The organism is Pseudarthrobacter sp. R1 (assembly GCF_024494415.1).
GTDB lineage: Bacteria > Actinomycetota > Actinomycetes > Actinomycetales > Micrococcaceae > Arthrobacter.
Genome location: NZ_JAMKFI010000009.1, coordinates 498,493 through 552,321 on the forward strand (window position 1 = coordinate 498,493; position 53,829 = coordinate 552,321).

The 53,829-nt window shown below is 65.2% G+C and carries 58 protein-coding genes, 1 tRNA gene, 1 other RNA gene, 1 pseudogene and 1 riboswitch; of the genes and pseudogenes, 31 read left to right on the forward strand and 30 right to left on the reverse strand.

What is annotated here, in order from left to right; translation table 11 throughout:
- Positions 1-117: 117 nt before the first annotated feature.
- The gene (locus M8J71_RS19620; protein WP_256249469.1) at positions 118-1,089 is read right to left on the reverse strand and encodes an NAD(P)/FAD-dependent oxidoreductase; all 972 of its coding nucleotides are present in this window, start codon (positions 1,087-1,089) and stop codon (positions 118-120) included.
- A gap of 67 nt (positions 1,090-1,156) precedes the next feature.
- Between M8J71_RS19620 and M8J71_RS19625 the strand changes: the two genes are divergently transcribed.
- Both M8J71_RS19625 and M8J71_RS19630 read left to right on the forward strand, forming a co-directional pair.
- On the forward strand, positions 1,157-1,732 hold the full coding sequence (locus M8J71_RS19625) for a helix-turn-helix domain-containing protein (RefSeq protein ID WP_256249470.1): 576 nt from the start codon (positions 1,157-1,159) through the stop codon (positions 1,730-1,732).
- A gap of 75 nt (positions 1,733-1,807) precedes the next feature.
- Positions 1,808-2,461, forward strand: a complete 654-nt coding sequence (locus M8J71_RS19630; RefSeq protein ID WP_256249471.1) for a DedA family protein — start codon at positions 1,808-1,810, stop codon at positions 2,459-2,461.
- A 44-nt stretch (positions 2,462-2,505) separates the two neighbouring features.
- On the opposite strand, the gene M8J71_RS19635 is transcribed toward M8J71_RS19630, so the two are convergent.
- On the reverse strand, positions 2,506-3,015 hold the full coding sequence (locus M8J71_RS19635) for a MarR family winged helix-turn-helix transcriptional regulator (RefSeq protein WP_256249472.1): 510 nt from the start codon (positions 3,013-3,015) through the stop codon (positions 2,506-2,508).
- Positions 3,016-3,123: 108 nt separating this feature from the next.
- Here M8J71_RS19635 and M8J71_RS19640 point away from each other — a divergent pair, with 108 nt between their 5' ends.
- Positions 3,124-4,311, forward strand: a complete 1,188-nt coding sequence (locus tag M8J71_RS19640) for an acyl-CoA dehydrogenase family protein (protein WP_256249473.1) — start codon at positions 3,124-3,126, stop codon at positions 4,309-4,311.
- 137 nt (positions 4,312-4,448) lie between these two features.
- Positions 4,449-5,426, forward strand: coding sequence for an SDR family oxidoreductase (locus M8J71_RS19645; RefSeq protein ID WP_256249474.1), 978 nt, complete (start codon positions 4,449-4,451; stop codon positions 5,424-5,426).
- Positions 5,427-5,506: 80 nt separating this feature from the next.
- Here M8J71_RS19645 and M8J71_RS19650 read toward each other — a convergent pair whose 3' ends face one another.
- From M8J71_RS19650 to M8J71_RS19670, 5 genes are all read right to left on the reverse strand, one after another.
- The gene (locus M8J71_RS19650; protein WP_256249476.1) at positions 5,507-6,292 is read right to left on the reverse strand and encodes a MerR family transcriptional regulator; all 786 of its coding nucleotides are present in this window, start codon (positions 6,290-6,292) and stop codon (positions 5,507-5,509) included.
- Between the two features lie 33 nt (positions 6,293-6,325).
- A complete protein-coding gene (locus M8J71_RS19655; protein ID WP_256249477.1) occupies positions 6,326-6,709 on the reverse strand; it encodes a hypothetical protein in 384 nt (127 codons plus the stop codon).
- A 222-nt stretch (positions 6,710-6,931) separates the two neighbouring features.
- Positions 6,932-7,135, reverse strand: a complete 204-nt coding sequence (locus M8J71_RS19660; protein ID WP_013599688.1) for a cold-shock protein — start codon at positions 7,133-7,135, stop codon at positions 6,932-6,934.
- Positions 7,136-7,267: 132 nt separating this feature from the next.
- Positions 7,268-7,894: a response regulator gene (locus tag M8J71_RS19665; protein ID WP_163164734.1), complete on the reverse strand. Its 627-nt coding sequence runs from the start codon at positions 7,892-7,894 to the stop codon at positions 7,268-7,270.
- Positions 7,891-9,147, reverse strand: coding sequence for a sensor histidine kinase (locus M8J71_RS19670; RefSeq protein WP_256249478.1), 1,257 nt, complete (start codon positions 9,145-9,147; stop codon positions 7,891-7,893). The genes M8J71_RS19665 and M8J71_RS19670 overlap by 4 nt, the downstream gene beginning before the upstream one ends.
- A gap of 207 nt (positions 9,148-9,354) precedes the next feature.
- Between M8J71_RS19670 and M8J71_RS19675 the strand changes: the two genes are divergently transcribed.
- Together M8J71_RS19675 and M8J71_RS19680 are read left to right on the forward strand one after the other, a co-directional pair.
- The gene (locus M8J71_RS19675) at positions 9,355-9,924 is read left to right on the forward strand and encodes a GlcG/HbpS family heme-binding protein (RefSeq protein ID WP_256249479.1); all 570 of its coding nucleotides are present in this window, start codon (positions 9,355-9,357) and stop codon (positions 9,922-9,924) included.
- A gap of 9 nt (positions 9,925-9,933) precedes the next feature.
- Positions 9,934-10,632, forward strand: coding sequence for an ankyrin repeat domain-containing protein (locus M8J71_RS19680; protein ID WP_256249480.1), 699 nt, complete (start codon positions 9,934-9,936; stop codon positions 10,630-10,632).
- 119 nt (positions 10,633-10,751) lie between these two features.
- Here M8J71_RS19680 and M8J71_RS19685 read toward each other — a convergent pair whose 3' ends face one another.
- From M8J71_RS19685 to M8J71_RS19695, 3 genes are read right to left on the reverse strand one after another with little or no spacing between them, the layout of a single operon-like run.
- Complete coding sequence (locus tag M8J71_RS19685; RefSeq protein WP_256249481.1) at positions 10,752-11,942, reverse strand: acetyl-CoA acetyltransferase; 1,191 nt, start codon at positions 11,940-11,942, stop codon at positions 10,752-10,754.
- The gene (locus M8J71_RS19690) at positions 11,939-12,634 is read right to left on the reverse strand and encodes a CoA transferase subunit B (protein ID WP_256249482.1); all 696 of its coding nucleotides are present in this window, start codon (positions 12,632-12,634) and stop codon (positions 11,939-11,941) included. The genes M8J71_RS19685 and M8J71_RS19690 overlap by 4 nt, the downstream gene beginning before the upstream one ends.
- Before the next feature lie 28 nt (positions 12,635-12,662).
- Positions 12,663-13,391 carry a CoA transferase subunit A gene (locus M8J71_RS19695; RefSeq protein ID WP_256249483.1) on the reverse strand — a complete coding sequence of 243 codons (729 nt, stop codon included), beginning with the start codon at positions 13,389-13,391 and terminating at the stop codon, positions 12,663-12,665.
- 181 nt (positions 13,392-13,572) lie between these two features.
- On the opposite strand from M8J71_RS19695, the gene M8J71_RS19700 reads away from it, so the two are divergent.
- Complete coding sequence (locus M8J71_RS19700) at positions 13,573-14,367, forward strand: IclR family transcriptional regulator (RefSeq protein ID WP_256249487.1); 795 nt, start codon at positions 13,573-13,575, stop codon at positions 14,365-14,367.
- A 20-nt stretch (positions 14,368-14,387) separates the two neighbouring features.
- On the opposite strand, the gene nadE is transcribed toward M8J71_RS19700, so the two are convergent.
- A complete protein-coding gene (nadE, locus tag M8J71_RS19705) occupies positions 14,388-15,242 on the reverse strand; it encodes an ammonia-dependent NAD(+) synthetase (RefSeq protein WP_256249489.1) in 855 nt (284 codons plus the stop codon).
- Between the two features lie 74 nt (positions 15,243-15,316).
- Here nadE and pyrE point away from each other — a divergent pair, with 74 nt between their 5' ends.
- The 4 genes from pyrE (at position 15,317) to M8J71_RS19725 (ending at position 18,632) form a co-directional block, all read left to right on the forward strand.
- On the forward strand, positions 15,317-15,901 hold the full coding sequence (gene pyrE / locus M8J71_RS19710) for an orotate phosphoribosyltransferase (protein WP_256249492.1): 585 nt from the start codon (positions 15,317-15,319) through the stop codon (positions 15,899-15,901).
- Between the two features lie 117 nt (positions 15,902-16,018).
- Complete coding sequence (locus tag M8J71_RS19715; protein ID WP_256249493.1) at positions 16,019-16,786, forward strand: GAF and ANTAR domain-containing protein; 768 nt, start codon at positions 16,019-16,021, stop codon at positions 16,784-16,786.
- A gap of 85 nt (positions 16,787-16,871) precedes the next feature.
- Positions 16,872-17,522, forward strand: a complete 651-nt coding sequence (locus tag M8J71_RS19720) for a hypothetical protein (RefSeq protein ID WP_256249494.1) — start codon at positions 16,872-16,874, stop codon at positions 17,520-17,522.
- A gap of 69 nt (positions 17,523-17,591) precedes the next feature.
- Positions 17,592-18,632, forward strand: coding sequence for an alpha/beta fold hydrolase (locus M8J71_RS19725; protein ID WP_256249495.1), 1,041 nt, complete (start codon positions 17,592-17,594; stop codon positions 18,630-18,632).
- Positions 18,633-18,640: 8 nt separating this feature from the next.
- On the opposite strand, the gene M8J71_RS19730 is transcribed toward M8J71_RS19725, so the two are convergent.
- Positions 18,641-19,471 carry an HAD-IIA family hydrolase gene (locus tag M8J71_RS19730; RefSeq protein ID WP_256249496.1) on the reverse strand — a complete coding sequence of 277 codons (831 nt, stop codon included), beginning with the start codon at positions 19,469-19,471 and terminating at the stop codon, positions 18,641-18,643.
- A gap of 70 nt (positions 19,472-19,541) precedes the next feature.
- On the opposite strand from M8J71_RS19730, the gene M8J71_RS19735 reads away from it, so the two are divergent.
- The 3 genes from M8J71_RS19735 (at position 19,542) to M8J71_RS19745 (ending at position 21,778) form a co-directional block, all read left to right on the forward strand.
- Positions 19,542-20,210 (forward strand): TrmH family RNA methyltransferase, encoded by a 669-nt coding sequence (locus M8J71_RS19735; RefSeq protein WP_256249497.1) that lies wholly within the window; start codon positions 19,542-19,544, stop codon positions 20,208-20,210.
- 125 nt (positions 20,211-20,335) lie between these two features.
- Positions 20,336-21,355, forward strand: coding sequence for a class II fructose-bisphosphate aldolase (gene fbaA / locus M8J71_RS19740; protein ID WP_163164703.1), 1,020 nt, complete (start codon positions 20,336-20,338; stop codon positions 21,353-21,355).
- Positions 21,356-21,778, forward strand: a complete 423-nt coding sequence (locus M8J71_RS19745) for a DUF3151 domain-containing protein (protein ID WP_256249498.1) — start codon at positions 21,356-21,358, stop codon at positions 21,776-21,778.
- Positions 21,779-21,911: 133 nt separating this feature from the next.
- Here the strand turns inward: M8J71_RS19745 and M8J71_RS19750 are convergent, their stop codons facing one another.
- A complete protein-coding gene (locus M8J71_RS19750; RefSeq protein ID WP_256249499.1) occupies positions 21,912-22,541 on the reverse strand; it encodes a uracil-DNA glycosylase in 630 nt (209 codons plus the stop codon).
- Positions 22,542-22,752: 211 nt separating this feature from the next.
- Complete coding sequence (locus M8J71_RS19755) at positions 22,753-23,958, reverse strand: cobalamin-independent methionine synthase II family protein (protein WP_256249500.1); 1,206 nt, start codon at positions 23,956-23,958, stop codon at positions 22,753-22,755.
- Between the two features lie 11 nt (positions 23,959-23,969).
- Positions 23,970-24,076: riboswitch (SAM riboswitch) on the reverse strand.
- 87 nt (positions 24,077-24,163) lie between these two features.
- Between M8J71_RS19755 and M8J71_RS19760 the strand changes: the two are divergent.
- From M8J71_RS19760 to M8J71_RS19785, 6 genes and pseudogenes are all read left to right on the forward strand, one after another.
- Positions 24,164-24,347 (forward strand): annotated as a pseudogene (locus tag M8J71_RS19760) (carboxypeptidase); the annotation flags it as partial.
- 261 nt (positions 24,348-24,608) lie between these two features.
- Positions 24,609-25,898, forward strand: a complete 1,290-nt coding sequence (locus M8J71_RS19765; RefSeq protein ID WP_163166586.1) for an adenylosuccinate synthase — start codon at positions 24,609-24,611, stop codon at positions 25,896-25,898.
- A gap of 263 nt (positions 25,899-26,161) precedes the next feature.
- Positions 26,162-26,512: a YegP family protein gene (locus M8J71_RS19770; RefSeq protein ID WP_256249501.1), complete on the forward strand. Its 351-nt coding sequence runs from the start codon at positions 26,162-26,164 to the stop codon at positions 26,510-26,512.
- Between the two features lie 292 nt (positions 26,513-26,804).
- Positions 26,805-27,356 (forward strand): RNA polymerase sigma factor, encoded by a 552-nt coding sequence (locus tag M8J71_RS19775; protein ID WP_256249502.1) that lies wholly within the window; start codon positions 26,805-26,807, stop codon positions 27,354-27,356.
- Complete coding sequence (locus M8J71_RS19780) at positions 27,353-28,264, forward strand: hypothetical protein (RefSeq protein WP_256249506.1); 912 nt, start codon at positions 27,353-27,355, stop codon at positions 28,262-28,264. Before M8J71_RS19775 ends, M8J71_RS19780 begins: the two co-directional genes overlap by 4 nt.
- Before the next feature lie 55 nt (positions 28,265-28,319).
- The gene (locus tag M8J71_RS19785) at positions 28,320-28,745 is read left to right on the forward strand and encodes a CoA-binding protein (RefSeq protein WP_256249507.1); all 426 of its coding nucleotides are present in this window, start codon (positions 28,320-28,322) and stop codon (positions 28,743-28,745) included.
- An 11-nt stretch (positions 28,746-28,756) separates the two neighbouring features.
- Here the strand turns inward: M8J71_RS19785 and M8J71_RS19790 are convergent, their stop codons facing one another.
- The gene (locus M8J71_RS19790) at positions 28,757-29,782 is read right to left on the reverse strand and encodes an isopenicillin N synthase family dioxygenase (protein ID WP_256249508.1); all 1,026 of its coding nucleotides are present in this window, start codon (positions 29,780-29,782) and stop codon (positions 28,757-28,759) included.
- 46 nt (positions 29,783-29,828) lie between these two features.
- Here M8J71_RS19790 and M8J71_RS19795 point away from each other — a divergent pair, with 46 nt between their 5' ends.
- Genes M8J71_RS19795 through M8J71_RS19810 form a run of 4 tightly spaced genes read left to right on the forward strand, consistent with a single transcriptional unit; the run spans position 29,829 to position 31,435 of the window.
- The gene (locus tag M8J71_RS19795; protein WP_256249509.1) at positions 29,829-30,245 is read left to right on the forward strand and encodes an MmcQ/YjbR family DNA-binding protein; all 417 of its coding nucleotides are present in this window, start codon (positions 29,829-29,831) and stop codon (positions 30,243-30,245) included.
- The gene (locus M8J71_RS19800; protein ID WP_256249510.1) at positions 30,242-30,796 is read left to right on the forward strand and encodes a DUF1990 family protein; all 555 of its coding nucleotides are present in this window, start codon (positions 30,242-30,244) and stop codon (positions 30,794-30,796) included. The genes M8J71_RS19795 and M8J71_RS19800 overlap by 4 nt, the downstream gene beginning before the upstream one ends.
- Entirely contained in the window at positions 30,793-31,110 is a 318-nt protein-coding gene (locus tag M8J71_RS19805) for a putative quinol monooxygenase (protein ID WP_256249511.1), read from the forward strand. Before M8J71_RS19800 ends, M8J71_RS19805 begins: the two co-directional genes overlap by 4 nt.
- A gap of 31 nt (positions 31,111-31,141) precedes the next feature.
- A complete protein-coding gene (locus M8J71_RS19810; RefSeq protein WP_163166570.1) occupies positions 31,142-31,435 on the forward strand; it encodes a DUF503 domain-containing protein in 294 nt (97 codons plus the stop codon).
- A gap of 3 nt (positions 31,436-31,438) precedes the next feature.
- On the opposite strand, the gene M8J71_RS19815 is transcribed toward M8J71_RS19810, so the two are convergent.
- The 4 genes from M8J71_RS19815 to purS all read right to left on the reverse strand — a co-directional run bounded on the left by M8J71_RS19815 (position 31,439) and on the right by purS (position 35,694).
- Positions 31,439-32,263 (reverse strand): GDSL-type esterase/lipase family protein, encoded by an 825-nt coding sequence (locus M8J71_RS19815; protein ID WP_256249512.1) that lies wholly within the window; start codon positions 32,261-32,263, stop codon positions 31,439-31,441.
- A gap of 74 nt (positions 32,264-32,337) precedes the next feature.
- Positions 32,338-34,647, reverse strand: a complete 2,310-nt coding sequence (purL, locus tag M8J71_RS19820) for a phosphoribosylformylglycinamidine synthase subunit PurL (RefSeq protein ID WP_256249513.1) — start codon at positions 34,645-34,647, stop codon at positions 32,338-32,340.
- Positions 34,644-35,441: a phosphoribosylformylglycinamidine synthase subunit PurQ gene (gene purQ, locus M8J71_RS19825; protein ID WP_256249514.1), complete on the reverse strand. Its 798-nt coding sequence runs from the start codon at positions 35,439-35,441 to the stop codon at positions 34,644-34,646. The genes purL and purQ overlap by 4 nt, the downstream gene beginning before the upstream one ends.
- 1 nt (position 35,442) lies before the next feature.
- Entirely contained in the window at positions 35,443-35,694 is a 252-nt protein-coding gene (gene purS, locus M8J71_RS19830; RefSeq protein WP_015935902.1) for a phosphoribosylformylglycinamidine synthase subunit PurS, read from the reverse strand.
- A 269-nt stretch (positions 35,695-35,963) separates the two neighbouring features.
- Between purS and M8J71_RS19835 the strand changes: the two genes are divergently transcribed.
- Positions 35,964-36,146 (forward strand): hypothetical protein, encoded by a 183-nt coding sequence (locus tag M8J71_RS19835; RefSeq protein WP_163166564.1) that lies wholly within the window; start codon positions 35,964-35,966, stop codon positions 36,144-36,146.
- A 277-nt stretch (positions 36,147-36,423) separates the two neighbouring features.
- Positions 36,424-39,528 carry a S8 family serine peptidase gene (locus M8J71_RS19840; protein ID WP_441338916.1) on the forward strand — a complete coding sequence of 1,035 codons (3,105 nt, stop codon included), beginning with the start codon at positions 36,424-36,426 and terminating at the stop codon, positions 39,526-39,528.
- Between the two features lie 91 nt (positions 39,529-39,619).
- Here M8J71_RS19840 and M8J71_RS19845 read toward each other — a convergent pair whose 3' ends face one another.
- From M8J71_RS19845 to M8J71_RS19860, 4 genes are all read right to left on the reverse strand, one after another.
- Complete coding sequence (locus M8J71_RS19845; RefSeq protein WP_256249516.1) at positions 39,620-39,967, reverse strand: serine protease inhibitor; 348 nt, start codon at positions 39,965-39,967, stop codon at positions 39,620-39,622.
- Entirely contained in the window at positions 39,964-40,917 is a 954-nt protein-coding gene (locus tag M8J71_RS19850; protein WP_305479900.1) for a 3-methyladenine DNA glycosylase, read from the reverse strand. Before M8J71_RS19850 ends, M8J71_RS19845 begins: the two co-directional genes overlap by 4 nt.
- Complete coding sequence (locus M8J71_RS19855) at positions 40,874-41,449, reverse strand: SSI family serine proteinase inhibitor (protein ID WP_256249519.1); 576 nt, start codon at positions 41,447-41,449, stop codon at positions 40,874-40,876. Before M8J71_RS19855 ends, M8J71_RS19850 begins: the two co-directional genes overlap by 44 nt.
- Positions 41,450-41,586: 137 nt before the next feature.
- Positions 41,587-42,090, reverse strand: a complete 504-nt coding sequence (locus M8J71_RS19860) for a MarR family winged helix-turn-helix transcriptional regulator (RefSeq protein ID WP_256249520.1) — start codon at positions 42,088-42,090, stop codon at positions 41,587-41,589.
- Positions 42,091-42,168: 78 nt separating this feature from the next.
- Between M8J71_RS19860 and M8J71_RS19865 the strand changes: the two genes are divergently transcribed.
- Both M8J71_RS19865 and M8J71_RS19870 read left to right on the forward strand, forming a co-directional pair.
- A complete protein-coding gene (locus M8J71_RS19865; protein ID WP_256249522.1) occupies positions 42,169-42,411 on the forward strand; it encodes a hypothetical protein in 243 nt (80 codons plus the stop codon).
- A 148-nt stretch (positions 42,412-42,559) separates the two neighbouring features.
- Complete coding sequence (locus tag M8J71_RS19870; protein WP_305479902.1) at positions 42,560-42,751, forward strand: hypothetical protein; 192 nt, start codon at positions 42,560-42,562, stop codon at positions 42,749-42,751.
- Positions 42,752-42,860: 109 nt separating this feature from the next.
- On the opposite strand, the gene M8J71_RS19875 is transcribed toward M8J71_RS19870, so the two are convergent.
- Positions 42,861-44,219 carry an aspartate kinase gene (locus M8J71_RS19875; protein WP_163166552.1) on the reverse strand — a complete coding sequence of 453 codons (1,359 nt, stop codon included), beginning with the start codon at positions 44,217-44,219 and terminating at the stop codon, positions 42,861-42,863.
- A gap of 243 nt (positions 44,220-44,462) precedes the next feature.
- Here M8J71_RS19875 and M8J71_RS19880 point away from each other — a divergent pair, with 243 nt between their 5' ends.
- On the forward strand, positions 44,463-45,428 hold the full coding sequence (locus tag M8J71_RS19880; RefSeq protein WP_256249523.1) for an ABC transporter ATP-binding protein: 966 nt from the start codon (positions 44,463-44,465) through the stop codon (positions 45,426-45,428).
- A complete protein-coding gene (locus M8J71_RS19885) occupies positions 45,425-46,558 on the forward strand; it encodes an ABC transporter permease (protein WP_256249524.1) in 1,134 nt (377 codons plus the stop codon). Before M8J71_RS19880 ends, M8J71_RS19885 begins: the two co-directional genes overlap by 4 nt.
- A 168-nt stretch (positions 46,559-46,726) precedes the next feature.
- Here the strand turns inward: M8J71_RS19885 and M8J71_RS19890 are convergent, their stop codons facing one another.
- The 5 genes from M8J71_RS19890 to M8J71_RS19910 form a co-directional block, all read right to left on the reverse strand.
- Positions 46,727-47,326, reverse strand: coding sequence for a GNAT family N-acetyltransferase (locus M8J71_RS19890; RefSeq protein WP_256249525.1), 600 nt, complete (start codon positions 47,324-47,326; stop codon positions 46,727-46,729).
- Between the two features lie 13 nt (positions 47,327-47,339).
- A complete protein-coding gene (gene recR, locus M8J71_RS19895) occupies positions 47,340-47,939 on the reverse strand; it encodes a recombination mediator RecR (RefSeq protein ID WP_256249526.1) in 600 nt (199 codons plus the stop codon).
- A gap of 36 nt (positions 47,940-47,975) precedes the next feature.
- Positions 47,976-51,413, reverse strand: a complete 3,438-nt coding sequence (locus tag M8J71_RS19900; protein ID WP_256249527.1) for a DNA polymerase III subunit gamma and tau — start codon at positions 51,411-51,413, stop codon at positions 47,976-47,978.
- A 51-nt stretch (positions 51,414-51,464) separates the two neighbouring features.
- Positions 51,465-51,561, reverse strand: an RNA gene (ffs, locus tag M8J71_RS19905) — signal recognition particle sRNA small type.
- 18 nt (positions 51,562-51,579) lie between these two features.
- Complete coding sequence (locus M8J71_RS19910) at positions 51,580-51,930, reverse strand: hypothetical protein (RefSeq protein WP_256249528.1); 351 nt, start codon at positions 51,928-51,930, stop codon at positions 51,580-51,582.
- 327 nt (positions 51,931-52,257) lie between these two features.
- On the opposite strand from M8J71_RS19910, the gene M8J71_RS19915 reads away from it, so the two are divergent.
- Positions 52,258-52,342: transfer RNA gene (locus M8J71_RS19915), tRNA-Ser, on the forward strand.
- Between the two features lie 63 nt (positions 52,343-52,405).
- On the opposite strand, the gene M8J71_RS19920 is transcribed toward M8J71_RS19915, so the two are convergent.
- Positions 52,406-53,326 carry an oxygenase MpaB family protein gene (locus M8J71_RS19920; protein WP_256249529.1) on the reverse strand — a complete coding sequence of 307 codons (921 nt, stop codon included), beginning with the start codon at positions 53,324-53,326 and terminating at the stop codon, positions 52,406-52,408.
- Between the last annotated feature and the right edge of the window lie 503 nt (positions 53,327-53,829).

A 53,829-nucleotide genomic window follows, 5' to 3' on the forward strand; every position in this document is an offset into this window, starting at 1 on the left:
CCAAATAGACGTAAAGTGTGGTCAGGAGAGTGTTTAGTTGCGAGTTCACAACCCCGGCTTAACACTCTCCGCCCTACTTTAAAAGCTCCCGCGCCCCGCCACGGCAATAGGACTTACTCATCTAGGCGAAAGCGACTCCCGGTAGGCGGCCAGGTCCGCGGCCATCTCCTCGGCCATCAGATGGTTATTGATCACGACGGCGGTCCAGGCGGCAGCTGCCGCGGAGGCAAGCACCTGCGCCTTCAGGTCCGTCACGTTTCCTGCCGCCCATACGCCCGGTACGGACGTGGCGCCGTCCGCATCGGTCTCGAGGTAGGTTCCCATTCCGGAGACGTGCTCGGACGGGGCCAGCCCGAGACCGGCGAAGGCTTCCAGCCGTGCCTTGACCCGTGCACCCACCACCAGGGCTTCCACCGCAACGTCCGGTCCTCCGGCCAGGGCAACACCCCGGAGGCGGTCTTCCTCCACCCGGAGCGATTCCACCGTGCCGGCTGCCACCTTGATCCCGCGGGCTGCCAGTTGTTCCGCTTCGGCGTCGGACGGGACAACCCTGTTGTTGAGGAACAGCGTGATGTCGCTGCTCCACTGCCGGAAGAGCAGGGCCTGGTGCACGGACCAGGGTCCGTTCCCCAGGATGCCAATAACCTGGTCCCGCACCTCCCAGCCGTGGCAGAACGGGCAGTGCAGCACGTCCTTGCCCCAGCGTTCCCGGAGCCCGGGAACGGCCGGCAGTTCGTCGGCCAGGCCCGTGGTGACCAGGAGCCGGCGGCCGCGAAGCTGTGTCCCGTCGTCGAGCGTTACTTCGAAGCCCTGGTCCACGTCCCCGCGGGCGGCAAGCACCCTGCCCCGGACGAAGGCCGCACCGTAGCTCTTGGCCTCGCCCCGGCCGATGGCGAGGAGGTCGGCGGGCTTGATGCCGTCGCGGGACAGGAAGCCATGGACTCCCTCGGCGGGGGCGTTGCGTGGTTCACCGCTGTCCACCACCACTACGGAGCGGCGGCTGCGGCCCAGCATCTGCGCGGCGCTCAGCCCGGCTGCGCCGCCGCCGATAATCAGGACGTCAGGCATTGATTCTTTGGACTTTGTCATAGGTCCAATGATCTGGTGCCTCTCCTTTGGCTGGCAAAAGCTTTTGCTGAAGTGGCAAGATTGGACCATGGATGAACAACTGGATGACGTCCTGGCGGCTGTCGGCCCGAGGCTGCGGGCGCTCCGTCTCTCAAGGGACATCACCTTGTCAGCACTGGCGGAGGCCACCGGGATCTCGGTCAGCACGCTGTCCCGGCTGGAGTCCGGCCAGCGCCGGCCCAACCTCGAGCTTCTCCTGCCGCTGGCCAAAGCCCACCAGGTGCCGCTCGATGAACTGGTCGGTGCTCCTGCCACCGGGGATCCGCGCGTCCACCTGCGTCCCATCAAGGCAAGGGGGATGACGATCATTCCGCTGACCAGGAAGCCGGGCGGTATCCAGGCCTATAAGCACATCCTGCCCGCCGGGCCGCTCGAGGAGCCCAGCCCGAAGGTGCATGAGGGCTACGAGTGGCTGTACGTCCTCAACGGAAAACTTCGAATGATCCTCGGCAGCCAGGACCTCGTACTCCGCGCCGGGGAAGCGGCGGAGTTCGATACCCGCGTCCCGCACTGGTTCGGCCGCGCGGACGGCCATCCCGTGGAATTCCTCAGCCTTTTCGGCACGCAGGGGGAGCGGATGCATGTCAGGGCAAAGCCCGCCTGACAAGGGTCCCAGCCTCTGTGCAGGTGCGTAAGGTAGACAGGGCAGACCAAACGTGGACGCGGACGGGGGAGTTGTATGTGGGGAACGGCGGCGGACGAAGGCGGCTCGACCGAGAACCTTACCGGACTGGTGGGGATTGCCGCCCGCGGCATCGAGCAGTTGGGCGAGTGGGGGGTGGGGCTCTTCACCCTTGCTGAAACCGTGGTGCCGCCCATCCCCAGCGAAGTGATTTTGCCACTGGCCGGCTACCTGGCAAGGCAAGGGGCCCTGAACCTGGTCCTCGTTTTTGTCACCAGCACGCTGGGAGCCTACCTGGGTGCACTTTTGCTGTATTGGCTGGGCGCCAAGCTCGGGCTTGAGCGTTCCATCCGCGGCTTATCCCGGCTGCCCCTGGTGGACCGGGAGGACTTTGAGCACGCAGCGGGCTGGTTCCGCCGTCATGGACGGTCGTCCATCTTTTTTGGCAGGTTGCTTCCGGGCGTGCGGAGCCTGATCTCCCTTCCTGCCGGGGCTTCCGCCATGCACCTTGGAACGTTCAGCCTTTACACCCTGGCAGGCAGCGGGCTGTGGAACGGGGCACTCCTGGGACTGGGCTACCTGGTGGGCACGCAGTACAGAATTATCGAGGAGTACTCCCGGTTCCTGAACTATGCCGTCTATGCCGCCGTGGCCGTGACCGTGGTGCTGCTCGTGGTCAGGCGTATCAAGCGTAAGAAGGCCGCACGCTGATCCGGCAGTGGGGAAGTGCGTCCAGGAGCGGCTCGGTGCCCTGTTCAGGAATCAGTAAAGTCGCCGGCATTCCGGCGGAAGTCCCGTAGGATCCGGATCAGCTGATCCACATCATCCGGCCCGAACCCGGGGTCGCTGAAAACAGCTGCGTTCAGTGCCGCCGTCGAACGCTTCGCCAGGGTGCGGCCCCCGGCGGTGAGCTCAACCAGCGTGGTGCGCCCGTCCGTAGGGTGCGGGGAGCGGCGCACCAGCCCTGCGTCCTGGAGCCGGTCCACCGCGTTGGTGATGGAGGTCGGGTGGACCTGGAGGAGGGTGCTCGCCTTCTTCATCGGAAGGGACCCGTTCCTTGCGAAGCTCAGCAGCGCAAGCAGCTCATAGCGGGCGAACGTCAGCCCGAAGGGCTTGAGGGTGAGTTCGATCCTGGCCAGCAGGATCTGCTGGGTCCGCATGATCGCCGTGATGGCAGCCATCGGCGCAGCGACGTCCGCCCAGCCGCGCTCCTCCCAGTTGCGGCGGGCATCTGCAATGGGATCACGGGATAACGGACTGCCCACAGCCAGCCTTTCGCCAAGTGATGTACCTCACGTGAGGGGTGGACCTGTGCAATATACTAGGACATCCAATGGTTTCGTACAGCAGTTTGGGAGCAAGGGGGATCACCGATGCATCCCCCGGCGCATGACGCAGGAGCACCGCCGTTTCCGGATGCCGACCTGATGTACATCGTGGACCTCCTGCCGGCGGCTGAGCGGGACAGGTACGTCACCGTCCGCCGCTTCCTGCAGGAATCCGTCCGGCAGCCCTCCATTGAGTACTGGAACCGCGAGGAGTTTCCCTTTGGCCTGCTGGCGGACATGGGAACGTACGGCCTCGGAGCCCTGCAGCTGGACGGCAGCTCCACCCTCTTCAAGGGCCTGATGTACGTAGAGCTGGCCCGGGCGGATGTGTCCCTCTCTGCGCTGGCCGGGATCCACAACGAGCTGATTCTCGGGATGATCAGCCAACTCGGGTCCGAGGAGCAAAAGGCCCGTTGGCTGCCGGGCTTAAGAACATTCCGCCACCTCGGAGCCTTCGCGCTGACGGAGCCGGAGCACGGCTCGGACATAGCCGGCGGGCTGGAAACCTCAGCCAGGCTCGACGGCGGTACCTGGGTCCTCAACGGCGCCAAGCGCTGGATCGGGGCCGGGACCCTCGCCGATTTCGCCCTGGTATGGGCACGGGACGAGGCGGACGGGGAAATCAAGGGTTTCATCGTGGAGACAGACCGTGCCGGCTATGCAGCCACCAAGATCGCCAACAAGATTGGTCTGCGAATCATGCAGAACGCGGACATTGTGCTCGAGGACGTGAGGATTCCTGCCGCCAACCTTCTGCCCGGGGCCACCAGCTTCTCCCGCACCAACGAGCTGCTCCGGGACTCCCGCGCCTGGGTTGGCTGGCAAGGTGCCGGCATCCAGCTCGCGGCCTTCGACGTCGCCCGCGCCTACACCTTGGACAGGCGGCAGTTCGGCAAGGAGCTGGCCCGCTTCCAGCTGGTCCAGCAGCAGCTGGCGGACATCTTGGGCAACGCGTCCGCATCCTTGGCGCTGATGGTGCAGTTGGCCCGCATCCAGGAAGACGGGAAGCTTGAGATGGCGCAGGCGGCCATGGCCAAAGCCACCATCACCCGGCTGGCACGCGCCTCGGTGGCCATGGGCCGTTCACTCCTGGGCGGCAATGGCATCAGCAGCGATTATGAAATGGGCAAGCTGTTCGGTGACGCCGAAATCCTTTACACCTACGAGGGCACCTACGAGATCAACTCGCTGATCGTGGGCAGGGCGGTCACCGGAAAATCCGCTTTCACCTGAGTTCCCCCTTCTTCACCCAAGCCGGGGCCGGACCGTTCTCGTGCCGGACCGTTGTCCCGCCGGCCCGGCATGGGTAGCATCGAACACTAAGTCTGCTTAGTGTTTATCCCGGATGTCCGTTCGAAAGGGGAGGCGGAATGCGCGTCAGGAATTCAGTGGTGGTGATCACGGGCGCATCCAGCGGGATCGGGAGGGCCACTGCCCTGCGCTTCGCCGCCAAGGGTGCCCGGCTGGTCCTGGCTGCCCGGGGATCGGAATCACTGGACGCCGTGGCTGCACAATGCAGGAAACGCGGCGCGAAGGCCATCGCCGTCCCCACCGACGTCACCGATCCGGGCAAGGTGGAGGCACTGGCATCCCGTGCCGTCGAGGAATTCGGGCGGCTGGATGTGTGGGTCAACAACGCAGCGGTCGGCGCATTCGGCCTGCTCACCGAGGTCCCTCCAACGGAGTTCCAGCGGGTACTGGACGTCAACATCACCGGCTACGTCAATGGCGCCCGGGCGGCGCTGACCCGCCAAACAGCCCAAGGCTCGGGCACCCTGATTAATGTTTCGTCCATCGTGGCAGAAGTCCCGCTGCCCTACTCCGCCGCATATTCCATGTCCAAAGCCGCGGTGCGGGCACTCAGCATCAGCCTGCGCTCAGAATTGGCCCGCGAAGGCGTTACCGGCGTTAACGTGTGCACGGTCCTCCCGGCCACCATTGACACGCCGTTCTACCAGAACGCAGCCAACTTCACCGGCCGCCGCCCCATGGCACTGCCTCCCGTCTACACGCCGCAGCGGGTGGCGAAAGCCGTGGTGAAACTCGCTGCCCACCCGCGCCGGGAAACCTTGGCAGGAGGAGTGGCGGGCCGGCTCCTGGTCCTGCAGCACAAGTTCACGCCGGGCGCAGTGGAAGCGGCCACGGCCCGCCAGGTGGACCGCCGCCAGCTCTCGCGGCGGCGGTCAGCCACTGTGACTACAGGGAACCTTCACCAGGCGTCGCAATCCATCGGGAAGGCGTCCACCACGGGCGGATGGCACGGCCGACGGCGGACGGCGCAGCGGATGGTAGCGGGCGCGGCAGCACTGGCGGGAGCCGCAGTGGCCTTGCGGAAGCGGCTGGACTGATTGCCGGGAGCTGTCCCCGGCTGCACATCCCGGGCCACGCCGTACATCCCGGGCCACGCCGTCGTTCCGGCAGGTATTTGCTAGAGGTTCCTTTCGGCGTACGCCCGCAGCGCGTCCCGAACGAAACCGGCGCCCGCTTCGCCACCGTAGTTGGCCGCGAACCTGGCATCGGCGATGTACATCTCCGCCAGCCCCATGACATACCCCTTGACGTCCCCGCCGCTTTCCGAGGCGGGAGTGCCGGGGATGGACGTCAACCACTCAACGTGGCGCCGCGCCAGGTCCTGCGCTTCGGGGCTGTCGGCGGCGAGTCCTGATCCCGACGCTGCAATCCAGTCGCTGCCCAGCTTTTCGGCGCGGGACTTCCACTCCTGTTTCTGCTCCGTTCCCATGCCCCGCCACCAGGCGTCGCTTTTGGCGTAGGCCTCCTTGCCCCAGCGCTCCTCCACCTCGTCCTTGTACTGGGTGTGGTCGAAGCCGTCAAACATCTTTTCGGCCATGAGTTCGCCTCCTCCTTTCACTGTTTCGATTGTTTGCTGTACGGACAGAACCTGGCGGGCCAGCCGCGCCTGCTCCTGCCGCAGCCAGTCCAGGTGGCGGCTCAGCGCCTTGAGCGCGTCTGTCTCGTGCTGGAAGACCTCGGCGATGGCCGGCAGCCCCAGCCCGAGTCCCCGGAGCAGGAGGATCCGCTGCAGCTGCAGGAGCGCTGCCCCGTTGTAATAGCGGTAGCCGTTACGCCCAACGCGGCTGGGCTTCAGCAGCCCTATGTCGTCGTAGTGCCGGAGGGTCCGGCTTGTTGTGCCTGCCATCCTGGCCACATCCTGGATGGACCAGTCGGTGGCCGCCTCCGCTTCGGTTGCTTCCATGCTCCGAGCGTAGGGGTTGACGCAGCGTCAAGGTCAAGCAGGTTTTCCGGGGTATCGGTTACGAAGTGGGCGGGTGCGGGGCGAGCGGGCGCGGGCCTGGGCGACGAGGCGCGTGAAGGCGAAGATGAAGACTGCCTCGATAAGGATCATTAGCGCCACAAGCAGCCATTGTTCCTCGGCAATAAAAACGACGCAGCCTGCCAGCGCGAGCACTGTCCCGAGCACCAGGGTGTAGACGGCAAATCCGACCGCAACGCGTGCGCTGCGGACGCCGGTCCGGAAACCGAAACCCTGCGGCTCCCCGCCGGGCTGCCCGGGAACGCGGTCCGGCGCGGCAGGCGGAAGCCCGTCGAACTCTTCCCACGGATCCTTCGCTGGGTCGTTGCCCGGAACATTGTCCGGGTGCTGTCCGGTCATAGTCCAATTATCCCAGTACCCGCCCAGGGATGGGGATGGGGATAGGGAGAGGGGATTGGAAGCCGGGACGGGAGTCCGGTCAGGAAGCCCCGCGCGACGTTCACCAATGTCATTGGCGAAGCAGGAGCAGGGGACACAAAACAGCGGCCCCTCCAACTGACGTTGGGGAGGCCGCTGCTGTGGCGACATTCCTCCTGCAGGTGCGGGAGGGAAGCCGAAGCCTTAGAGCGGGCGGATGTTCTCTGCCTGCGGGCCCTTGGGACCCTGGGTCACATCGAATTCAACCTTCTGGTTCTCATCGAGTGAGCGGTATCCGCTGCTGGCGATTGCTGAGTAGTGGGCGAAAACGTCAGCGGACCCGTCATCGGGGGCAATGAAGCCAAAACCCTTTTCGGCGTTGAACCATTTAACTGTGCCTGTTGCCATGGCTGCATTCCTTCGTGTGACTCTGATTCTCTCCCCGGGCCACCGGCCCGAGGTGCGCGGAGAACGTCCCCCGCAGTCCCCAACGTACGGGGCCAACGCCAAGCATGCAAGGGTAACGACATTAAAGTGTCGTCAGCGCATCCCCTCGCGGCGGATTGCGGTGGCTATGGCAGCGGCCCTGGTTTCCACTCCCAGCTTGGCGTAGATGTGGGCGAGGTGGGTCTTGACCGTGGCCTCCGAGATGAAGAGGCGCTGTCCGAGTTCCCGGTTGCTGAGGCCTTGCGTGAGGAGGCTGAGCAGTTCGGCCTCGCGCGGAGTGAGGATTTCGTCGGGGTTGCGCAGCTGCTGGAAAAGCCGCGATGCCACCGGGGCGCTCATGACGCTCTTGCCCTGGACTGCCCCGCGGATGGCAGCGAAAATCTCATCAGGTGCGGCATCCTTCAGCAGGTAGCCCATCGCGCCGGCGTCCACTGCCCGGACGATGTCCGCATCGGAGTCGTAGGTGGTGAACACCAGGATGGCCTGTCCTTTGTTGCGCTCGCGGATCCGCTGGATGGCCTCGATTCCGTCCATTCCTGCGCCCATGGCCAGGTCCATCACCACCACCGCCACGGCGTCCTGTTCCAGCCGTTCCAGCGCTTCCTCCCCGGAGGCTGCCTCGGCGACGACGGCGATATCAGGTTGGGTGCCCAGCAGGGCCCGCAGCCCGCTTCTCACCACCAGATGGTCGTCCACCAGCAGCACCGTGATGGCGCTCATGCAGGGTTCTCCATGCTGCCAGGCTCCGCCGGCGCGGGCAGTTGGGCCGCGACGATGGTCCCTTCGCCGGGTGCGCTTTCCACTGAGAAAATGCCGCCCAGCTGCTCCACACGCTGCCGCATGGCCCGCAGCCCGTACCCTCCGGCGTCCGACGGCGGTGCTGCCGCCGCGGGATTGAAGCCGGCACCGTCGTCGTGGACGTCCAGGGTGACGGCGTCCGGAAGGTAGCCGAGAGTCACCGTGGCGGTGGCGGTGCCCGCATGGAGCTTTATGTTTGAGGCAGCGCTTTGGACTACCCGGAGGAGGGCGTGGCGGACATCCGGCGGCACCGGCCGCGGTTCACCCGTGACCAGGAGCCTGGCGTCCGGGACGTACTGCCTGGCCGCGTAAAGCAGGGCCTCAGGCAAGGGCGACGCGTCCAGTCCGGGGGAGGCGAGTTCGTGGACCAGGCTGCGGGTCTCTGACAGGTTGCCCCGGAGCAATGCAGTGGCCTGGCCGAGGTCGGCGTGGGCTGACGGACTGGGCCATGCCCTGCCGGCTGCCTCCAGCAGGAGCAGGCTGCTGGCCAGCCCCTGGGTGACGGTGTCGTGGATTTCCCTGGAGACACGCTCCCGTTCGGCGATGGTTCCTGCGCGGCGCTCGCTGGCCGCCAGTTGCCCTTGGGCGAGGGAGACTTCCGCGTGCAGGCGGCGCTGTTCCTCGGCGTCGTGCTGGATCCTGTCGTAGATCAAGGTCAGCATCAGCCCCACGGCGAGCGGGCCGAGGAGCATGGCAAGGTCAGTGCCGCTGCTCAGCCGGAACAGCCCTGCCGCGGTGGCAAGAGCGGTGGCTCCTGCCGCTGCGTACGCGGCTGCACCGCTCAGTGCACTGCGGCACAGGAAGAAAAGCGCGAACGAGCACCAGGCAAAGCTCGGCGCTGCAATGACCAGGACGGCCCACACTGCAACCAGGGTGAATACCCACGGCGCCCATGGTTTCCCTCGTAATGAAAGGACGGCGACGGCGAAGTACAGCAGGCAGGCGGCCGCCGCCAGCCCCAGGACAAGGATGTTGTCGGCGGGGCTGTGCCGCATCACGTACCGGACCAGGGACGCCACCAGCAAGACGGCGAAGCCACCATGAACGGCGGCATCGATGCTGCGGAAGCGGGCTGCGGTGCTGGTGGACGCGCTGGTCCCGTCCGCGCCGGTCCCGCCGGGAGCGATCGATTCGGGGACGGATGCGGCCGGGGCGGCGCTGGCGGAGGGAGGCATGGGAATTCCGGTTCCGGTGGGGAATGCTACCCACCATGCTATTGCCCCGGCCCGTGCACCGTCTCTCAGCCTTTTGGCTGATACGGCTGGCCAATTGGAGCAGGGCGCCACAGCCAAAGGCCCGATGGCAGGCAGCCGGAGTCCCGGAAGGATTGGGGATGAAACGAATTCCGCCCCGAATGTGGGGCTCCGAGCAAAGGAATCAGCATGAAGAAGTCCACGAAAGTTCTTGCCGCCGCAGCCGCCAGCGCCCTGGCCCTCACCGGCGGGGTAACGGTTGCCGCCAATGCCGGCGCCGGTTCCGCTCCCACTGCCGTCCCGGCTGCCGACATCCAGCCCGTGCCGGAGAACGTGGTGCAGCAGAACCGTATCTCGGTGGGCGCCTCGGCCAAGGCGGTGCAAGCGGCGCTGGCCAAATGCCAGGCTGACAAACTTCCCTTTGTGACGGTGGCCCTGGTGGACCGCTTCGGGACTGTCCAGGCGCTGCTTCGGGGCGACAACGCGGCCGAGCACACCATTGAAGCCGCACAGCAGAAGGCCTACACCGCCGCCGCCTTTGGAACCCCCACCAGCGAGCTGGCCAAGCGCATCAACGGAACCGGCCCCAGCATCGCCGACCTCCCCGGCACCCTCTTCCTGGCCGGCGGCGTCCCGCTGAAGGTGAACGGGGTTTCGGTGGCCGGCATCGGCGTCGGCGGTGCTCCTGATGGCGCGCTGGATGAGGCCTGTGCTGCAGCCGGTGCGGATGCCATCGCGGCCGCCGGTGCCGCTAAGTAGGCTAAGCGCATGAGGTGGTTCGGGGGCCTGGTTGTGGTGCTTATCCTGACGGGGTGCCAGGCGGGTCCGGGGGAGCCGCAGCAGGCGGCGTCCCCTCCGCCGTCGGCCCTGGCCACTGCGGACGCCCTACCGTCCGCGGGGGACCCGGCATCCCCGGCGTCTCTCGCGCCGGCTCCACCGGCAACCACGCCGCCTGCGCTCTCCGCGGAAGCACAGGCGCAGCTTGACCAGGACCTGATAGCCGCAGCCAAGGCCAACAACGCGCCGCTGGTGAGCCAACTGATTGCCCGTGGCGGCAATGTCAATGCCAAGGACGCCATCCAGGATTCGGCGTTCCTCTATGCAGGTGCGGAGGGCTTCAACGAGGTGCTGCAGTTGACGTTGGCCGCGGGGGCCGACGTCGCGAGCACCAACCGGTACGGCGGGACAGCCCTTATTCCGGCCAGCGAACACGGCCACGTGGAAACGGTGCAGATCCTGATCGGCGCAGGAGTGCCGGTGAACCATGTCAACAACCTTGGCTGGACCGCCATGCAGGAAGCCATCCTGCTGAACAACGGCGGGCCAAGGCAGCAGGAAGTGGTCCGGCGTCTCCTGGCAGCAGGCGCCGACCCCAACATCAGGGATCCGCAGGGGAGGACCGCACTGCAGAACGCCGAACGGCTGGGCTTCGGCGAAATCGCCACGCTGATCCGCGCCCGCGGCTAGACGCTGCCGGGTCAAGCCGCGCTGGATCTCCCCACCTTTGCCGGGGGAACCACGAGGGCGCCCCGCACTTCTGCTGGAGCGCCCGGCCGTCGTTCCTCGAAGGTGGGGAGATTCGGCGCCTAGACAGACTCGAGGACGCTGACGTAGTTGGCGATGCCTACGCCGCCCATGTTCTGGACCGCGGCGCGGCGGGGGTTGGCGAGCTGCATGCTGCCTGCGGTCCCGGTCAGCTGCATGGCGGCGATGACGTGCTGAGATACCCCGGTTGCTCCCACGGGATGGCCCTTGGCCTTGAGGCCGCCGGAAACGTTGATGGGCAGTTTGCCGTCCTTGTACACCCAGCCCTCCTCGATGGCACGGGCACCCTGGCCCGGTTCCGTCAGGCCCATCGCCTCGTACATCAGCAGCTCCGCGATGGTGAAGCAGTCGTGCACTTCCGCGAAGTCCAGGCCCGCCAGCCCGACGCCGGCCATCGTCAGTGCGCGCTGCCAGGACACCCGGGTGGCGTTGAAGGCAACCGGGTCCCGGCGGGATGCGGGGAAGAAGTCGTTGGCGTGGCCAAAGCCTGCCAGCCGCACGGGTGCAGTGGCACCGCCGGTCGGGGACGTGGACAGCACGACGGCGGCGGCGCCGTCGGACACGGGGGAGCAGTCCGTGCGGCGCAGCGGATCGGCCACCATAGGGTTCTTGTCCGAGACCGTTCGGCAGAAGTCCTCGCCCAGGTCCTTGCGCAGCTGCGCGAAGGGGTTGTCCACGCCGTTGCGGTGGTTCTTCGCCGCGATGCTGCCCAGGACATCACCCAGGGTGCCGTCGCCGTACCGCTTCCCGTAGTGCTTGGCCACCTCGGCAAAGAGTCCCGTGAAGCCGGTGGTGGAGGCCTTGCCCGCCATGTCGTAGTCGGCGCCCAGCAGGCCTGCCCCCACAACGTCGGCGCCCGCGTGGGTCATCTTTTCCGCGCCGATCACCAGCACCGTCTTCGCCGTGCCGGCCAGCAGGGACTTGGTGCCCTGCTGGAACGCAGCGGAACCGGAGGCACAGGCGTTCTCCACCCGGGTGGCGGCAACGTTGGCCAGATCTGCTGAGACCTGCAGTGCCAGCGACGACGGGAAGGCCAGCGGCATCATCCCCGAGTTGAACTGGCCGAGGTAGATTTCGTCGATCTGGCCGGGTTCGATCCCGGCGTTCGCGATGGCCTCGGTGGCAACCTGGACGATCAGGGACTCCAGGGTTTCCTCGGTAAGTTTTCCGAAGCGGCTGTGTCCCCAGCCCGTCAGCAGGACGTCCTTGCCGAACTGTTCCTGCAGGCTCATGCTGTGGCTCCTTCCAGGGCAGCGGCTGCCGGTGCCGGCGTTTCCAGGGCCACGGTGAAGCCGGCTTCCGTCTTTTCCCGGATCTCCTCCACGGTGACGCCCGGGGCGAGGCGGGTCAGCGTGAGCTGCCGCCCGCCGTCGTCCGTCCTGTAGAGGTCGAAGACCGCGAGGTCACTGATGATCCGGTCCACCACGGCAAGGCCTGTCAGGGGCAGGGTGCACTCGCGCACGATCTTGGCGCTGCCGTCCTTGGCGTTGTGCTCGGTGAGGACCACCACGCGGGGCGTCCCGGCCACGAGGTCCATGGCGCCGCCCATGCCCTTGACCATCTTGCCGGGGATGGTCCAGTTGGCGAGGTCGCCGCTGCCGGAGACCTGCATGGCCCCCAGGATGGCTACCTTGACGTGGCCGCCCCGAATCATGCCGAAGGAGGTGGCGGAATCGAAGATGCTCCCGCCCGGCAGTACCGTGACGGTCTGTTTGCCGGCGTTGATGAGATCGGCGTCCTCCTCGCCCTCGTACGGGAACGGTCCCATGCCGAGCAGTCCGTTTTCGCTCTGCAGCACAACCCGGACGCCGTCGGGCAGATTGTTGGCCACCAGGGTGGGGATCCCGATGCCGAGGTTAACGTAGTCGCCGTCGTTGAGTTCTTCGGCTGCGATGGCAGCCATTTCATCCCTGGTCCAGGCCATGGGGTTCTCCTTGAATGAGTAGTGGGGGTTAGGCCGGAACAGTTTCGGCATAACGGCGTGCCGCGGGGCGCACGGTGCGCTGCTCGATGTCCTTGACGCGGTCCCTGGCCTGCACCAGGCGCTGGACGTACACGCCGGGGGTGACGATGTGGTTGGGATCCAGTTGGCCCGGTTCCACAATCACCTCCGCCTCCGCGATGGTCAGGAGGCCGGCGGTTGCAACCACCGGGTTGAAGTTCCGGGCGGTGTAGCGGTAGATCAGGTTTCCGTCCGTGTCTGCGGTGTGCGCGTGGACAAGCGCGACGTCGGCCCGGATGGCGCGCTCGCGAACGTACGTTTCGCCGTCGAACACTTCGTGCGGCTTGCCCTCGGCAACCAGGGTGCCCACGCCGGTTTTGGTGTAGAAGGCGGGGATGCCGGCGCCGCCGGCGCGGAGACGCTCGGCCAGGGTGCCCTGCGGCGTGAACTCCACCTCCAGGTTGCCGGCCAGGTACTGCTCGGCGAAGAGCTTGTTTTCGCCTACGTAGCTGGCGATGACTTTGCGGACCTGGCCGGCCTCGATCAGGATGCCCAGGCCCTTCCCATCCACCCCCATGTTGTTGGAGACCACTGTCAGGTCTTTGACGCCGGAATCGCGGACGGCCTCGATCAGGTCCGCGGGAATTCCGCTCAGGCCGAATCCGCCCACGGCAAGGGTGATGCCGTCCTGCAGTGCGCCCTCCAGGGCGACGGCGGCTGCTGGTTGAAGTTTGGACATGGCGCCTCCTCATTGAGAATCCCGCGATGGTGGTCCATTTTGTGGACGCGGGGCTTGGGAAAGGACACTACGGGCGCGCTGAAAGGCCTGTCAAGCCCCGGAAGTTAGGCTTCAACTCCTGGTTTTACAGTGTGGACGGTAGTATTGGCGGAGTCCATAATGTGGATAACTGGAGGAATGAATGACTAATGTGCCAGTACAGGGCGCCCAGGTTGTCAGCCGCATCGCCGGACTGCTGCGGCTTGTGGGCCGCAGTGCGGAGGGGCTGCCGCTGTCCGCGCTGGTGAGGGAATCCGGCCTCACCAGGCCCACCGTCCACCGGCTCCTCACCTCCCTCGCATCGGAGGGGCTGCTGGATCACGACGCCGGCAGCGGGAACTGGGTGCTGGGCCCGGAGATGCTCCTCATGGGGTCGGTGGCTGCCGCGCGGTTTCCGCTGGAGGACTTTGCCCGGCCCAGCCTCCGAAGGCTGGCCGAGGCCACGGGTGAGAGTGCCTTCTTCTCCATCCGGCGCGGTTCCGAGACGGTATGCCTGCTGCGTGAGGAGGGAAGCTTCCCGGTCCGGTCCTTTGTGCTGCACGAGGGCGTCCGGTTCCCCCTCGGTGTGGCCTCCGCGGGCACCGCGATCATGGCGTTCCTGCCCGAGGCCGAGCAGGAGGAGCTGCTGACGGGGTGGGCTGGACACGCAGGTGCTTTCGCCACTGCGCACACGGAGGAACTCGTGCGGGCCAACCTCGCACAGACCAGGCTGCTGGGCTACTCGGTGAATCCGGGGCTGGTCCTCGAAGGCAGTTGGGGGATGGGCGCCGCGGTGTTTGATGCCTCAGGCAGGCCCGCCTGGGCCCTTTCCCTCACCGGGATAGAGCCGCGCTTCAAGCCCGAGCGGCAGGAGGAGCTGGGCGGGCTCCTGATGGCCGAGGCGCACCGGATCACCCAGCAGCTCAGCGGGGACGGGAAGGGGAGCCGGCCGCGCTGAAATCCTGCACAGCTGTATTCCTACAGCCCTGCGCGTGGCTCTTCGGGGCCCTGGTGCTTCCACCAGGTATCGAAAATGGTGACCGGGACGGTGCGCTTGTGCCGGGTACGCAGGTACTTCTCTTCAATCAGAGCGGCAACGGATTCAGGGACGTCCCGGCCTTCCAGGTAATCGTCGATCTGGTCGTAGCTCAGGCCCAGTTCGTCCTCATCGGTGCGGCCCGGCTTGTCGTCCAGCAGGTCTGCGGTGGGTACCTTTTCCCAGACGCGGGCGGGAGCGCCGAGTTCGGCCAGCAAGGCGCGGTTCTGCCGCTTGTTCAGTCCAAACAGCGGAAGGATGTCCGCGCCGCCGTCGCCGTATTTGGTGAAGAAGCCGGTGACAGACTCCGCGCCGTGGTCCGTGCCGAGGACAAGGTAGTTGTGTTCCCCAGCCAGGGCATACTGGGCGATCATGCGGGTGCGTGCCTTGGTGTTGCCCTTATGAAAGTCGGAGATCTCCGAGCCCACGGTCTTCTCGAACTCATCCTCAAAGCCATCCACCGCGGCCGAGATATTGAACGTCCACTCGGTCTTGGGCTGGATGAAGTCCAGGGCAGCCTGGGCGTCTTCCTCGTCATGCTGGACGCCATAGGGCAGGCGCACGGCCACGAAGTTCGCGTCCACACCTTCTGCCTCGAGCTCCTCGACAGCGAGTTGGGCCAGTTTTCCGGCCAGGGACGAGTCCAGGCCGCCTGAAATGCCCAGGACGAAGCCCTTGGTGTGGGTGGCTTTCAGGTAGTCCTTCAGGAAGGTAACGCGCTTGCGCACCTCCCCGGCGGGGTCGATCCGGGGCTGAACGCCCATTTCTTCAATGATGCTGGCCTGGAGTTCGCGCATGTGGTCCAGCCTAGCCAGCCCTGTCAATCGGCCTCAAGCATCCACACCGGCCGGCCCACACTAAACTGGAGCCCATGACTTCCCCCAGTGAGACTGCAGTAGACGCTGCAGCCGCCCGCGCCCGCCTGCTCGAACTGATCAAGGAACTCGCCGTTGTGCGCGGCAAGGTCACCCTGTCCAGCGGAGCGGAAGCCGATTACTACATAGATCTCCGCCGCATTACGCTGCACCACGAGGCCTCCAAGCTCGTGGGTCAGGTCATGCTGGCCTTGGCGGACGACGCCGGGATCGACTTCGAGTGCGCAGGCGGACTCACCATGGGGGCCGACCCTGTTGGTACCGCGGTGATGCACGCTGCCGCAGGCGCCGGGCGGGCCGTTGACGCTTTTGTGGTCCGCAAGGCACAGAAGTCCTACGGCATGGGCCGCCAGGTGGAAGGCCCGTCCGTGGAAGGCCGCAAGGTGCTTGTCCTGGAGGACACCTCCACCACGGGCGGCTCGGCGCTGACCGCCGTGGAAGGCGTCCGCAAGGCCGGCGGCAACGTTGTGGCTGTTGCTGTCATCGTTGACCGGGACACCGGGGCCAAGGAAAAGATCGAAGCGGAGACGGGCGTCCCCTACCTGTTCGCCTTCAGCAAGGATGAACTCGGGCTTTCCTAGACCCGTGGACATACGGCCCGGGCACACTGTGCCCGGGCCCTGATGTTGGAACGGGAGGCGGGGCTGGCCTATCATTTGCGTTATCCCCTTAACTCCCCTGTACGGAGAACGTGCACGATGCTCCCCCCTCAACAGTCCCTAAGCGCGACGGACCAGATCCAGAACCTCATCCTGGAAAGTGCCGACTTCGAGGACTTCCTGAACGAACTGGCCCGGTTCTCCGCTCATCAGATGGCTGGCGACGGCGACGACGCACTCTGCGGCATCACCCTGCTCCGGGACCGCAAGGCGGCAACGATTGGCTGGAGCAGCGACTCTGCGCGGGAAGTGGACGAGATCCAGTACTCCTTGTCCCAGGGCCCCTGCCTGACTGCGGCAGAGGAGGAACGCGAAGTCCACGTTCCGGACCTCTTCGAGGAGGACCGTTGGGGACCGGACTATGCGTCAGCGGTGGCATCGCACGGACTGCGGTCAGTTCTGTCGCTGCCCTTCAACCTGCAGGGCGAGGCGAAAGCTGCCCTGAACCTGTATTCCGATGTCCCCCATAAATTCGATGACCGCGCCACCGAAAAGGCACGTGGCTACACAAGGGAAATTTCGCAGGCACTGAGGCTCGCGGTGAGGTTCTCGCTTCACACGGACAGCGCCGCAAATCTCCGGGCAACCCTGGAATCCCGGACCATCATCGACCTCGCCATTGGCATTGTGATGGCACAGAACAGGTGCAGCCAGGAGGCGGCGGTCAGCATCCTCACCGAGGCCTCCAGTAACAGCAACACAAAGCTGCGGGATATCGCCAAATCCTTGGTGGACTCGGTCGGGGGTGCGGGTACGCGCACGCATTACCAGGAGCCCGGGCAGCGGCAGGCCGGCCAAACCGCGTGACCAACGGCTTGTGCCTGGCTCGTGCTGGAGGTTAGGCTTACCGAGGTTGAGCCGTCGGCCATAGACACCCTCTTTTGGAGTACCTATGGACCGCGCATTAAACGCCTTCGTTAACCTTGATGTCCCGGCCGACATCGTCTGCATCGATGTCCAGGGGAGCCTGAACCAGGACTCCCGGCCGGGCCTGGTCCAGATCATCCGCCGGATCAGGAAAATTGGGATCCGTTCGCACATCCGGGTAGAGCTTTCCCGCGCCGCCATGGTGGAGTCTTCGGCGCTCGCGGGCCTTCGCAGTGACCTCAACGCCATTGACACCAGCATCCTGCCAGGGACTTACGGCGCAGGGGTGTCCCTTGATCTCTCGCCCGCCGGAGGCGAATCGGCTGCCGCGCCTGACTACGCTGAACAGCCCCTGACCATCCTTGACGGCTTCTCCGCCGGCGCGGTTTTGGACATCGGCGCCCTTGGCTACCCGGCTGCCGCTCCTGCCGACGCCGGAATCCTGCCGTTGGATCTCACGGGGTTTGAGGTGTTGTGCGGACGCGAGCTGCAGGAGTACTCGGATGAGGAACTGCTGCTTGCCAGCGACGCCCTCTTCACTCTCCTGGACAACCCGGCAGTTTTCCCGGGATCGGACCTGCTGGGCAGGTACGACGACATCGGGCAGGAGATGCTGCGCCGCCGGCAGGACGTCGCGGCCCCAATTTCGGCAGCCGAAGGACAGGCTGCCAGCTGATACGACGTCACTGAAAGGTTACCGGCGGCTTCTTGCGACGGTGACTTCCAGTGTGCCTACGGTAGTGGTGTGCCATATGAGGGGGAAGTAAATCCGCAGGACCGGCGCGGGGCTTCTGAAGCCCGGCTGCTGCAGGAGGCCGCTGCCCTCAAGCAGTTTTCACGCCGGGGATTCCTGGCCGGGGCAGGCATGTCAGGCCTGCTTGCGGCAGACATGCTGGTCACCCGTCAGGTTCAGTCCGCCCGCCAGGTAAACCGGATCCTCCCTGTTCCTGACGACTTCGCTGATGTTTACTACCCGGACGCCAGCTGGTTCCTGTTCCCCGGCTATAAAACCAGTTGGGAGGAGGGGCAGTGGATCCTCAACTCCCTTCGGGGCGCGCTGAACAAGCGCGCCAGGCTCGCCGCGGTCGGCTATTCCAACCTCGGCCTGGACATCGATGAGATTGTCATCGCCGTCATCGAGCACGTCCGCGCCCAGAAGCTGACCAAGTTGTTTTTCTACGGACACAGCTTCGGTGGCATGGTGGCCACCCAGGTCGCCGCCCGGCTGCTGGAGCTCCATGGTGTGGAGGTGGAATTCATCGTGTTGGACTCGAGCCCGTACAGCAGGCACGACGTCCTGGACCAAAGCTGGTTCGACGGCGTGGTGTTCCTTTACGAAAGGGGTTTCCGGTTCCCCTCCTCCTTCCGCGGCGGGTACGAACTGGGCGAGCGCGTCATTCACAAAGACGAACGGACGTGGCGCCAGATCCTTGACCAGACGCTCGAACAGCTCTCGCCCATCGCACCATCCAGCCTGCTGGTCCAGTCGGAGTCTGCCTACATTTACCACTTTGACGGCACCCGGTTCACGGACAAAATAGGCGGCGCCAAAATGGCCTACATCGGCAACCCCCGGGACCGCACCGTGCGCTACCAGACAGCCGTGGGAGCCTGGGCAGTTGCCTTCAAGAACAACATGGTCCCCAGCGAGCTTCAGACAGAAGGGGCCGTACCCGCCCACGCCAGCCCCGGCTGGAACCCGAACATCTACCGCCCCATCCTTGAAGAGCTCCTGGACGAGAACTTCCCGCTGCCCCGGGGCGGATCGCGGGTGACGGTCTTTTAGCGCCGGTCCTAGATCTGGTTCTTCAAATCCGCCACGGAGTTCAACACCTGGTTGGGCCGGAACGGGTACGAGCCGATCTCTTCGCGCTGCGTGATGCCGGTGAGGACCAGGACGGTGTGCAGCCCCGCCTCCATGCCGGCGATGATGTCCGTATCCATCCGGTCCCCGATCATGGCGGTGGTCTCGGAGTGTGCGTCGATCTGGTTCATGGCCGAGCGGAACATCATCGGGTTGGGCTTGCCCACGATGTAGGGTTCCCGGTCCGTGGCTTTAGTGATGAGCGCTGCGATGGCGCCGGTGGCCGGCAACGGGCCGTCCTTGGAAGGACCGGTGGCATCAGGATTCGTAGCGATGAACCGTGCCCCGGCCAGGATGAGGCGGATGGCCGTGGTGATGGCCTCGAAGGAATACGTGCGCGTCTCGCCAAGCACCACAAAGTCCGGATCCTGGTCGGTGAGGATGAAGCCGGCCTCGTGCAGCGCCGTCGTCAATCCTGCCTCGCCGATGGTGTAGGCGCGGTTCCCCGACCCGGAACCCTCCACCTGGTCCTTGAGGAACTGGGCGGTGGCCAGGGCCGAAGTCCAGATGTTCTCCTCGGGAACCTCCAGCCCGGAAGCACGCAGCCGCGCGGCAAGGTCGCGCGGGGTGAAGATGGAGTTGTTGGTCAGCACCAGGAAGCGCTTGGACGTGTCCACCCACCGCTGGATCAGCTCAGCGGCGCCGGGCACCGCCTGGTTTTCGTGGACCAGGACGCCATCCATGTCCGTCAGCCAGCACTCGATGTCCTGCCCGCTGCGGTACACCGATGGTGACCCTTTAACCTTGTCCGCTTCTGCCATGCCTACCTCCGCCGGTGATGAAAGCCCGAAAGGTCCAGTCTAGTGTTGAGGGGTGAACCAAACGCCCGGTATGACGTCCGAACCGCCTGCAGTATCTGGACAGGAACACCCGGAGGCGCCGGGCGAAAAGCCGGAAGTCGGCGTCGGACCCTGGGAAGGCGAGCTGCCGGAAGGCGACCATTGGGACCCTGACCTCCTGGCGGACGGCGACCGCCGCAACGTGCTGGACAAGTACCGCTACTGGAAGCATGACGCGATCGTGGCGGAGCTGGACTCGCGGCGGCACAGCTTCCACGTCGCCATCGAGAACTGGCAGCACGACCTCAACATCGGCACGGTGGTGCGCACCGCGAATGCGTTCCTCGCCAAGGAGGTGCACATCATCGGACGACGGCGGTGGAACCGCCGGGGCGCCATGGTCACCGACCGTTACCAGCACGTCCGCCACCACCCCACAGTGGAGGATTTTGTGGCCTGGGCGCAGGGGGAGGGGCTGGCGATCATCGGGATAGACATCTTCCCGGATTCGGTACCGCTGGAAACCTATGAACTGCCCAAGGACTGCGTGCTGGTGTTCGGCCAGGAAGGTCCCGGGCTCACGCCCGAGGTCCACGAGGCCGCCCTCGCCACCTTGTCCATCGAACAGTTCGGTTCCACCAGGTCCATCAACGCGGCCTCGGCGGCCGCAATTGCCATGCACGCCTGGGTACGCCGGCACGTGTTCAACCAGCACGCGTAGCGGGGCAGGTGCGGGTGGGGCGTAACCCGGAACACTCGCTGCGCGGAAATGGCTAGGATGGTGCTAGCCGTAAGCGGTACTCCAGGGTTACCAGCCCACAGACGAACCTCAGCATAGGAGTCAGCATGCCCATTGCAACCCCAGAGATCTACTCCGAGATGATCGACCGCGCAAAGGCGGGCGGCTTCGCATTCCCGGCCGTGAACGTAACGTCCTCGCAGACGCTGAACGCAGCCCTCCGCGGCTTCGCCGAAGCTGAGTCCGACGGCATCGTCCAGGTCTCCACCGGCGGTGCGGCCTACTGGTCCGGCGCCTCCACCAAGGACATGGTTGCAGGCTCCCTGGGCTTCGCCGCCTTCGCCCGCGAAGTGGCGAAGAACTACAACGTCAACATCGCGCTGCACACCGACCACTGCCCCAAGGACAAGCTGGACGGCTTCGTCCTGCCCCTGCTCGCAGCGTCCGAGGCTGAGGTCAAGGCCGGCCGCAACCCGCTGTTCAACTCCCACATGTGGGACGGCTCCGCCGAGACCCTGCAGGAAAACCTGCGCATCGCCCGCGAGCTGCTCGAGCGCACCGCGGCCGCGAAGATGATCCTTGAGGTCGAGATCGGCACTGTGGGCGGCGAAGAAGACGGCGTCGAGAACGAGATCAACGAAAAGCTCTACACCACGGTCGAGGATGCCCTGGCCACCATTGAGGCACTTGGCGCCGGCGAAAACGGCCGCTACATCACCGCCCTGACCTTCGGCAACGTCCACGGCGTCTACAAGCCCGGCGGCGTCAAGCTCCGCCCGGAGATCCTCAAGGACATCCAGGCACAGGTGGGCGCCAAGATCGGCAAGGACAGCCCGTTCGACCTCGTGTTCCACGGCGGTTCCGGCTCCTCGGACCAGGAAATCGCCGACGCCGTTTCCTACGGCACCATCAAGATGAACATCGACACCGACACCCAGTATGCCTACACGCGTCCGGTGGCCGACCACATGTTCCGCAACTATGACGGTGTCCTGAAGGTCGACGGCGAAGTGGGCAACAAGAAGACCTACGATCCCCGCGTCTGGGGTGCCTCGGCCGAAGCCGGCCTGGCAGCCCGCGTGGTGGAAGCCACCAAGCAGCTCGGTTCGGCCGGAAAGACCTTCTAGATGTCGGACGAGTTCCGCAAGAACCTGATGGGCCCGGAACCCACGCTCCTGCCTGCCGAGACAGAGGTCTACCAGCAGCTGGAAGCCGGCCAGGAAGCCCTGGACCTGGTGGAGAAGCACCCGACGTCCTCGTTGCTGTGGGCCGTCCTGGCTGAAGAGGCCTGGGCTGAGGGGCGCACCATCGATTCCTACGCCTACTCACGCGTGGGCTACCACCGTGGACTGGACTCGCTGCGGCGCAACGGCTGGCGCGGCGTCGGCCCGATCCCCTGGGAGCATGAGCCCAACCGCGGCTTCCTGCGGGCGCTGTACTCGCTGGGGCGCGCTGCCGCGGCGATTGGTGAGGCGGAGGAGCCGGAACGGATCGAGAAGTTCCTGAACGACTCCGACCCCACGGCGAAAGCAGCCATCGAAGGCAAGTAAATCCCCACCGCCTCCCTCGCTTCGCTGCGCTCACTCAGAGAAGCCGGGCGGCGGAGGCCCCTTATTACGACGGCGGCCGGTCACCTTCTTCGAAAAGGTGGCCGGCCGCCGTCGTAAGCGGTGAGGCTGGTGGCTAAGCTTTCTGCAGGCCCGTCCGGGCCATCGCGTCGGCGTAGGCCACGCGCATGTCCTCGAGGTACTCCTCCTGGCGGGCAGGCGAGCCGGCGAACGCACGGCCGCTGAGGGAGCGCACCTTGTAGGTCTTCAGTCCGCGGCGCCAGAGCAGCGGCACCTCAGTCTTCAGCAGCAGGTTGGCCAGGCGGTTGGCCTCCGTGCCGTGGGCCACGATCACCGAGGCGCGCGGAACCAGCGCCAGGAACTTCAGCAGCGGCTTCAGGCCCGCGGAAATCTGGTCCGGCGTGAACTTCCCGTTGGCCTCCCCGGCGACGTGCCAGGGGTGGACGTTCCACGGCATAACGAACTCCGGCCGCAGCCCCAGCTTCCACTGGATCCCCAGCATCCGGGTGGCGGCGTCGTGGTCGCCGGCGGTGATGAAACCGGAGGGGTCGGCCTCGCCGATGTTCGAGTACAGGCTGATGATGCGGCACTCGTCGACGTCGTGCATGGGGTCCACGTAGGGCACAATGGTGCCGGGCTTGGTCCCCTGCAGGGAATCGCACAGTTCGTTGACGGCTGCAACATTCGGTTCGTAGCGGCGGTTCAGAAGCTGATCATGGAAAGATTCGGGTGCCAGGGCTGTCATGTAGTGCTGGGTCTCCTGCGGGGATTGGTGTTGCTGCCACCGCGAAAATGGGCGCACAATGGCGCAGCAGATCCGAAGTGGTTGAAATGGGGCGGACCGATTCCTGGTCGGCCTTTACCAGTTTAGCAAGCCCTGCGAAACGAAACGCCGGTCCCGCGCACCCGATCCAAGCGGTGCACGGAACCGGCGGTTTTTGCGTTTCTGTTGCGGGCTACCAGAGCCGCTTGGTAGCCCGGCGAGCACCCTCGCCCAGGGCTTCCAGCTTCGCGAAGGCGATCTGCGGGTGGACCCTGCCGCCCAGGCCGCAGTCGGTGGAGGCGATGACGTTCTCCCGGCCCACAACCTCTGCGAACCGTACGATCCGGTCTGCCACCAGGTCCGGGTGCTCCACCACATTGGTGGCGTGCGAGACGATGCCCGGGATGATGACCTTGCCCTCGGGGAGCTTAGTGTCCTCCCAGACCCGCCACTCGTGCTCGTGGCGGACGTTGGCAGCCTCGAAGGAGTAGCCGCCGGCGTTGATCTGCAGCATCGTGTCCACCAGGTCCGCAAGGGGGAGGTCCGTGGTGTGCGGGCCGTGCCAGGAGCCCCAGCAGAGGTGGAACCGGACCTGCTCCTCGGGAAGGCCGCGGAGGGCGTAGTTCAGGGCTTCCACGCGGATCTGCGTGAACTTCAGGTAGTCGGCCACACTCGGCTCGGGGCTGATCTGGTCCCAGTTCTCGGCGATGGAGGGATCGTCGATCTGGAGGATCAGGCCGGCGTCGATGATGGCCTTGTACTCTTCACGGAGCGCATCGGCGCAGGCGTAGATGTATTCCTCCTCCGTGGCGTAGTACTCATTGGTGATACGTGAGGCGCTGCCGGGGGAGAGTGCCGCAACAAACCCTTCCTTCAGTCCGGCGGCGGCCAGGCCTGCCTTCAGGTTTGCGACGTCGGAGGCGACGGCGTCCTGGCCGGTGTAGACGAGCGGTCCAGTGACCTTGGGGAACGGCTTGGGGCCACCGGTGAAGATGCCGCTGGTGGGATCGTTGTAGGCCTCTGCAAAGTCGGTGCGGTCGCGGCGGTGGATGAAGCCGGTGAGCTGGACGTTGCCAGGGGTGGATTCTTTCGGTTCAACCGCCCACTTGGCGTCGTTGTCCAGTTCCAGCCCGCCCATGCGCGCGAACGAGTAGGACCACCATGCGCCATAGTCCACAGCGGCGGACATCGCGTGCCCGTATTCGCCGTCGTTGGGAATGTCGATGCCCAGGCTTTGCTGGCGCTGGACCAGGTCCACCACGGAGGCGGCAAGGAGTTCGTTGTAGCCGTCAACATCGGCAGGGTTCTCTTCGCGGGCGGCGTTGGCTGCGATCAGTTCAGGGGTGCGCGGCAACGATCCGGCGTGGGTGGCGCGGATGTGGTCTGTGTTCAGGGACATGCTGGATTTCCTTTCCATCGGTCCTGGCAGTAGCACCTTCGCAGGCAGGACGTACCTGCACTATGTGGGGTTGCTGCGGCGTCATCGATCCAGGTCTCTCGGCCGCTCCGGATGGGTACTCTCACTTAAATGCACCGGTACGCCCGGGAGCAAATCCGCTGTCGGATTATGTCGGCGGGGAAACGAGGGGCGGAGCTTTCAAACGTACCTGGACGGCTACGCCCTGGGGCTCCGGAGCAACGGATAATTGATCAAGCAGACGGTCACCACCCTTACCGCAACCGCCCGCAGCAATCGCTGACGGATCAATTGCCGACGCCGACACCTCCTTCTGGGACAGCCTCGCCACCCAGACCTCCCGCCCGGGCGAGGAAGCTGACGACGAGTAGCATCACCGCTGACAGTCCGCCGCGGTCCTTTGCCGCGCAGGAGTCCTTTACCCTGCAAGAAGGACCGCGGCGGCCCAACGAGTGGACAAAGTCGCTCATCGGCTAAACTTGGGTGGTAAGAGCCCCGGAACTCTTGCGTCGCTGTGCCGCCCGCGGACCAGCGAAGGCCGGTCCATTCGGGGCATTCTCATGAACGGCGCTGCACCAGGCCGCCACGTTGTGGCATGGCACGGGCAGCCCGAACGAATGGGGGAGGATCCCATGCCAGCAATTGTGATCGTAGGAGCCCAGTGGGGCGACGAAGGAAAAGGCAAGGCGACCGACCTGCTGGGCGGCCGCGTTGACTACGTCGTCAAACCCAACGGCGGAAACAACGCCGGGCACACCGTCGTCGTAGGCGGTGAAAAATACGAACTCAAGCTGCTTCCGGCAGGCATCCTCAGCCCCAACGCGGTACCCATCATCGGCAACGGCTGCGTTGTTAACCTCGAGGCACTCTTCCAGGAAATCGAAGGCCTCCAGGCCCGCGGCGCCGACACTTCAAAGCTTCGCGTCTCCGCGAACGCACACCTTGTTGCTCCCTACCACCAGGTGCTGGACAAGGTGACGGAGCGCTTCCTCGGCAGCCGCGCCATCGGGACCACGGGCCGCGGCATCGGCCCCGCCTACATGGACAAGGTGGCCCGCCTGGGCATCCGGGTCCAGGACGTGTTTGACGAGTCAATCCTCCGCCAGAAGGTGGAAGGTTCGCTGCGCCAGAAGAATGAACTCCTGGTCAAGGTCTACAACCGCCGTGGCGTGCTCGTGGATGAGATCGTGGAGTACTTCCTCTCCTTCGCCGACCGGCTCCGCCCGCTGGTCATCGACAGCACCTTGGTCCTCAACTCTGCCCTGGACGAGGGCAAGGTGGTCCTGATGGAAGGCGGCCAGGCAACTTTCCTGGACGTGGACCACGGAACCTACCCGTTCGTCACCTCCTCCAACCCCACAGCTGGCGGGGCCTCCGTGGGTTCGGGCATCGGGCCAACCCGCATCTCCCGCTCCATCGGCATCATCAAGGCGTACACCACACGTGTTGGCGCCGGCCCGTTCCCCACGGAGCTTTTCGACGAGATGGGCGTCTACCTGCAGAAAACCGGCGGTGAGTTCGGCGTCAACACCGGCCGGCCGCGCCGCTGCGGATGGTACGACGCCGTCCTGGCCCGCCACGCCTCACGCGTGAACGGCTTCACGGACTACTTCGTCACCAAGCTGGACGTGCTCACCGGCATCGAGCAGATCCCGGTGTGCGTTGCCTACGACGTCGATGGCGTCCGCCACGACGAAATGCCCATGACGCAGACCGAGTTCCACCACGCAGTGCCGATCTTCGAATACTTCGAGGGCTGGACAGAGGACATCACGGGTGCGCGGACCCTGGCGGACCTGCCGGAGAACGCACGCAACTATGTCCTGGCCCTGGAGAAGCTGTCCGGGACGCGCTTCTCAGCCATCGGTGTCGGACCGGACCGGGACCAGACCATCGTGGTGAACGACCTCATCAACGACTGACGCGTCAGGATTTACGACGGCGGCGGGCCACCTTTGGAAGGTGGCCCGCCGTTTGTCTTTCCGGCGCCGCGGCAATTTACACAGGGTTTACGGGGCAGGCCTTGTAAGGCTGCGTCATTGGACGTCAGACTTATAAGCACCACGTGATGCGATCACCAATTCGTTCGACCAAACCCGCGGAAGCATGCGCAGCAACGGCGCACGGACCGGTCGGTGACAAAGATGTCGCCGGGCAGGATCCCCGCAGACCGGAAGGATTTGTTATGGCCGGAAAGTTCGAAGCTTTTGTCGACTCAGATTCATTTTTCAGGTTCCGGCTTCTGGCCCCCGATGGCACGGTGATGGCGGTGTCCGGCCCTTTCGAGGACAAATCCGCGCTCGCCGCCGGGATTGCCGCCGTCCGTGAATGCGCAGGTACCGGGCTGGTCACCGATCTTTGCCCTGCCGGGGCCGTAACCAGGACCGCCGCCGCGGCTCCTGCTGTTGTTCCCATGAGGCCCCAGGCCGACTGCGATGACAAGCGCGTCCCCGCCAGGGTGCACGCTTTCACCATCGCCAAGGAACCGCGCCGGCAGGGGAGTGCTCCTCGCTGGGCCCCGGCCGCGGCCCGCTGAACCTCCCGCAGAAAAAAGTTTGAAAAGTTTTTGCTGCAAGGCGTAACCCTTTGTAGGCCTGCAGCGATTACCCCTATGTAGCGCCGGTCTGGAACTTGTCCCCCATCACGTTCCAGGCCGGCTCTTTCACTTCCCGGTGCCAAAGGCAGTTGCGGCAACTGGCCGCAGCGCTTTGCGTGGCTGGCCCCGGGCAGTAGTTACTGAGGGGTAAAGTGAGGCGGGGAAAAGGCATTCCCCATCGGATCAGGCCTCTTCCGCCCGGAACCCCTTTTTGACTGAAAGCACTACGTCCGTGACAGATGCACTCACAGACGGAACCCTGCGGGACCAAGCCGCCGGCGCGTCCGTCTTCAGCGTTGTCTACCGGACCTATGCATCACAAGTCCTGGGCTATCTCGCGGCCCGGGGAGTCGAGGACCCGGAGGCGGCCATGCAGGAAGTGTTCCTCTCCGTCCTGCCACGGCTCGACACCATCCATGGCGGCGCGGCGGGCCTCCGGACTTTTATCTTCTCCGTCGCGCACGCCCGTATGGTGGACGATCACCGCCGCCAAAGCCGCACCCCGGCCAGATTGCCCTTCGAGCCTGAACTGGACCAGCGTGAAGATTCCTCCGCGGAGACGGATGCCCTCGAACGTATTTCACCCCGCGAGGTCATGGGCCTGCTGGACGGATTGCCGCAGGACCAGCGCGAGGTCCTGGCCCTTCGTCTCGTTGCCGGCCTCACCGTGGAGCAGACAGCGGAAGCCATGGGCAAGAGCGCCGGCGCCGTAAAGCAGCTTCAGCGGCGGGCACTGGCTAAACTTCGCGAACTTGCGGCCGTGAAGGAGTACCTGAGGCCATGACGCACATAGATTATCTGCCCGCCATTGTGGAGGAGATGCTCCTCGACGCCGGACACGGCAAGGACCCCGAGCTTCGCACCGCCCTTCTTGCGCTGGGGTCGCTGGCATCACTGCCCGCACCGGCCCCGTCCGGAAAACTTGCCGATCTGCTGGCGGAACCCGCCGCGGCGGGTCCACGGGCGGCGGGCGGCGCGGCCGGGACTTCGGAAAGCGGACCCGATGAACTTGCCAGGCGCCGGGGGCTTCGGGCACACCGGCCGACCGTCGTTGGCCTTGCCCTGATAGCAGGCATGGGACTTGGCGTGGGCGGGGTAGCTGCCAGTTCCGCAGTGCCCGCCGCATCCGGCAGTCTCTCGATCCAGCACATGCTTGAAGACTGGACACCCGCCTGGAGCCTGCCCGCGCAGGGCGTCCTTGGCGCCATGGTGCTGCCGGACCCCGTGGATGATCCCGGCCCGGATGCAGCGGCGCACAGGGAACAGGAACCTGGCGTCGCCGAAGGAGACACTGCTGCCGGTGGCACCCGCACAACCCCTCCCGCCCCGGAGGATTCGTCTGTCCCATCCGGCGCCCCGGAAGCCGCGGCACCGGACAGGCCCGGGCAGGGGCAACAAGGGAACGGGGAGGCTCAAGGGGGCGGCGGTCGGATCACTGCCACCGGCTCCGGGAAGAGCGACGCCGAGGCGGCTGACGAGAAGGAAAATGCGGTCCCTGCCGGTGTGCTCCCGGAGCAGGCAGCTGGTCAGGGAGGCGCAGGTGCCCGGGACGAGGCTGACCACGCGGCTGGAGCGGTGCCACGGGGACGGGCGGATTCCGTGCCGGAAGTCCTCAGGCAGGGTGTGGACGCCGCCGGGGCAGCTGCACATGCAGTGCCCGGTGCGAAATGGCTGCAGAAGTTCAGCCGGTAGCCGCACGGGGAAGTACGTTAGCCTGCGGGCCCTCCCGGCCACGTAGGCTAGGCACATGGGGCACAAAAATGATCCTGCCGTTGTCGAACGCCTGATGCGGACCAAGGGGCGGTGGGCCATCGTGGGCCTCACCACCAACGAGTGGCGCGCAGCCTACGATACTTCGCTTTTCATCCGGGACCGGCTGGGGATGGAGATCATCCCCGTCAACCTTCCGGGCGAGCCCGTACATGGGGAGGCCGGGTACCGCAGCCTTGATGACATTCCCGCTGAGAAGCACCCCATCGACGTCGTGGACTGCTTTGTGAACTCCCAGAAAGTGGGGGAAGTGGTGGACCAGGCAATCGCCGTAGGGGCGAAGTCGGTGTGGCTGCAGCTTGGGGTCATCGACGAGGCCGCGGCAGAGCGGGCGAAGGCGGCCGGGCTGGACGTAGTGATGGACACCTGCCCCGCCCAGCAGGCCTGGAAATACAACCTCTGACGGGCTTGCGCTTAACGGTTCAGAAGCCCGGGATAGTGCCGCTCCGTGACGTCCGGGTGGGCACGCATCCTGCCCTTGAGCATATTCATCCCGTACGAGGCCAGGAGCGGGTTCGCGGGATCGTCTGAAATGCCCCTCGCTTGAGCCTTCAGTTCAGGCGGCAGGGGGACCGGATTGATCACCGCGTCCAGCCGGGGAGACCAGAAGAACGGGACGGAGTACCTGTCCACACCCGGGGGTGGCGCCTGGACCCGGTGGATGGTGGCCGCCAGGTATCCCTCCGTCGCAACTTCCAGCATCTCGCCGAGGTTCACCACCAGGGCGCCCGGGATAGGCTCCACAGGCAGCCACTCCGTCACGCCGGGGGGCTGGACCTCCAGCCCGCCTACCTGGTCCTGCAGGAGGAGCGTGACGAATCCGTAGTCCGCATGGGAGCCGACTCCCTGATCGCCGGCTGCCTCGACCACGCCGCCGACGTAGTGCACCAGTTTTCCCATCCAGGCAGGTGAATCGCGGAAGGGCTCGTCGAAGTAGTCCTCGGGCAGTTCCAGGGAAACCGCGATGGCACGAAGGAGCTCCATTCCAACCGTGGACATCAGCTCGGCCCACTCCATCGCCGCAGGCTTGAGCTCGGGGAAGGACTCGTCCGGCCACAGGTTCGGACCCTGGAGCAGCCAGTACGGCTGGTGGGCCGGATAGCCACTGACCGGCTCACGCTCGGGAGAGTAGTCAATTTGCTCGCGCGCGTCCGCCCTGCCCTGGGTCACCTCGGTGCCCATCCGGGTGTATCCCCGGAAGTGGGGCGACAAACGGTTGTCCAGCTTCATCCGTTCCTCCAGGGGCAGGTTGAAGAAGCGCTGGATGACGTCCAGTAGATGTTCAGCCTGGCCCGGTGCCGCACCGTAGCCGGTGATTTGGAAGAAGCCGACGTTATGGGTGGCGTACCGCAGTTGTTCAATGAATTCCGGACTGAAAGACCCGTAGGGCTGCCGCGCGGTGCTCAGGTCCAGAACAGGTATCCCCTGATCGTGTGACATCCTCGCAGACTAGCACCGTGAGTGGCCTGCTTTATAGGCTGACTTTATGAACCCCGACGCGCTGAGGAAAATCTGCCTTTCATTTCCGGGCGCCTTCGAGGATTACCCGTTCGGGCCCGAAACTGCCGTATTTAAGGTCCGCGCAAGCGTTGCAGGCGGGGCCCGGCACGAGGCCAAGCTCTTTGCCTTGTCCTCGATGGACGCCAGCGACTTTTACGTGAACCTCAAATGCGAGCCCACCCTGGCCGTCCAGCTCCGCGCAGCGCACCCGGAAATTACCGGGGCTTGGCACATGAACAAAACGCACTGGAACGGCGTCCGCCTCGATGGGGCGTTGCCCTATGACATGGTCCGGGACATGGTGGAGGACTCCTACGACCTGGTGGTGGCTGGCCTCAGCAGGAAGCAGCAGGAGCAGCTCGGATGGGCCCGCCTGGCAGGGAATAGAGGCGAGCACCTGTGAAAGCCAAGCGCACGGCGGGCGGCGTCCTCAACTACCCCTGCATTGGCGGCACGGAACACGGTTCGGCGCCTGCGGGCTACGCGACCGTGCTGGAGGAGGTCCGCCTCGGCACCGGCCTGCCGGTTTACCAGCGGGTTGCCGCCGGCATCCTGTCCTGGGAGTTGCAGCGGCGTGCAGGCCTCCGCGTCCGCACTGATTCCCCGCGTGCAGTGCCCGGGGCCCGGGTGGCGAGCGGGTTCGGCGTCGGGCCCTTGCGGCTGGACGCGCCCTGCGAGGTGGTGTGGGTCCGTGAACCGCTGCCGGCGGGAATGCCTCAGTCTGCGGGATTCGGGTACGGAGCCCTGCCCGGCCATCCCGCGCGGGGAGAAGAATCCTTCGAGGTGGAGATCAACGGAAACGGTGAGGTTCTTGTTCGAATCCGGGCATTCAGCAAGCCGGGCAACTGGTTTTACGCGGCCGGCGGACTGGTGACCCGCGCGGCGCAGCGCCACGTTACTTCCCGGTACATTGAAGGGGCACGCCAACTCGCCGTGGAAGGACAACTCCTGTGATCTTTATCGTCGTCAAATTCAAGGTCAAGCCTGAATGGTCGGAGCGCTGGCCCGGTCTTGTTGCCGACTTCACCCAGGCAACAAGGCAGGAACCGGGCAACCTCTGGTTCGACTGGTCCCGCAGCCTGGAGGACCCGAATGAATACGTCCTGGTTGAAGCGTTCAAGGACGACGCCGCCGGAGAGCACGTCAACAGCCCACACTTCAAGCAGGCCATGGCTGACATGCCCCAGGCCCTCGCCGAGACACCCCGCATCATCAGCCGCCAGCTCGACGGCGAAGGCTGGGACCGGATGGGCGAACTTTCCATCTAACACCGCAGCCGTATTTCGCTAGGCTGATGCCATGTGGATCGGCTGGATCGAATTCGACATCCTCCTGGGCGACGTTCAGAGCCTGAAGGAGAAGCGCTCGGTTATCAGGCCACTGCTGGCTGACATCAAGCGCAAGTATGACGTGTCCGTGGCTGAGGTGGGGTATCAGGACCAATACCGGCGCTCGCAAGTGGGCGCCGGCCTGGTGGCAGCTGACCGGGCCCACCTCGTGGAGGTGCTCGACGCCGTCGAACGCCTTGTGGCCGGACGGCCGGAAATCGAACTGCTGAGCGCACGGCAGCGGGACCACCACAGCGAGGACTGACTGCTAGTTCCGCTGCCAGGCGACCTGCCACGTGATGTCCGCCAGCGTTGCTTGGCCCTGGAGGCTCGGGTGGAAGTAGTCCAGGACACTCACGTCGCCTGCGCTGAATCCGTGGGCGAAGACGGCTCCGCCATCAGTACGGCAGCTTTCGTACCGGGCACAGGTCTCTGCGAGGACCTCGTTGAATGCGAGCTCCCGCTGGACCACCTGCCGGCGCATGTCCTCGGAGTTCGAAGCAGCCAGCATGGATTGGCAAAAGCGGCCAGCGGACCAGGCTGATTGTGCTGCCTGGTCGAGGCGCAGCACATTCCACAACTGGTACATGTCAGGGATGCTGCTGACAAAAACCTGGGGCCGTGGCCGCATCTGGTCCAGCGTGGCAAGTGCGCGGGTCACGGAGGCCCGGAAGTCTTCAACCGGGGTCATGCTGTCCAGCGACGGTGTACAAAGATCGTTCGCGCCCACCAGCACGGTCACATACGCGGCGCCTTGTTCGGCTGCGGCGGCGGCCTGCCGGGGCAGATCTGCTACTTTCGCCCCGCTCACGGCGTTATTGAAGTTTTTCCCCCTGATCCCGGGTGTTAGCTGGAGCAGCCGTTCGTAGTGGCTGGTCACACCATCGCTCGGGCCGTCACCGGTGGACCAGGACTGCGCCGGATCGTCGCCATGCACGCAGCAGGCGTTGTAGGCCTGGGTGATGGAGTCCCCGAGGGCCGCCATGCTGTGGGGGTAGGCAGCGTTCGGGGCCGATCGTGGTGTCGGCGCCGCCGCAACCAGGATCAGGATCGGCAGCAGCAGGAAGCTGAGCAACTTTGCCACCTTGCCCATAGCTCGATTAAAGCGGAAATCCGCGCCCCCTTCCGGAGGGGGCGCGGAATTCCGTGTGTTTGGCAGTGCTGGGGTCAGCCGAAGTACTTCGGCAGGGTCCCCTCATGGGCTTCCCGGAGGGCGTCCAGGGACAGGCTCTCCACGCCGTTGATCTCCAGATTGCCGCTGGCCGCGTCCACCACGCCGATGCGGGTGTGGGCGAAGCCGCGGGCGGTGCACATGTCCGTGAACCGCACTTCCTCGGAGCGCGGGACGCCGACGACGGCACGGCCCTGGGATTCGGAGAAGAGCGCCGTGAAGAGGTCCACGCCGTCCCGGTCCAGGACATCCTGCAGAGCGATCCGGGCACCGACGCCGTATCGCAGCGAGGATTCCACGAGGGCCGCCGCGAGGCCACCCTCGGAGAGGTCGTGCGCGGAATCGATCATGCCGTCGCGTGAAGCGTTGATCAGGATCTCACCCAGGGCACGTTCGGCGTCGAGGTCGACCTTGGGCGGCTGGCCGCCCAGGTGGCCGCGCATGTTGGCCCACTCGGAGCCGTCCAGCTCCGCCGCGGTGGTGCCGAGCAGGTAAATGGCCTGGCCATCCTCGCGCCAGCCCGACGGCGTACGGCGGGCAACGTCGTCGAGCTTGCCCAGCACTGCCACCACAGGGGAGGGGTGGATGGGCGTGGTGCCCGTCTGGTTGTACAGCGAGACGTTGCCGCCGGTGACCGGGATGCCCAGCACCATGCAGGCGTCGGACAGGCCACGGATTGCTTCGGCGAGCTGCCACATAACGTCCGGGTCCTCGGGGGAGCCGAAGTTCAGGCAGTCGCTGACAGCCATGGGGACGGCGCCGGACGTGGCAACGTTCCGGTACGCCTCGGCCAGCGCCAGCTGTGCGCCGTGGTACGGATCCAGGTAGGTGTAGCGGCCGTTGGCGTCGGTGGCCAGAGCCACGCCCAGTCCGGTTTCCTCGTCCACGCGGACAACGCCGGCATCATCGGGGAACGCCATGGAGGTGTTGCCGCCCACGTAGCGGTCGTACTGGTTGGTGATCCAGGACTTGGAGCACATGTTCGGCGATGCCACCAGCTCGGTGACGGCCTTGGCCAGTTCTGCCGGAGCAGAGGGCCGGCCGGCGTCCTGGACGGAGCCGGTGAAGGTGTCGGCCTGCACGGCGTCCTGCCACTCGGGACGGGCGAACGGACGGTCATAGACCGGGCCGTCGTGTGCCACGGTGCGGGGATCGACGTCGACAATCACCTCGCCTTCCCACGTGATGATGAGGCGGCCGCTGTCCGTCACCTCGCCGAGCCAGGCGTACTCCACAGCCCACTTGTCCATGACGGCTTCGAACGCTTCCACGTTCTCCGGGGTGACCACGGCCATCATGCGTTCCTGCGACTCGGACATGAGGATCTCGCCCGGGGTCAGCGTGGGGTCGCGGAGCAGTACGGAGGTCAGCTCAACGGCCATGCCGCCGTCGCCGTTGGAAGCGAGCTCGGACGTGGCGCAGGAGATGCCTGCCGCGCCCAGGTCCTGGATGCCTTCCACCAGCGAGCCCTTGAACAGCTCAAGGCAGCACTCGATCAGGACCTTCTCAGCGAAGGGGTCGCCTACCTGGACGGCGGGGCGCTTCGAGGGCTTGGTGTCGTCGAAGGACTCGGAGGCCAGCACGGACGCGCCGCCAATGCCGTCGCCGCCGGTGCGGGCGCCGAACAGGACCACCTTGTTGCCCTTGCCGGAGGCATTGGCGAGGCGGATGTCCTCGTGCCGCATCACGCCCACGGCCAGGGCGTTGACCAGCGGATTGCCCTGGTAGACGGAGTCGAACACCATCTCGCCGCCGATGTTCGGCAGGCCCAGGGAGTTACCGTAGCCGCCGATGCCGGCAACGGCACCGTGCATCACGCGGGCGGTATCCGGGTGGTCGATGGCGCCAAAGCGCAGCGGATCCATCACGGCAACGGGGCGGGCACCCATGGAGATGATGTCGCGGACAATGCCGCCGATGCCGGTCGCAGCGCCCTGGTAGGGCTCAACGAACGACGGCGAGTTGTGCGACTCGATCTTGAAGGTGACGGCCCAGCCGTCCCCCAGGTTGGTCACGCCGGCGTTTTCGCCGATGCCCACCAGCATGTCCTTCTTCATCTCCGGGGTCACCTTTTCGCCGAACTGGCGCAGGTGGTTCTTTGAGGACTTGTAGGAGCAGTGCTCGCTCCACATAACGGAGTACATGGCGAGTTCGGCGCCGGTGGGGCGGCGGCCCAGGACCTTGACGATCTCGTCGAACTCGTTCTGCTTGAGGCCCAGTTCGGCCCAGGGAAGTTCGGTATCCGGAGTCTTCGCGGCGTTCTCGACAGTGTCGATGTTGAACTTCTTGGTGGTTTCGATGCTCACTTGTCGCCTCCCACAATCTTGGTCAAAACGGAGGTGAAGAAGCCCAGCCCGTCGGTGTCGGACCCGCCGAATCCGGCGCCGCCGGACCCAACAGACTCGGGACCGAATCCGGGCTCCACAGCGTGCTCGGGGTGCGGCATGAGGCCCACCACGTTGCCGGCGGCGTTGGAGATGCCGGCGATGTCGCGGCGGGAGCCGTTCGGGTTGAAGCCCACGTAGCGGAACACCACGCGGCCCTCTGCCTCGAGCGCGTCCAGGGTTTTGTCATCCGCGAGGTACTGGCCGTCCTGGTTCTTCAGCGGCACAGTGATTTCCTGGCCGGCTTCGTAGTCCAGCGTCCATGCGGTGTTGCTGTTCTCGACACGCAGGACCTGGTCACGGCACATGAACTTCAGGTGGTCGTTCTTGATCATCGAACCGGGCAGCAGGTGCGACTCGGTGAGGATCTGGAAGCCATTGCAGATGCCGAGCACGGGAAGTTTGGCGTCGCTGTTGGCGGCATCGATGATCTTGGACATCAGCGGTGCGAAGCGGGCGATGGCGCCGGCGCGGAGGTAGTCGCCGTAGGAGAAGCCGCCGGGAATCACGACGGCGTCGACGTCGCCAAGCTCTTTATCGGCATGCCAAAGCTCGACGGCGGTGCCGCCGGCCAGACGGACCGCACGGGCGGCGTCGCGGTCATCCAAAGTGCCTGGGAACGTGACGACGCCGATCCGGGCGCCGGCGAGCCCGCGGGCACCAGAGGCGTCTGCTGCGGCGGCGATTGGCTCGCCGATCAGGGGAAGTTCAGTCATTTCAGGCCTCGACGACCTCGACGTTGACGACGTCCTCGATCACAGGGTTGGACAGCAGGGTCTCTGCGGCGTCGCGCGCCTGGGCCAGGATCTCCTCGGTCACCTCGCCGTCGACGGTCAGTTCGAAACGCTTGCCCTGGCGGACAGAACTGAAGCTGGTAAAGCCCAGCCGGGGGAGAGCGCCGACGATAGCCTTCCCCTGCGGGTCCAGAATCTCGGGCTTGGGCATAACGTCAACAACGATCCGGGGCATCCGGTAACTCCTGTGCGTGAGCTTTGGGTAAGGGCGCAGCGGAGTGGTGCCGTCTCACGCCGTACCGAGGTGTGGGTTCACACCTTGTTAAACCTTGTGGACGGGCGCTCCGCGAGCTTGCCACTCCATTCTACCGGCCGGAGCGCCCCAGCCTGTATTCGGCAAGTTCCAGCCACCGGCGGGGGCCGGAACCCTGGGAGAGAGGCGCGGCGGCGGGCGGTTCGCCGCGGGTTCTAGAGTTGAGCCAAAGGTGTCACTAGGATTGCTGAATGGCAGAGAAATCGAGATCCGTGCTGTTGCCCATGGTTGCTGCGGCAGTGTTTGCCGGACTTGGGCGAATGGTGCTCCAGAAGATCAAAGCCGACCGGTTCGCCCGGGAAAACCGGGTGGCGGGGCCCATGGATGAAAAGACCCGGCAGTGGATCAGCGACGTGGTGCGCACACCCCGGTAGCAGCGTCTGCCCGCACTCACTCTGAAGTTGCCAGGGCGCCCTGCGGGGCGCCCTTTTCCATGCCCTTCTGCGCTGCCCACTGCAGGTGTAGGACTGGCGAAAAATTCTCTGTGTCCTATGTCATATTGAGCTATCAGTCTGTACTCTTTGATCGACTGGTCTCACGAAATGACAAGATCTGTAATTTCGCTGACGGCCAGTTATTTTGGGCCCGCAGTCGTGGCTGGGCCGGTACCTCGTGAAAGGGTTGCACGTGAGATCTACTGGAAAGAGCCCCTTGCGGGGCGGGGGATTCCGGAAGGCTGCGGCGCTGGCCGTGGGTCTGCCTCTTCTCCTCACCTCGATGGCCGTAAGTCCCGCTACCGCGGCGCCGGCCGGACAGGATATGGCATTTGCTGCAAAGAAGACCACACCCTCGGAGTTCAAGGACGGCCGCTACATCGTTGTCCTCGCGGGTGCGGCAGCTGCGGCCTACGAGGGTGAAACGCCGGGACTAGGGGCGACCAAGCCGCAGAACGGCCGGAAGCTGGAACCCGGAAGCGCCAACTACAAGGCTTACGACGCCCATCTCCGCAGGCAACAGCGGGAGGTCGCTGACAGCCAGGGGGTCACCCCGGTAAAGCAGTTCACGGCTGCCCTCAACGGTTTCAGCGCCGAGCTGAACGCAGGGCAGGCCATGGAGTTGTCCAGGGACAATCGGGTTCTGGCCGTGGCGCCGGATGTGGAGAATGCCCCGGACTACACCACCACTGACTTCCTCAAGCTGACTGGCCCCGACGGAGTTTGGGCCAAGCAGTTCGGCGGGGAAGCCAACGCCGGCAAAGGCGTTGTCGTAGGGGTCATCGATTCCGGGTATGCCCCCGACAACCCGTTCCTGCAGGGTGAGCCAGTCCAGCCGCTGAGCGGTCCCGCACAGGTGGGCGTGCCGTACCGGACCGCTGAGGGCCGGATCGCCATGCTCAAGGCCGACGGCACCACCTTCGAAGGCGACTGCCAAAAGGGGCAGGGGACGGGGGCCTCATTCGACGGCTCCCAGTGCAACTCCAAGGTCATTGGCGCCAGATACTTTGCCGATGCTTTCCTGCAGTCCGTACCGCCCGGAAACCGGGCGCCCGAAGAGCTCATCTCGCCGGTCGACGTCGGAAGCCACGGCACCCACACCGCCACTACCGCGGCCGGCAACGCGAACGTTGAGCAGGTAATTGACGGCGCCGGGTTCGGCAAAAGCTCCGGTGTTGCTCCCGCCGCGAAGGTCTCCGTCTACAAGATCTGCTGGGAGGACACCAACCCCGATACCGGAGGCTGCTACTCCTCCGCTTCCGTCGAAGCAGTGGATGCCGCCATCAAGGACGGCGTGGACGTCCTGAACTACTCGATTTCGGGCAACAACAACAGCACGACTGATCCGGTGGCACTGGCGTTCCTCAACGCTGCCGCCGCAGGTGTTTTTATTTCCGCCTCCGCCGGCAACTCCGGCCCCACCGTCTCAACGGTCAATCATGCCTCACCCTGGCTGACTACGGTCGCTGCGTCCACCTTCCCGAGTGACCTGCTTGGCACCGTCAAGGTATCCGATGGGTCGCTCTACCGTGGAGCTTCCATTATGAAATCGGAAGTTGCCGACAAACCGGTTGTGGTCGCCTCAGCTGCGGCAGCAGCAGGTGCTGCCAATCCGAACCTCTGCGGCCCCGGTTCCCTCGATGCTGCCAAGGTGGCGGGCAAGGTGGTGGTCTGCGACCGCGGCGTTGTGGACAGGACGGCCAAGAGCCAGGAGGTCCAGGACAAGGGCGGCGTCGGGATGATCCTGGTGAACCTCACCAGCAGCTCCGAAGATGCGGACAACCACGTGCTCCCCACGGTGCACGTCAATGCTCCGAAAAGCTTGGAACTGAAGTCCAAGCTTGAAGCCAACCCCGCTTTGACAGTCAGCCTGGTCAAGGGGGACTTGACCGGTGAACCCGCTTCCCCGGCGCCCCAGATCGCCGGCTTCTCCTCCCGCGGGCCAAGCCTTGCTTCCGGTGGCGACCTGCTGAAGCCGGACGTCGCTGCACCGGGTGTGAACGTCCTCGCGGGCGTTTCCACCATTGGCAACCAGGGCGAGCAGTTCGGCTTTATGTCCGGCACGTCCATGGCCGCACCGCACATCGCCGGTTTCGGGGCATTGGTGCTCAGCAAGCAGCCCAAATGGACGCCTGCCATGGTCAAGTCGGCCATGATGACCACTGCCTACCCGCTGGTCAACGCTGACGGTTCACCCAACACAGATCCCTTCCAGGGCGGCGCGGGCCACATCGACTCAACCCGCGTCCTGGATCCGGGCCTGGTCTACAACTCGGGCATCAAGGACTGGCTCGGCTTCCTCAACGGCCAGGGTGTAGAGACGGGAGCTCCGCAGGCCGGCACCATTGCCGCCCGCGACCTGAACCTGCCGTCCATCGCGCTCGGCAGCCTGGTGGGGGAAGTGCAGGTCAAGCGCCAACTCACTGCCCTCGTTCCCGGGATGTACCGGCCGGAAGTCAACATGCCCGGCTTCAACGTCCAGGTCGAGCCGAAGGCGCTGAACTTCGCCAAGGCAGGCCAGACCCGCGAGGTTACCCTGACCATCAGGAACGTGAGCGCTCCGGTGGGTAAGTTCAGCACCGGCAGCCTGACCTGGAAGGGCCCGCGCACTGTGAGCTCTCCCATCGCCATCCGCCCTGTTGATGCCCAGATCGCCCCGTCGTTCACCTTCAGCTCAGCCACCGGCAGCGGCAGCGGCACCATGGAACTGGTGTCCGGTTCGGACAACCCCATCAAGGTAGGGGTGGAGGGCCTGGCGCCCGTAAGCCAGACAGCCATCACCAAAACTCCCGGGGAGTACGCACCGAAGAATGACGCACACAACGCAGTGCTCGAGGTGACGGTGCCCGCCGGGGCTTCATTCGCCCGCCTGGGTGTCCAGGCGCAATCGAACGACGTCGACTGGGACATGGTGGTCTACGCACCCAATGCTTCGGGCGGGCTGACGGCAACACAGGTGGCGACGGCTTCTGCCAGCGAGTTCCTGGATGTGGAGGCGCCGCGGGCGGGCACGTACTACATCGTGGCCAACCTGTACTCCAAGCCTGACAATGGAGCAGCCAGCGCGTCCGTTCAGGCGGTGACGTTTGCGGGGGACGCCGGCAACCTCACGGTGGAACCCAACCCGATTGTTGCTCCGAACGGCACGGCCACCTCGGCCACGCTGGCTTGGACCGGCCTGTCCGAAGGGGCTTACGCTTCGCGCCTCAGCCTGGGCGACAACGGCATCAGGACCTGGATCAACGTCCAGGTGGGCGGAGCCTCCGCTGCTCCTTCCGGAGCTCCGCAGGTAGCTCTCGCAGACGCGGTTCCCGGGGCCTAGCAGCCTGACGTTTACGGAACAGGATCCCCGGCGGTTGTACCCGCCGGGGATCCTGTTTTTCCGGCTTGTTCCTTCGGCAGGCGGCATTGCCTTAGATGGCGCCGGACGCTCCTCTAACGTTGCCCAGCAGAGGAGCCATTGTTTTCCAACGCGAGATTTCGCAACCGTCGGTCCGGGTGAAGACCGCTTCAACTGCGCGCCCGTGGAACGTCCCGGTCACCACGGCCACCTGCGGTCCTCCGTATTGCTGCGTGCACAGCTTGGGAGGGCCCGGTTTCGGAAAGAAAATATCCTCGCCGTAGCGTTCCACCGCGGCCAGCGCAGCCTCAGCGTCCGGCACTGTGCTTTCAGCGGAAGGACGCCCGCCGTCGGCCACCAAGTGGAATTCGTGCTCCCCGGCGTCGGGGCTTTCACGAAGCCGGACGGTCAGGTCGATCACGGCTGTCCGCTCCCGGACAAAGCGGCCAGTTCCCGGGCCAGCTTTTCCCGGAGTCCTGCTGCCTCGGCTGCAAAGGACCGCTGGTGCTCCACATAGGCAGCCTTGCCCTGCGGGGTTTCGATGGGGATGGCGGGGTAGCCCCACTCCGCCAGGTCGTAGGGGGAAGCCTGCATATCCATGGCCCGGATCCGCCACGATAGTTCAAAGCAGTCCATCACCAGCTCACTGGGCAGGGCGGGCAGCAGCTTGTATGCCCATTTATACAGGTCCATGTTGGCGTGCAGGCAGCCAGGCTGTTCAAGGTGCCGCTGGGTTTCCCGGCTGGGTGCCAGTTCGTTCAGCGGAATGGCGTCAGGCGTGTAGAAACGGAAGGCATCAAAGTGGCTGCAGCGGATCCGGTTGTCCTCCACCACCTTGTCCGTCCCGGCCGACCCGAGGCGCAGCTGCAGATACTCGTGGCGCAGGTCGAACCGGTCCTGGTGATAGACCATTGCCCATTCATGGAGCCCGAAGCAGCCAAACTGCGCAGGGCGGGCGGCAGTGCCTTGCAGGATAATCGCGGCGAAGGCGACGGCATCCCTGCGGTCAGCGAGAAACGCGTCCCGGTCCATGGTGACCGCAGGGGCTTCCGGAGGCAGCCCGAGGAAGGCAAGTTCGCCGTCGTCGAGCGTCCGATAGTGTTTCCACCCGTGGCGGTCCGCTGCTTCCCGGCCCAGCAGAACGACGCCGGCGCCCGGGTGCCAGCGGCGGAGCTGGCCCGGTTTCTGGGTGTAGTAGGTGAAGAGGAAATCCTCCACCGGATGCTTTTCTCCGGCTGAGCGGCGGGCAAGGTAGGGGTCCGCGTAGCGGCTGACGCGCTGCTGGTGGGCTTCTTCCCTAGCCCGCCACTCGTCGGCCGACAGGACGTTAAGACGCTCCACCAGCTGCACCAAGTACGTCCTTCGCAGCATCCCAGGCGCTGATTTCGCAGCCGTTGGTGCGGCTAAAGGCAGCATCAACAGAGATCCCGTCCACTACGCCGGTAACGGTAGCCTCCTGCGGCCCGCCGTACTGCTCGGTGCACACCTGGTCAGCCCGTTTCGGAGAGGGGCTCAGTAGCGCCGCGTTCTCCTTCAGTGCGGAGCAGGCGGCGTCAGCAGCGGGATGGTTACTTTCCGCGTCAGGCGTGCCGTCGACGCAGACCAGGGTGTAGTTGACCTCGGACTCGCCGGCAGACGGCTTGAAGGCGATGGCCAGTTCGGCGTTGCCCTGCCCGGGGCCCGATGACGGCGCGGCAGGCTCGGGGGCCGGCGCGGGCACAGAAGTCTCAGCCTCAGGGTCCGCGCTGCCCGTAGGGGCAGGCGAACCTGGCGATGCCGTGGAGGAAACGGAGGCCGAGGGCGAGGCTGAGGCATCGACGGAAGGGCTTCCCCCGCCCCCATCAGGCGTGCAGGCGGGCAGCAGCACCGCCGCGAACAACAACGCCGCGACGCGGAAGTGCATGGTGGCTTTGGGACGCCTTGGGCGGGGACAATCCGCTGGTCGCATCACATGCACTGTGTCCCATGAATGCACATTGAGCCCGCGCTGTGGCAAGTCCGTCATAATGTCCATTCTACTGCCGCGGTCCTGAGGGCTGGCTAAGACTGCCGGCCCTGGGAGGTGGCTGCAATGAGTCCCATCATGGACGCGTGCAGTTCACTGACCTGGCTTCGGGTCAGGCCCAGGCGTTCCATCATGGTTCCGGGTACATTGAGGGCCTCCTGTCGAAGGGACGCTCCTTCGGGAGTGAGATCGACGGCGAGGGCGCGCTCGTTGCCGTCCACCCGCCGTCGTGAAATCAGCCCTGACGCTTCAAGCCGCCGCAGCAAAGGCGAGATGGTGGCCGGTTCCTGTGCCAAGGCATCGCTGATATTGCGGACGGTGCGCGGGCTGGATTCCCAGAGGCACAGCATGACCAGGTACTGCGGATGGGTGAGGTTCAACTTCTCAAGCACCGGTTTGTACGCGCCCACCACGCTGCGTGATGCCACAGTCAGGGCAAAGCAGAGCTGGTGCTCAAGCAGCAGGTCGTTGTCCTCCGGGACGGCTGCGCCGGCTGTGTCAGTCCTCGCTGCGGTGGAAGTGCTGGATGCAGTGGTCATCGGGGCCTCCAATTGTTAGTGCACTAATGATTAGCGTACACTGTGGATAATAAAAGGGTTACTGGAAGGAGCCAGTTCATGGGTAAGGCCAGCTCAGAGGGCAAGGAAAATGCCTCACAGCGCTTCATGCGGGCAACCGGCAAACTGCGTGCCGTTTTCGGTCCTGCAAACCGGTCCTCGCTCATGCACGACATGACAGAGGAAAACCGCAGGCTCCTGGCCCAGCGCGAGGCTGAAACCCGGCAGTGGGAAACCGTCACCCGGCCGGACGGCAGCACCTATGTGGTGCCCAGGAACCCCGACGACAAGTCCCTCCGCTGAGAATGGAACCCGGAGCCTTTTGAGGCGCCCGGGCGTAAAATAAGGGCACTGACTCCGCGAGGAGCAGCTGCCGTATGTGGGATGGCTCTTCGTTCCCCTGAATGCAGAAAGGGGGTGGAAAACAGTGCCGCATGTACTCAGCGGGTTCATGAACGCGACCGACAAGCTCCGTTTCTTCTTTGGGCCGGCCACCCGCCTGGACTCCAGCCTGCCGGTGGTGCACAAGCATGACGAGTTTGAGCAGGCTTCGGAGGAGGAACTTACGCACTTTGTGGTGGAGACCGATACCTCCGGCCATCACTACGCCGTACGCCGGGAAGACCTCGAGAAGGAGGCCTGACGTCGGCCTTGCCGGGACGCAATGCCGTGGTCACTCCCGGAAAACACAAAATGCACTGGTCAGGGAAGAAATCCCCGGCCAGTGCATTTTTGTGTTTTCGGGCCGCCGGTTAGCGGCCGGTGCCGCCGTAGACGGTGGCTTCGTTGTCGCTGTCCAGTTCAAAGGCCCGGTGGATGACGCGCACGGCCTCATCCAGGAGGTCCGCGTGCGTAACAACCGAGATGCGGATTTCTGACGTGGAGATCATGTTGATGTTGATCCCGGCATCCGAGAGTGCCTTGAAGAACGTGGCGGAGACCCCCGGGTGCGAACGCATGCCGGCGCCGATCAGGGAGAGCTTGCCGATCTGCTCGTTGTACTCGATGCTTTCGAAGCCGATCTGGTCCTGGGCTGCGTGGAGGGCTGTCAGGGCGTCGGCGCCTTCCACGATGGGCAGCGTGAAGGAGATGTCCGTCCGGCCGGTGCCGTGCGTGGAAACGTTCTGCACGATCATGTCGATGTTCGAATGGGCATCGGCGATGACCTGGAAGATGGCGGCCGCCTTGCCGGGGATGTCCGGGACGCCAACAACAGTGACCTTGGCTTCGGAACGGTCGTGTGCGACGCCGGAGATGATTGGCTGCTCCAAGGCAACTCCCTCTTGTGTGGTGATCTTGTCTTCGGCGCTGGGAATGACCCAGGTGCCTTCGTGCTGGCTGAATGACGAGCGGACGTGCAGCGGCACACCGAACCTGCGCGCGTACTCTACGCAGCGAAGGTGGAGGATCTTGGCGCCGGAGGCTGCGAGCTCCAGCATCTCCTCGCTGGAGATCGTGTCGATCTTCTGGGCTGAGGGGACAACGCGCGGATCGGCAGTGTAGATGCCGTCCACGTCCGTGTAGATCTCGCAGACGTCGGCTTCGAGGGCTGCTGCCAGCGCTACCGCCGTGGTGTCCGAACCGCCCCGGCCCAGGGTGGTGATCTCGTTGGTGGCCCGGCTCATGCCTTGGAAACCCGCCACGATGGCGATATTGCCCTTATCCAGGGCTGTGCGGATACGGTGGGGATCGACGTCGATGATCCTGGCTTTGCCGTGGATGCCGTCCGTGATCATACCGGCCTGGGAGCCCGTGAAGGATTGCGCGGAGGCGCCCAGTTTGTTGATTGCCATGGCCAGGAGCGCCATCGAGATCCGCTCACCGGCTGAGAGCAGCATGTCCATTTCGCGGGCCGGGGCGGAGTCCGTTACCTGGCCTGCGAGGTCCAGGAGTTCATCGGTGGTGTCACCCATGGCCGAGACCACCACAACCACCTCATTGCCCGCCACCTGGGCGTCCACCACGCGCTTGGCCACCCGCTTGATGCCGTCTGCGTCCGCTACGGAGGAACCACCGAACTTCTGCACGATGAGCTGTTTGGTGACGGCACGGCCGACGGGCAGCTCCTGTGGCTGCGTTGCGTTGTGCACTTCGGTAGTGGGCGTACTCATGCGGGTACCTTCATTGGATCAATTGGAGTCCGGCCAGACAGCCGTAACGCTGTGCTGGCCCTGACGCTGGGAACTAGCGCCATCGTTGGCGCGACTTCTGGTTCCAGTTTATCGCCGTGCAAGGCCGGGCGTTGAATTGTGACCGAATCTCAGCCCAGGGAAGGACCGGCCGGGGAGCGCCGCAGGCGTACGCTCAGACTGTCAAAATGCATAAAAAGACTGTGGGGGACAGGTGCGCAATAGATGGCAATAATTTCTGAATTACCGGAGGCTGCGGACGGGCCGGAACCGGACGACGGCATCACGGCACGGGCTGTGAGCCGCAGCTTCGGTGCGGTGCGCGCCGTCGAACACATGGACTTCCATGCGCCGGCCGGCAAGGTGACCGCCCTGATCGGTCCGAACGGAGCGGGGAAAACAACGCTGCTGCTGATGCTGGCGTCGCTGTTGGCACCGGACGCGGGCAGCATCAGCGTGGGCGGACTCGATCCGCGCCGGGACCGGGCGGAAGTGCGCCGGCGGTTGGGCTGGATGCCGGACACCCTGGGCGTATGGGAATCCCTGACCGCGCGGGAAATTCTCACCCAGATGGCCCGCTTCTACCGGCTCCCGGCCCAAGGCATCGGAACGAGGGTCGCGGAGATGCTCGAACGGGTGCGGCTGGCCGACCTTGCGGACCAGCCGGCGCGGGTGCTCTCCCGTGGGCAGCAGCAGCGGCTCAGCCTTGCCCGGGCACTGATCCATGACCCCTCTGTCCTGCTCCTCGATGAGCCCGCATCGGGGCTCGATCCGGGCTCCCGCGTGGAGCTCCGGATCATGCTGCGACAACTCGCGGGGGAGGGCAAGGCAGTGGTGGTCTCGTCCCACGTGCTGAGCGAACTGGACGAAATCGCTGATGGCGCGGTGTTTGTGAACAAGGGCCGTACGGTCCGGCGCCAAACCGTCGAAGAGGCTGCGGCAGCCGGGCGCCGGTACGCAGTCACCGCCTCTGATGTGGCCGCACTTGCTGCCAGGCTCACCGAACTGGGACTGGCGTTCCGCCGCGAAGACGGGCGGCGTCCATCCGTCAGCCTGATGCTGGCAAGCGACGACGACGCCGAGCGCCTGCTGCGCGACCTGGTGCTGGGAGGCGTCGGGGTAAATTCCTTCGCCCCCGCTTCAGGGGCCCTTGAAGAGACATACATGAGCCTTGAGGGGGAACGGCAATGAGCCACGCGACAGAAGACCGGCAAGATACGGCCAGCCAGCGAACCACGGGCGGCTACCTGCCCGGGGTCAGGGACGTGGTGGTCCTGGAGCTCAAGCAGCGGCTGCGGTCCCGGGGCTGGTACATCATGCTGGCCATCTGGTTTGTCCTCACCGGGCTCGTAACCTGGCTGACGTGGGCCAGCTGGAACGCCTCGCAGGCCGCACAGCGCGAAATCCCCGGTTATGTCCCGCCGCCCGAATCGGGGCCCGGGTCCATGATCTTCGAGGTGGTCCTGGCCTTTGTCCTGCTGTTTGCGTTGCTCGTTGCTCCGGCGCTCTCCGCCAACGCGGTGAATGGTGACCGTGCAGGGGGCACGCTGGCCATCCTCCAGGTGACACTGCTGCAGCCCGGCCAGATCCTGTGGGGTAAGTTTTTCGCTGCATGGGCGGCAGCACTCGCGTTCCTGGTGGCCAGCACCCCGTTCCTGGTGATCGGAGTGGCGCTGGGCGGAATGACTCCCGGCCATGTGCTGGTGGCGTTGCTCATGCTGGCTGTTGAGGTGGGGGTTGTGTGTGCCATCGGTGTGGGCATCTCGGCGCTCGCCGGCAGGCCGCTGTTCTCCATCGTGGTCACGTACCTGGCAGTGGCCGGGCTGGCGGTCGGCACGCTGATCGCCTTTGGGCTGGGCGCGGGGCTTACCCAGGGCACGGTCCTGGCGAACCAGGCCCAGTACCGCGCGTACGAGCCGCTCAATAACGGGCCGGTGGAGCCCGAGTACACCTGCTCAGGGCCGTTGCAGGAACAGATGGTTATGCGGACGGAACGGGTGGCGTGGTTGCTGGCCATGAATCCCTACGTGGTGGTGGCAGACGCCATACCGTACAAAGACCGCTCGCAGGAGCGCAGCTTCTCCTCAGTGGGGGCTATTGAAGGTATCAGCCAGGGAGCCCGCTCCGCGCTTGCCGGTCCTGAGGGCACGTATCCGTGCGCCAATGGGGAGGTCAAGCCTCGGTATCTGGCACAGTCCACACCCATGTGGCCGCTGGGACTGGGCCTGCAGCTCCTGGTTGCCGCGCTGCTCATGTGGCTTGGCTGGCGTTCGCTCCGTACGCCTGCCCACCGGCTGGCCCGGGGCACGCGTATCGCTTAAGCGAATCTTGCCTGAGCCACTCGGGACAGGCCCGGCCGGGGCGGATCAGGATGGGATAGCCCCTGACCGCCCGGGACCGGGCCTGTTCTTTCAGATGTGGGAGCTTGAACTGTGGCCGACGGAGCATTAGTCGCCGACAGGCAGTTTGCTGGCCGGCGCAGCGCCGGTTCAGTCGGATGAGTGTTGGGGGCTGTCCAGCCTGAACATCAGCAGGGGGAAGCCTTTGCCGGCCGTTTCCTGGTCTGCCGGGAGAAAGGGGTCCCTCCGGAAGCCAAGGCTTTGGAGGAGCCGGATGGAAGGACTGTTTGGTTCGTAGACTGCCGCGACGGCGGTACTGATTCCGCAGTGCGTGAAGAGCCACTGGACCAGCACCGCCGCAGCCTCACGGCCGTATCCCTGGTGCTGGTAATCGGCATTCAGGACATAGGCCAACGCTGCCTCGCCGGCAGGATGCCTGCCGGGGGCGAGCACGCCCGTCGCGGCCATGGCTGTGCTGTTCCACGTCCGCGCGTCACCAATTACTTTTCCTGACTCCCGCAGGGTAATTGCCCAGCCGTAGTTGAACCATTTGCCGTTGGAGGCCGCGCCCAGGGCCAGCAGCTGCGTCAGTCTTTCCCTGTTTGCCTCGGCCGTAAGGGGGCCGTGCGAGAGGTATTGGGTGACCGAAGGGTCGCTTCTGTACTTGTGGATGGCGGCCTCGTCCGAACCATCAATCAGGCGCAGGACGAGCCGCTGGGTTACCAGCGGCGTTGGCTCTCCCGGGAGCATGTCGGCCAAATCCTCAGGTAAGGGCGTTGCGGCGGCCCTCGAAAGCACGGCCCAACGTGACCTCATCTGCGTATTCGAGGTCGCCGCCCACCGGCAGCCCGGAGGCCAGCCTGGTCACGGTAATCCCGATCGTCTTCAGCATGCGGGCCAGGTAGGTGGCTGTAGCTTCTCCCTCCAGGTTTGGATCCGTAGCGATGATCACTTCCTGGATGGCGCCGTCGTTCAGTCGGGTGAGGAGCTCCCGGATCCGCAGCTGCTCCGGGCCGATACCGGCGATCGGATTTATGGCTCCGCCCAGCACGTGGTACCTGCCCCGGAATGAACGGGTGCGTTCCACAGCGAGGACGTCTTTGGATTCCTCCACCACGCAGATCACAGCCGGATCGCGTCGGGGATCACGGCAGATATTGCATTGTTCCTGCTCGGTGACGTTGCCGCAGACGGTGCAGAACTTGACCCGCTCCTTGACGGAGGTGATGGCTTCCACCAGCCGCTTCATGTCCTGGGGGTCCGCTTCAAGGATGTGGAACGCCAGCCGCTGTGCGGATTTTGGGCCCACGCCGGGAAGGCGTCCGAGCTCGTCAATCAGCTCTTGGACAGCACCTTCGTACACGTTTTCCTCTTTAGCTAGGGGCGGACAGTGGTTGGATCAGTAGCGGGGTGTAACGGGACTTCCGTCGAGGGAACGCTCTTCGATCAGCTTCCCGCCGAGGATACGTTCCACCGCGGCACGGCCGAAAACTCCGGATTCCTCAATGGTCTCATCGTCGGCGCTGGGGATGTCCTGCACGTAGGTTGCCGCCGCGGGAACGGCCCGTGCAGGGGCTTTCGCCCGGCCCGCCTCGGCCTCTGGGCTGTTGGACAGGCGCTGATACAGGCTTTGCCGGCTGCCAGCCGCAGCAGGGGAATCTGCGGGAAGCGGGGAAGCCGCAGGGGCACTGGTCGGAGCAGAGGTAACGGCAGGGGCAATGATCGGGGCAGGGGCAGGTGCCGCCGCGGCTGAAGCCATGGCGTACTCCCGGGCCGGGACTGGAACGGAACGTGCGGGGACGGTAGCTGAGGGAACCGCGCCGGAAGGGGCAATGCCGGAGGGAGCGTTGACTGAGGGAACCGCGCCCGAGGGAGCTGCGCCCGAGGGAGCTGCGCCCGAGGGGACGGGGCTCTGGGTAGCCGGTTCCGTGGTTGTCGCCCTCGTACCCGCCTTCGTGGGCGGGGTCGCAGTCGGCGCCAATCCCCACTCGGCGTCCACGGAAGCCACCGCGTTGGAAACGGGGATGGAAGGCGGAATCTGGGCGGTGGCCGGCTCATACCGCATGGCTGACGGACCCGCAACTGCTTCCTTTTCACGCAACGCGGACGTGGCGTTCTTGTCCACGTTGCTGGCTTCCCCAACAACCCACACACCCGGTGCCTGCTCAATCGCACGGGTCCAGGGATCGGAGGCAGCCGTGCCCGGGGCATGGGCAACAGGAGCTTTGGCAGTTGCGGATTCGGTGAGGGGTTGCGTACCAGCCTGTGTGCCCTGCTGGCGTGGGCCGGCTGCGGCGGTGATGCCACCCGAGGCGGCGACCGGAGCGGAGCGAACGGCCTGGGCCGTTGCCGGAGCGGGGCGGCCATCGGAGCGCGCGGAAGGGTCCCAGTCCATGGGAGGCTCTTCTTCCAGCGGTGGCACGTCTTCATCCCGGGGCGGGCCCCAGTCGTCGTCCGAGTAGGAGTAGTCTTCCACGCCGCCACTGTAGGAGTCAGCTTGAGCCGAAGGGGCCGTTGAAGGGACTGCCAACGGCTCAGTTTGGGAAGAGCCGGCGGTGGGTGCGCGCCGAACCTGGGAAGGGCTACTCCCTGGTGCAGACTGACGTTTTTCTCCTGCCTGGAGCACGGCGGGAATCGAGCCGTTACTCCCGGCCTTGCCTTCGGTTTCTGGCGCTGTTGGAACGGGTACCTGCCCCTGGCCAGCACTTGCCGGAGCGGAGGGCGCCGGTGCATCCGTCGTCGCCGACCCGGGCGCAGATGCCAGCCCCCAGGCAACATCAGCTGAAGTCGCCGGACCAGTTGCCGGCGCTGGCCGGCTAGCGGGTGCTTTTGGGTTTGGCTCAGAGCTCGCCCGGCCGGCGCTTCCGCCGGCCACCGCATTGATCTGGCAGTCAATGCCCACAGTCTTATGGATCGCCTGCCGAAGGTTCTCTGAATGGTCTGCCCGGCCAAAAGCGCCGGCGAGCCCACTCGTGGTGAATGAAATGGTGAGCGCGTGGCCGTCAAACGCAGTGACTTGAGCGTTTGGTTCAACGAGTGCCCAGGTGCTGCGCTTGATCTTCGAAAGCGTCTGCAGGACATCCGGCCATGCCCGACGCAGCACTTCCACGTCGCCCATTGCTGCAGGGGATGCGGCGGGAACAGATCCAGCCGGGGCCGTTTCGGGCCGGCCAGCTGCAGGGGCGGCCTGGGCAACCGGCGCAGCCGGAGCTGAAGCCTGCCGGTTGTCGGCTGCCGGCGTTCCGCCGGCAGGGCCTTCTGCGGTGACTGCGGCCGCCCTGTGTGCCACTCCGGGGCGGGAGTCGACGCGGGCAGCCCGGGAGTCTGCGGAGGGCTCGATTGGCCAGTCGCTGGTGCTTACCCGGGGAGCGGTCAACGGGGCACGATTGTCCGGGTCCACCGGGTCCACCGGGTCCACGGGCTTGGCCGTTGCGGCATGGGCCGGGAAGGAGGCAGGTGCCGGCCCGGGGCCGGCTGCGGCCTCCGCGGGCTCTTGGCTGGCGGGCTGGACGGCGGCGGATGGAGGGGCCGGAGGCACGGGCCGTGAAGGTCCGGACATCGCCGGTTCCGGGGCCGCCGGGCTGGCTGAGGTCTTGCCGGCCGGTGCCGGATGGTGGGCCGGGGCCGGGACCGGGGCTGCGGTGGCGGGAGCTCCGACGTCGTTCCCTGCATAGTTGAGCCGCCGCTCAACACGGTCTATTCGCGCAGCCATGCCGCGCTCGTTCTGCTCGGAACTGGGCAGGAGGATCCGGGCGCAAAGCAGTTCCAGATGCAGCCGCGGGGAGGTGGCGCCGGTCATTTCGGTCAATGCGGTGTTGGTGACATCGGCCGCACGGGACAACTCGGCGGCGCCCAGGTTGTGCGCCTGGTTTTTCAGGCGGGCAATCTGGTCTGCAGGCATGCCGCGAAGAATGGTCTGGGCGCTTTCGGGCATCGCCTGGACGATGATGAGGTCGCGAAAGCGCTCCAGGAGGTCCTCAACGAAGCGGCGAGGGTCGTGGCCGGTTTGGATGACCCTGTCCACGGCGCGGAAAACGGTTGCGGCGTCCGAGGCAGCCACCGCCTCGACAACATCGTCCAGCAACGAAGCGTGGGTGTAGCCGAGCAGCGCCACGGCAAGTTCGTAGTCCAGGCCGTTGGGCCCGGCACCTGCCATCAGCTGGTCCAGAACCGACAGGGAATCACGGACAGAGCCGCCGCCGGCACGGATCACCAGCGACAGGACACCGGGCGCAACCGGAACGTTCTCCTGGTTGCAGAGAAGTTCGAGGTAGGCCATGAGCGGCTCCGGCGGCACCAGGCGGAAGGGGTAATGGTGCGTCCGGGAGCGGATTGTGCCGATGACCTTGTCCGGCTCCGTTGTGGCGAAGATGAACTTGATGTGTTCCGGCGGTTCTTCAACGATCTTCAGCAGGGCGTTAAAACCGGCGGACGTAACCATGTGGGCTTCGTCAATGATGAAGATCTTGTAGCGGTCACGCACGGGGGCATACGTTGCCCTCTCACGGAGGTCCCGCGCGTCGTCCACGCCGCCGTGGCTGGCGGCGTCGATCTCGATGACGTCGAGTGACCCGGAGCCGCCACGGGCAAGCTCCACGCAGCTGGGGCACGTGCCGCAGGGGGTGTCGGTGGGGCCCTGGGCGCAGTTCAAGCAGCGGGCCAGAATGCGCGCTGACGTGGTCTTACCGCAACCCCTGGGACCGGAAAAAAGGTAAGCGTGGTTGACCCGGTTTTTCCGCAGAGCGGTCATCAGCGGTTCGGTGACATGTTCCTGCCCGATAACGTCAGCGAAGGAGTCTGGACGGTATCTGCGGTAGAGGGCGGTAGTAACTGTCACAGAGAAAACCCTACCAATCCGGGCAGACAGTCTGCCGCCTTGTGGGGGAATAGTAAAGACCCCCCATGCACCCGCCAGAGCCCATTTACCCTTGCTACCTTCCGGTCCTGGGGGAGTTCAACAGGATGACGCCACATGAGGGGCCGTCAGATACTTTACCCGAACTTCAGGCCCGACTCGAATCGGGGTCCTGGAAGCTCCAGCCCTCAACCTTCCAGCTCATCAGTGCGGGTTCCTCATACGGGTGCACGGCACGCAAGGCAGCGATCACACCCTTGAGCAGCGGCCCTTCAACCACGCACTCAATCCGGTCCTCGGGCACTTCCTCGGGAGTTCCCACAGCTCCGATGTAAGGAGCGGCACCCGCCAGCGGAGTGAACCGGCCGGTGCCCGAGGTCACAAAGGAACAGTGGGAGTGGTTGCCGATCCGGCCCGCTCCGGCGTCGCCGATAGCTTCCAGTGCCTGGCGGGTGTGAGTGCCGGGGACGTAAACCACCAGTGTGTGCAGCTCTGTCATGCCTCCCATCGTGCCCTAACCGGCCAGCGGTGAAACGGAAAATTCATTGCTTATCCAACCGCCAGCCGCGATCATGGATATGTACACCGATTGGGGCAATCTCAAGATTGTGAGCTGCGAGGCCTGCCTGAACGGAGCCGGACCCGGCAGCTCAACGGTGTTCCGGTGGAATGGGCGCATTGGGGGCGTCCATTTCTGGTTTAAGCCCGCGCTCGAACCCGCCCGCCCGAGCGGGTGGAAAGCCTTCAAAGCCGGCGTCGGAGCCTCAATTGGGCGAAGCGGAAAACATCAGGTACTCTAGTATCTGCTTTTGATTCAGAAGCAGTTGGAGAATTCGCCTAGCGGCCTATGGCGCACGCCTGGAACGCGTGTTGGGTTAACGCCCTCGGGGGTTCAAATCCCCCATTCTCCGCCGGTTAAGAACCCGGCTCCGGCATTGCCGGGGCCGGGTTCTTTCGCTATGGGCAAAGCGTACTTACGCGTTCGCGGCCGGCACACCCAGGCGGCGAAGGCGTTCCCTGGCGGCCAATTCGCTGGGCCCCCTGCGTCCCAAAGCCAGGCGTACGACGGCGAGAACCGCCTTTGTTGCGAGCCTCACCGGCAGCGCCACCGGACCCAGCCGCGGAACAGCCAGGCCGAGCATCTGGCGGTATCGTGGCTCCAAGCTGTACACCGCACCGGCAAACAGGATCCGGTAGCCCGGCCGGAGCATCCGGTTTAACGGCGGGTTCCGGATGAATTCCACTGTCTCTGCCACCCGGCCGTCAACGCGAAGCTCACCGCTTTCGTACCAGCGGTCCAGTTGCCTGTGCATGTCTGCCTCGGTAAGCGGTGGATCTTCCACCCCCATCAGGCGGCCCGCCTGGGCCCACTCACGGACATAGGCGTCCGGTCCTCCCGGAATGGCGCCGCCCCATATCTTATGGGCGGTGAGGAACGCGTCCGTGAATGCCAAATGGATCCAGCTGGCCAACTCCGGATCGTTGGCGCTGTAGTCGCGTTGCGCCCCAAGGTTGTCGCTGTAACTGCCCTGGACCGCTTCATGCAGCCGGCGCACCCTGCGCGAGGCGTTTTCGGCAGCCTCACTGGACCCGTATGTCACAGTGAAAATCCAGCGGATGGTGTTAGCCAACCTGATCAGTGGATCCTCGCGGAAGCTTGAATGTTCGTGGACGCCGGCAAGTGCCCCGGGATGGAGGGCCTGCATCAATAGTGTGCGGATTCCGGCCACGATGGGGGACATGGAACCGTGGACAGCCCATATTGCCGAACCGGGAAGGTGGTAACCGGGGTCATTGCCTTCAGCCAGCTTCGGCACCCAGTCGGGAACCTCGTCGGCTCTGCCCGTAAAGGTTTTTTTGACTTCGTCCTGCCATTTTCGAAGGAAACTCCGCATATATGATTGTCGCCCAAAGGGAGCCTGGCGGGGCAGTTGGAGCGTACCGCAAGGTTTTCTCAAGTAGTTGCCTGCACGATAGGACGAGGTTCACAGGCTACCGGCGCTTTGGTCCCGCGCCGGGTCATTAGGTTATGGAGACACACGTTGGGGAATCGTCGAACTTCGGGTAAGCGAACAGATGTGCGCCGTCCACATGTTTCTGTTCTGCGCGCCCTGACTGCCACTGGTGCTGTTGCCTTATCCATCTGGTCCCTGAACCTTGCAGGCAGCGCAGGGGAGCGGGAGGCTTCGAGAGCCGCGGTTGCTGGACTCGGTACGGAGACAACCACCTCAAGCAACGGAGGCTCGGACGCGCAGGCCTCGGACAGTGTTGGCGCAGGGATGCTGCAGGCAGCGGCCTTTACGAATCCAGGGGCACTTGTCACCTTTCCCCATGCGGCAATAGGCGGTTACCGCGGGGAGAACTCCCCGTCGCTGACGGTGGGAACGACAGGCTTCGG

Excerpts from the sequence above, each read along its gene's own strand:
- M8J71_RS19885 (WP_256249524.1), top strand. The coding sequence starts at position 45,425 with ATGAGCCACGCGACAGAAGACCGGCAAGATACGGCCAGCCAGCGAACC.
- M8J71_RS19810 (WP_163166570.1), top strand. The coding sequence starts at position 31,142 with ATGTGGATCGGCTGGATCGAATTCGACATCCTCCTGGGCGACGTTCAG.
- M8J71_RS19860 (WP_256249520.1), bottom strand. The coding sequence starts at position 42,090 with ATGACCACTGCATCCAGCACTTCCACCGCAGCGAGGACTGACACAGCC.
- M8J71_RS19815 (WP_256249512.1), bottom strand. The coding sequence starts at position 32,263 with ATGGGCAAGGTGGCAAAGTTGCTCAGCTTCCTGCTGCTGCCGATCCTG.
- M8J71_RS19650 (WP_256249476.1), bottom strand. The coding sequence starts at position 6,292 with ATGGAAGCAACCGAAGCGGAGGCGGCCACCGACTGGTCCATCCAGGAT.
- M8J71_RS19665 (WP_163164734.1), bottom strand. The coding sequence starts at position 7,894 with ATGAGCGCCATCACGGTGCTGCTGGTGGACGACCATCTGGTGGTGAGA.
- M8J71_RS19750 (WP_256249499.1), bottom strand. The coding sequence starts at position 22,541 with ATGACAGCCCTGGCACCCGAATCTTTCCATGATCAGCTTCTGAACCGC.
- M8J71_RS19910 (WP_256249528.1), bottom strand. The coding sequence starts at position 51,930 with ATGACAGAGCTGCACACACTGGTGGTTTACGTCCCCGGCACTCACACC.
- nadE (WP_256249489.1), bottom strand. The coding sequence starts at position 15,242 with ATGCGCGAACTCCAGGCCAGCATCATTGAAGAAATGGGCGTTCAGCCC.
- M8J71_RS19645 (WP_256249474.1), top strand. The coding sequence starts at position 4,449 with ATGCGCGTCAGGAATTCAGTGGTGGTGATCACGGGCGCATCCAGCGGG.
- M8J71_RS19785 (WP_256249507.1), top strand. The coding sequence starts at position 28,320 with ATGGGGCACAAAAATGATCCTGCCGTTGTCGAACGCCTGATGCGGACC.
- M8J71_RS19690 (WP_256249482.1), bottom strand. The coding sequence starts at position 12,634 with ATGGCCTGGACCAGGGATGAAATGGCTGCCATCGCAGCCGAAGAACTC.
- M8J71_RS19730 (WP_256249496.1), bottom strand. The coding sequence starts at position 19,471 with ATGGCAGAAGCGGACAAGGTTAAAGGGTCACCATCGGTGTACCGCAGC.
- M8J71_RS19680 (WP_256249480.1), top strand. The coding sequence starts at position 9,934 with ATGAGGTGGTTCGGGGGCCTGGTTGTGGTGCTTATCCTGACGGGGTGC.
- M8J71_RS19880 (WP_256249523.1), top strand. The coding sequence starts at position 44,463 with ATGGCAATAATTTCTGAATTACCGGAGGCTGCGGACGGGCCGGAACCG.
- fbaA (WP_163164703.1), top strand. The coding sequence starts at position 20,336 with ATGCCCATTGCAACCCCAGAGATCTACTCCGAGATGATCGACCGCGCA.
- M8J71_RS19875 (WP_163166552.1), bottom strand. The coding sequence starts at position 44,219 with ATGAGTACGCCCACTACCGAAGTGCACAACGCAACGCAGCCACAGGAG.
- M8J71_RS19850 (WP_305479900.1), bottom strand. The coding sequence starts at position 40,917 with ATGCTGCGAAGGACGTACTTGGTGCAGCTGGTGGAGCGTCTTAACGTC.
- M8J71_RS19855 (WP_256249519.1), bottom strand. The coding sequence starts at position 41,449 with ATGCACTTCCGCGTCGCGGCGTTGTTGTTCGCGGCGGTGCTGCTGCCC.
- M8J71_RS19745 (WP_256249498.1), top strand. The coding sequence starts at position 21,356 with ATGTCGGACGAGTTCCGCAAGAACCTGATGGGCCCGGAACCCACGCTC.
- purQ (WP_256249514.1), bottom strand. The coding sequence starts at position 35,441 with ATGACTGAACTTCCCCTGATCGGCGAGCCAATCGCCGCCGCAGCAGAC.
- M8J71_RS19695 (WP_256249483.1), bottom strand. The coding sequence starts at position 13,391 with ATGTCCAAACTTCAACCAGCAGCCGCCGTCGCCCTGGAGGGCGCACTG.
- M8J71_RS19780 (WP_256249506.1), top strand. The coding sequence starts at position 27,353 with ATGACGCACATAGATTATCTGCCCGCCATTGTGGAGGAGATGCTCCTC.
- M8J71_RS19770 (WP_256249501.1), top strand. The coding sequence starts at position 26,162 with ATGGCCGGAAAGTTCGAAGCTTTTGTCGACTCAGATTCATTTTTCAGG.
- M8J71_RS19835 (WP_163166564.1), top strand. The coding sequence starts at position 35,964 with ATGGCAGAGAAATCGAGATCCGTGCTGTTGCCCATGGTTGCTGCGGCA.
- M8J71_RS19655 (WP_256249477.1), bottom strand. The coding sequence starts at position 6,709 with ATGACCGGACAGCACCCGGACAATGTTCCGGGCAACGACCCAGCGAAG.
- M8J71_RS19865 (WP_256249522.1), top strand. The coding sequence starts at position 42,169 with ATGGGTAAGGCCAGCTCAGAGGGCAAGGAAAATGCCTCACAGCGCTTC.
- M8J71_RS19790 (WP_256249508.1), bottom strand. The coding sequence starts at position 29,782 with ATGTCACACGATCAGGGGATACCTGTTCTGGACCTGAGCACCGCGCGG.
- M8J71_RS19620 (WP_256249469.1), bottom strand. The coding sequence starts at position 1,089 with ATGACAAAGTCCAAAGAATCAATGCCTGACGTCCTGATTATCGGCGGC.
- M8J71_RS19720 (WP_256249494.1), top strand. The coding sequence starts at position 16,872 with ATGGACCGCGCATTAAACGCCTTCGTTAACCTTGATGTCCCGGCCGAC.
- M8J71_RS19920 (WP_256249529.1), bottom strand. The coding sequence starts at position 53,326 with ATGCGGAGTTTCCTTCGAAAATGGCAGGACGAAGTCAAAAAAACCTTT.
- purS (WP_015935902.1), bottom strand. The coding sequence starts at position 35,694 with ATGCCCCGGATCGTTGTTGACGTTATGCCCAAGCCCGAGATTCTGGAC.
- M8J71_RS19660 (WP_013599688.1), bottom strand. The coding sequence starts at position 7,135 with ATGGCAACAGGCACAGTTAAATGGTTCAACGCCGAAAAGGGTTTTGGC.
- M8J71_RS19630 (WP_256249471.1), top strand. The coding sequence starts at position 1,808 with ATGTGGGGAACGGCGGCGGACGAAGGCGGCTCGACCGAGAACCTTACC.
- M8J71_RS19715 (WP_256249493.1), top strand. The coding sequence starts at position 16,019 with ATGCTCCCCCCTCAACAGTCCCTAAGCGCGACGGACCAGATCCAGAAC.
- M8J71_RS19670 (WP_256249478.1), bottom strand. The coding sequence starts at position 9,147 with ATGCCTCCCTCCGCCAGCGCCGCCCCGGCCGCATCCGTCCCCGAATCG.
- M8J71_RS19735 (WP_256249497.1), top strand. The coding sequence starts at position 19,542 with ATGACGTCCGAACCGCCTGCAGTATCTGGACAGGAACACCCGGAGGCG.
- M8J71_RS19890 (WP_256249525.1), bottom strand. The coding sequence starts at position 47,326 with ATGCTCCCGGGAGAGCCAACGCCGCTGGTAACCCAGCGGCTCGTCCTG.
- M8J71_RS19625 (WP_256249470.1), top strand. The coding sequence starts at position 1,157 with ATGGATGAACAACTGGATGACGTCCTGGCGGCTGTCGGCCCGAGGCTG.
- M8J71_RS19870 (WP_305479902.1), top strand. The coding sequence starts at position 42,560 with ATGAACGCGACCGACAAGCTCCGTTTCTTCTTTGGGCCGGCCACCCGC.
- M8J71_RS19765 (WP_163166586.1), top strand. The coding sequence starts at position 24,609 with ATGCCAGCAATTGTGATCGTAGGAGCCCAGTGGGGCGACGAAGGAAAA.
- M8J71_RS19640 (WP_256249473.1), top strand. The coding sequence starts at position 3,124 with ATGCATCCCCCGGCGCATGACGCAGGAGCACCGCCGTTTCCGGATGCC.
- M8J71_RS19700 (WP_256249487.1), top strand. The coding sequence starts at position 13,573 with ATGACTAATGTGCCAGTACAGGGCGCCCAGGTTGTCAGCCGCATCGCC.
- M8J71_RS19795 (WP_256249509.1), top strand. The coding sequence starts at position 29,829 with ATGAACCCCGACGCGCTGAGGAAAATCTGCCTTTCATTTCCGGGCGCC.
- M8J71_RS19755 (WP_256249500.1), bottom strand. The coding sequence starts at position 23,958 with ATGTCCCTGAACACAGACCACATCCGCGCCACCCACGCCGGATCGTTG.
- pyrE (WP_256249492.1), top strand. The coding sequence starts at position 15,317 with ATGACTTCCCCCAGTGAGACTGCAGTAGACGCTGCAGCCGCCCGCGCC.
- M8J71_RS19685 (WP_256249481.1), bottom strand. The coding sequence starts at position 11,942 with ATGAGCCTGCAGGAACAGTTCGGCAAGGACGTCCTGCTGACGGGCTGG.
- M8J71_RS19675 (WP_256249479.1), top strand. The coding sequence starts at position 9,355 with ATGAAGAAGTCCACGAAAGTTCTTGCCGCCGCAGCCGCCAGCGCCCTG.